Genomic DNA, 57295 nt, shown 5'->3' with positions numbered 1-57295 from the left:
CGTGGGTCTGCAGCAGCTCGATCCGCTCCTGGACGGTCTCCTCGCCGGCCCGGGTCAGCTCCGAGTAGCGCAGCATCTCCGCGATCGGCATGCCCGTCTCGCGCAGGCAGCGCAGCATGTTCAGCCACGCCAGGTCGTCGTCGCTGAAGACGCGGCGGCCGGAGGCGTTGCGGGCGATGTCCGACAGCAGCCCGATCTTCTCGTAGTAGCGCAGGGTGTCGATGCTGAACCCGCTCTTCTCGGCGGTCTCCGCGGGAGAGTAGGAGGTCACCGGGCAAGGATCGCACCTGGAGCGCACTCCAGGTCAACCGGGGCGGCCGGGATGCCGGGGCGCGCCGCCGGGCATGGTCCTTGACCTGGAGCGCGCTCCAGGTCGCAGAGTGGTGCGCGCAACCCGATCACGAAGGACCACACCATGCGCATCGGACTTCAGGTACCCAGCTTCACCTTCCCCGGCGGGCCCGAGCAGATCGCCCCCACCTACGGGCGGATGGCCCGCGATGCCGACCAGGCCGGGCTGCACTCGTTCTGGGTGATGGACCACTTCTTCCAGATCTCGATGGTCGGCCCGGCCGAGGAGCCGATGCTGGAGGGCTACACCGCGCTGGCGTACGCGGCGGCGCTCACCGAGCGGATCACGCTCGGCACCATGGTCACCGGCGTCACCTACCGGCACCCCGGGATCCTGGTGAAGACGGTCACCACGCTGGACGTGCTGTCGGGCGGGCGGGCCTGGCTGGGCATCGGCGCCGCGTGGAACGACGAGGAGTCGCGCGGGCTCGGCACCCCGTTCCCGCCGACCGCCGAGCGGTTCGAGCGGCTGGAGGAGGCCCTCCAGATCGCCCACCAGATGTGGAAGGGGGACGAGAAGCCGTTCCAGGGCGAGCACTTCCAGCTCGAACGGCCGCTGAACTCGCCGCAGTCGATCCGGCGCCCGCACCCGCCGATCCTGATCGGCGGCACCGGGGAGAAGAAGACACTGCGGTTCGTGGCCAAGTACGCCGACGCCTGCAACATCTTCGACGGCGAGGAGCTGCCGCGGAAGCTGCAGGTGCTGCGCGAGCACTGCGAGCGCGAGGGCCGCGACTACGCCGACATCGAGAAGACCTCGCTGACCTTCCTCCAGACCCCCGAGCCGTCGGTGGACCAGGCGGTGGACACCGTCGGCAGGCTCGCCGAGGCGGGCGTCGACCACGTGATCTTCTCCCAGGGCACCGGGCAGGACCTCGTCGGGCTGCTGGGCGAGACGCTGGCGCAGACCGAGAAGATCGTCCCCGCGGGGCGCTGAGCGAGGCGGTGCGCGGAGCGGTGGCCGTGACCACGGCCACCGCTCCGCCGCACCTCAGTCCTCGGGCACGCGGCTCAGTCCTTGGGCATGATGGCGCGCATCCGGTTGATCTCGGCCTGCTGGCCCGCCTCCACGTCCCGGGCCAGCTCCTGCACGGTCACGTCGGTGCCCTTGTCGATCACGTCCTTGGTCATGGTGAGGGCGCCCTGGTGATGGGTGATCATCAGGGTCAGGAAGAGCCGGTCGAACTCGGCGCCGCGGGCCGCCCGTAGCCGTCCCATCTGCTCGGGGGTCGCCATCCCGGGCATCCCCGTGTGCGCGGTCGCCTGCGCCGAGGGCCCGCCGTGGCCGCCGTGCCCGCCGCCCGGGCTCCCGGTCGGCCGGCCGTTCTTGCCCAGCCACGACTGCATGGCGGCCATCTCCGCCCGCTGCCCGCCCCCGATCCGCTCCGCCAGCGACTTGATCTGCGCGGCGGCCGCCTGGCCGGGCGCCAGCCCGGCCATCTCCACGGCCTGCCGGTGGTGCGGGATCATCATCTCCACGAACCGGATCTCCGCCGCGGTCGGCGGCGCGGGCGTGGCCGGGCCGCGCACCGCGGTCTTGTTCGGCTCCCCCGGGCGCCCCGGCACCAGCACGGTGCTCTTGGGCGCCGCCTCCGACTCGTCCCCGCCGCTGCACCCGCCCAGCAGCCCCGCGGCCAGCACCGCGGCCGCCCCCGCCGCCAGCACCGCGCGCACGCTCACGGGCCCGATCCGATCCCGCATCCGACGTCCCACCACCCTCGGCCCTCCCGCCCCTCGGTCACGGCGACCGTATCCGCTGTTCGCGCCACGGTGAACGTCCGGCAGATCTCAAGAAGCTCACAGATGTGTTCAGACCTGTTCATACATATTGAAACCGTTCATACTCCGGATGATCTATGCCGTATCCATGGGGGCAGTAGCGAAGGAGTCGGAGTGGCGCCAGCGCCTGGACGAAGAACGCGAAGAACACTGTTGGGCACGCTGACGGGGATGCTCCTGGCGATCTCGACGGTCATGGTCGCCCCGGCGGCCTCGGCCGAGATCCCGGGCAAGGACGAGATCGCCAAGTCGCCCAACTTCACCCACCTGGCGAACATCCCCAAGCAGGGGCCGCTCGCCGGAGCCGGCAACCTGGGCTCCGACTGGGCGTTCAAGGGGAACTACGCCTTCGGCGGCAACTACGCGGGCTTCACGGTCTACGACATCAGCAAGCCGCAAGAGCCCAAGGTCGTCACCGTCGTGAGCTGCCCCGGGTCGCAGAACGACGTCTCACTCGCCGGGAACCTGCTGTTCCTGTCGACCGACGCCTCGATGAGCGATGACTCCTGCCAGGCCGTGCCGAAGCCGGCCACGGAGAAGTCCGCCTGGGAGGGCATCAAGATCTTCGACATCAGCGACGTGCGCAACCCGCGCTACGTCAAGGCCGTCGAGACCAAGTGCGGCTCGCACACCAACACGCTGGTCCCGGGCAAGAAGGGCACGAGCTACATCTACGTGTCCTCCTACCGCCCGGACGGGACGTTCCCCGACTGCCAGCCGCCGCACGACCTGATCTCCATCATCAAGGTGCCGCACAGCGACCCGGCCGCCGCGGCGGTCATCGCGGAGCCGAACCTGTTCCCGGACGGCGGCAACCCCGGTGACCCGGCCGGCACACCGTGGCCGAACGGCACCTCGGCGACCTCCGGCTGCCACGACCTCACGGCCTACCCGGACGAGGAGATCATGGCCGGGGCCTGCATGGGCGACGGCGTGCTGTTCGACATCTCCGACCCGGAGAAGCCGTACACCATCACCAGCGTGCGGGACGACGAGAACTTCGCGTTCTGGCACTCGGCCACGTTCAACAACAAGGCCAACAAGATCGTCTTCACCGACGAGCTGGGCGGCGGCGGCGCGGCCACCTGCAACACCACCATCGGGTCGGAGAAGGGCGCCAACGCCATCTACGACATCGTCGGCTCGGGCGACAAGCGCAAGCTCCGCTTCCGCAGCTACTACAAGATCCCGCGGCCCAACGCCGACACCGAGAACTGCGTGGCCCACAACGGCTCGCTGATCCCGGTGAAGGGCAAGGACATCATGGTCCAGGCCTGGTACCAGGGCGGCATCTCGGTCTGGGACTTCACCAACTCGCGCAAGCCGAAGGAGATCGGCTGGTTCGAGCGCGGGCCCTGGTCGGACACGCTGCAGACCGGCGGATCGTGGTCGGCGTACTACTACAACGGCTACATCTACTCCAACGACATCCAGAAGGGACTCGACGTCCTCCAGATCAAGGACGCCGCCACCGACAAGGGCGCGCGCGTGAAGCTGCCGCTGCTGAACGCGCAGACCCAGCCGGACTACTTCGACTTCGACTAGACGACGTCGTAGCGAGGAGCCCGGACGGAGGGCCCCGGTGGTCACGCAGCCCGCGTGACCACCGGGGCCCTCCCCCTTTTCGACACCGTTTCCCGGCTCAGGCGGCGGCGGGGGTGAAGACCCACTTCTTGTACGACCAGTAGCGGAACGCCGACCCCAGGCCCAGCCCCACCAGCAGCCCGGCGTTGTAGGACAGCCCGCCCTGAAGCCCGAGCGTGTAGAAGGTGACGCCGGTGCACAGCACCTGGATGGCCATCCCGATGCCGTTCAGCCCGAAGAAGATCACGACCTCCCGGCCGGACCCGTCGCTGTCGCGGTGCCGGAACGTCCAGTGCCGGTTGAGCAGGTAGGAGGTCAGGGTGGACACCACGGTCGGCACGACCACGCTGGTGACCGGGCCGCCGCCCAGCCAGTGCCGCAGCAGGTTGGCCCCGCCGATGGTGATCACGGTGCCGAGCAGCCCGACGCAGCCGAAGGTGAGCAGCTCGCGCACGAACCTGCGGTGCGGGAGGACGGCGGGCGGCAGAGCGGGCGGCGGTGCGGGCGCCGCGGCGGCCGGCTCCGGGAGTGCCGGGCGCGGCGCGGGCGGCTCCGGTTCGACCGGCTCCGTTCCGGCCGGAACCGGCCCCTGCATGGTGCTCACTCGCCCAGACCTTACCTGAAGCGGACATAAGCAGAGTTGGCCCTGGCCGAAAATCAGGGGCGGGGCGGTCAGCGGCCCGCGGTCGAGGTCGCCCCGGCCAGCGGGACGATCAGCGCCACCAGCGCCACCGGCACCGCCAGCGCCCAGCCGAGCCCGACACCCTGCGCCACGAACCCGATCACCGGGGGCCCGCCCAGCAGTCCGAGGTAGCCGACCGCCGTCACCCGCGCGATGCCGTGCGCGGCGGGCACCCCCGGCAGGTTGCCCGCGGCGCTGAAGGTGACCGGCGCCACCGGCGCCACGCCCAGCCCGAACAGCGTGAACCCGAGCACGGCCGCGGCCGGATGCCCGGCCGCCAGCCCCAGCCCGAGCCCCAGCGCGGCGATCAGCGCCCCGGCGCGCAGCACCGGGACGGGCCCGAACCGCGCCACGATCCGGTCGCCCGCCAGCCGGCCGACCGCCATCGCCACCGCGCACCCGGCGTAGCCGAGGCCCGCGACGCCCGCCCCCGTCTCCAGGGTCTCGCGCAGGTAGACCGCGCTCCAGTCGGCCATCGCGCCCTCGCCGACGAACGAGCACAGCCCGATCACGCCGAGCAGCGCCAGCGTCCAGCGTCCGGCCCGTACCGCCGCGGCGACCGTGGCCCCGGACCGCACCCGGGCGTCCGTCCGGGCCCCGCTCCCCGGACCGGGATCGGATTCGGGCCCGGCGCCCGCATCGAGCTCGTCGCCGGGCCCGTCCCCGGACTCCGCCGCCCGCTCCGCCTCCGGATCGGGCATCACGTCCGCCGAACGGTCCAGCAGCCCCCGGCAGAACAGCAGCAGCGCCGCCGCCAGCACCACGCCCGCCAGGCTCAGGTGCACCGCCGCCGGGACGTCCAGATGCGCGGCGGCCGACCCGACGAGGGCGGCACCGAGCGTCCCCACGCTGTACGCGCCGTGCAGCCCCGACATCAGCGGCCGCCCGTAGCGCCGCTCCACCGCCACGCCCTGGGCGTTCATCGCCACGTCCATCAGGCCGAGCGAACCGCCCATCAGCACCAGCGCGCAGGTCAGGGCGCCGAGGTTCCACGCCAGCCCGAGCGGCGCCAGCGACAGCGCCGCGACGGCCCCGGCCCCCAGCGTGGTGGCCCGGCTCCCCCACCGCGCCACCGTCCACCCGGCGAACCGCACCGCCAGGACCACCCCGACGGGCGCGCCCAGCAGCGCCAGCCCCAGCGAGCCCTCGCTCAGCCCCAGGTCGCGCTTGATCTGCGGGATCCGCGCCACCCAGGCCGCGCCGACCAGGCCGTGCAGGAGGAAGGCCACCGTCACGGCGGTCCGCGCGCGGCCGAGCGCGCCGATCGTCTCAGTCACCACCCGCACGACCCTACGTTCCTTACGGGTGGTCGATCACCTTTCGGACAAGGAAGGATCAGGTCGCCAGATCGGACAAGGCGACCTTCGGATCGGCCAGCCGCGCCGCGTCCACCGGCTCCCCGGACCTGATCATGGCCTGGATGTCGCCGGTCACGTCCCACACGTTGACGTTCATCCCGGCCACCACCCGGCCGCCCAGCGTCCAGAACGCCAGGAACTCCCGGCCCGGCACGTCCCCGCGGAACACCACGTCGTCGTACTCCCCGGGCGCCGCCACCCCCGACAGCTCCATGCCCAGCTCGTACTGGTCGGTGAAGAAGTAGGGGATCCGGTCGTAGCCGACCGCCTCCCCCAGCATCGCGCGGGCCGCCGCCGGGCCGCCGTTCAGCGCGTTCGCCCAGTGCTCCACCCGGATCCGCTTGCCCAGCAGCGGGTGGTAGGCGCTCGCCACGTCCCCCGCGGCGAACACGTCCGGGTCGGAGGTCCGCAGCGACTGGTCGACCAGCACCCCGTCGGACACCTCCAGCCCCGCGCTCTCGGCCAGCTCGGTGTTGGGCCGCACCCCCACGCCGACGATCACCACGTCCGCCGGGATCTCCTGGCCGCCGGAGGTGACCACGGCCGACACCTGCCCGGCGCCCCAGAACCCGGCCACCCCCTGGTCCAGCCGCAGATCGACGCCGTGCGCCCGGTGCAGGTCGGCGAACAGCCCGCCCACCTCCGGGCCCACCGCGGCGTGCAGCGGCGTCGGCTCGGGCTCGATCACCGTCACCTCGTTGCCGTACGTGCGCGCCGCCGCGGCCGTCTCCAGCCCGATCCACCCGGCCCCGGCCACCACGACCCGGCGCCCGCCGTGCTCCAGCGCCTCCCGCAGCGCCGTCGAGTCGGCCATCGACCGCAGGTAGTGGATGCCCTGCAGCGTGGAGCCGGGCACGTCCAGCCGCCGCGGGGACGACCCCGTCGCCAGCAGCAGCTTGTCGTAGCGCACCCGCTCCCCGTCGGCCAGCTCCACGCGGTGCGCCCCGCGGTCGAGCCCGGTCGCCCGCACGCCCAGCCGCAGCTCGACGTCGTGCTCGCCGTACCAGTCCGCCGGGTGGACGTGCGCCTTGTCCCGCTCCTGCTTGCCCAGCAGGAACCCCTTGGACAGCGGGGGCCGCTCGTAGGGTCGCTCGTGCTCCTCCCCGATCAGCACCACCCGCCCCCCGAACCCCTCCTCGCGCAGCGTCTCCGCCGCCTTCGCCCCCGCCAGGCTCGCGCCGACGATCACGAACGTCTCCCGGGCCTGTGGCTCCTGGGACATGGCGACCTCCTCAGGTGAGCACCGCTAGGGCCTCGCTCTTTGTTATCCCTACAGCGGCGTCATAACCAAGACAAGGCCCGTCTATTGCCATTCCGAGGCATAAACAAACCCACCCGGCAACCAAGATCGTCCAGCGGGCGCGCCCGCTACGTGCGGTTACGCACGAGATTGTGGCGGTTGATCGCCCAGGCGGCCCGGGGTCAGGGACGCGATCCGGCTACGTGCGGTTACGCAGGAGATTGTGGCGGTTGATCGCCGAGGTGTCCGTCAGCGAGGCGATCTGGTCGACGATCGCGCGGAGGCGGGCGGCGTCGTCGGGCGCCTCGACGTAGGCGGCGCGGAACGCCGGGTCGAGCGTGCCCGGGGCGCCGTCCAGCATCAGCTCGGCCAGCTCCAGGATCAGCTCGCGCTGCCGCGCCCGGATCTCCTCGTGGCTGATCCACACGTAGTGCGCGGTGATCCCCTTCAGCAGCGCGCACTCCAGCCGCTGCGCGCGCGGCACGATCAGGTCGGCCGCGTAGCGGGTGAGCGGCCGGTCGCCGTACGCCTCCCGGGTGGCCTCCTCGGCGGCCAGGCAGAACCGGCCGATCAGGGTGCTGGTGAGGTTCTTCAGCGCGGCCAGCGTGCGCGGGGTGCCGTCGTAGCGGTCCGGCCAGAACGGCTCGGCCAGCAGCGCCGCGAAGCGCTCCTCCAACTCGGGGAGGGTGGCGTCGTCGCAGTACAGCTTGATCGCGGTCTGCGCCACCAGGCGGCGCTCGGCCGGATCGGCCAGCAGCCCGAAGTCGATGTGCCCGGCGACCAGGGCGTCCTCCAGGTCGTGGACGGAGTAGGCGACATCGTCGCTCCAGTCCATGACCTGGGCCTCGAAGCAGGTCTCGCGGGGCGGGGAGTCCTCCCGGGCCCAGAGCGCGGCGTCGAGGTCGTCCTGGTAGACCCCGAATTTGCCGTTGACGGCGTCGGCCTGCGACCACGGGTACTTCATGGACGCGTCGAGGGCCGCCCGGGTGAGGTTGAGGCCGACGCTGCGGCCGTACAGCGGCGGGCCCGGGGCCGCGAACGACTTGGGCTCCAGCCGGGTCAGCACGCGCAGGCTCTGGGCGTTGCCCTCGAATCCGCCGCAGGACTGGGCGACCGCGTCCAGGGCCACCTCGCCGTTGTGCCCGAACGGAGGATGCCCGATGTCGTGGGCCAGGCAGGCGGTCTCGACCAGGTCGGGATCGCAGCCCAGGGACTGCCCCAGCTCCCGCCCCACCTGGGCGCACTCCAGCGAGTGGGTGAGCCGGGTGCGCAGGCTCTGCACGCTGCCGGGCGCGTCCGCGCCGGGCGAGGCGACCTGGGTCTTGGCCGCCAGCCGGCGCAGCGCGGCGCTGTGCAGCACCCGGGCCCGGTCGCGCTCGAAGGCGGTGCGGTCGCGCCTCTTGGGGGGCTCGGGGGCCCAGCGCTCCCTGTCTCGTTCCGAATACTCCCGCGGAAACTGCGTCATCGTTCCACCAGCGTATGCGGGGCGCCCCGGTTTCCGCTGAACCGCGGGCGTCCCCGGCGTGATCAGGGGGTGCCGGTCTGCTGCGGGACGGTCTTGATCGTCTCGCTGGGCGCCTTCACGCTCTTGCCGAACAGCACGTACGACAGGTAGCCGCCGGTCTCGCGGACGATGTAGTTGAACTGGGTCTCGCGGGTCTGCACGCTGGGGCCGCTGCGGGTGGGCGAGGCGAACGCCTTGATCCCGCTGTCCTCGGCCATCTTCTTGGAGCGCAGGCCGTGCCAGGGGTCGGTCACGATGATCCCGGTCTTCCAGCCCAGCCGGTCGTACTCGCGGCCGACCGCCCGCATGCTCTCCAGGGTGTCGTTGCCGACCGGCACCGCGACGACCTTGCTCTCCGGGACGCCGCCGCGCTCCACCAGCCAGCGCCTGCCCGCGCCGGCCTCGGTGAAGTTGTCGTCGGGCTGCTTGCCGCCGACGGTGACGATCGACCCGGCGACGCCCCTGCGGTACAGGTCGAGGGCGTGCTGCAGCCGCCACTGGAGCGTGGGCGAGGGACGGCCGTTGTACTGGGCGGCGCCCAGCACGATGATCGCGTCCGAGCGGGGCGTCTCGTCCTGGCGGGCCTGGTACCAGACCCGCCAGGACACGGTGAGCGGGGTCAGCACCGCCACCGCCACCAGCCCGAGCAGGATGATCAAAGAGATCGTGAACCAGCGTGGGCGGGCGCGCCGGCGGCGTCCGCCGTCCCCGTCCCCGTCACGCTCGTCGTCGAGCCGATCGTCACCGGGAAGGTCGTCCACCGGAGGATCGGCCCGCCTGGGCTCCGGCACATCGAATTCCAACGTCATCGCACTGGACACGTTAGTTAGATGGTTCCCGCGGCGCGTCCGGTTCACAAGTGCGCGACCGGGTTTCGGCCCATTTTCTCCCGGCCGCGCCTCGCCCGGCCGCGCTCATGCCGCCGCGGTCACCCGGTGTGGTCAGCCGATGGCGGCGCGGCCCGCCTCCAGCCGGGCGACGGGGATCCGGAACGGCGAGCAGGAGACGTAGTCCAGCCCGACCTCGTGGCAGAAGTGCACCGAGTCCGGGTCGCCGCCGTGCTCGCCGCAGATGCCCAGCTTGAGGCCGGGACGGGTGGCGCGGCCCTCCTCCGCGGCGATCCGCACCAGCCGCCCGACGCCCTCCCGGTCCAGGGTCTCGAACGGCGACACGCCGAAGATCCCCAGTTCCAGGTAGCGGGAGAAGAACGCGGCCTCCACGTCGTCCCGGGAGAAGCCCCAGGTGGTCTGGGTGAGGTCGTTGGTGCCGAAGGAGAAGAACTCGGCGGCCTCGGCGATCTGCCCGGCGGTCAGCGCCGCCCGGGGCAGCTCGATCATGGTGCCGATCAGCGCCGGGACGTCCACCCCGGTGGAGCGGGCGACCTCGGCCAGCACCTCGCGAGCCTCGTCGCGGGTGGCCTCCAGCTCCTGGACGGCGCCGACGAGCGGGATCATGATCTCGGGCCGCGGGTCGCCGCCGTCCCGCCGCCGCCGCGCCGCCGCGTCGGCGATCGCCCTCACCTGCATCGCGAAAAGGCCGGGAATCACCAAACCGAGCCGCACGCCGCGCAGTCCGAGCATAGGGTTCTGCTCGTGCAGCCGGCGGACGGCCTCCAGCAGCCTCCGGTCCTGCGGATCGGCGCCGTCACCGGCCAGGGCGACTTTGACCGAGAGCTCGGTCAGGTCAGGGAGGAATTCGTGCAGCGGGGGGTCGATCAGCCGGATCGTGACCGGCAGCCCGTCCATGGCCTCGAAGATCCCCTCGAAGTCGCCGCGCTGGAGGGGTTCGAGGGCGTCCAGGGCCGCGGTGCGCTCCTCCTCGCCCTCGGCCAGGATGAGCTTCTCCACCAGCTGCCGGCGGTCGCCGAGGAACATGTGCTCGGTGCGGCACAGCCCGATCCCGCGGGCGCCGAACCGGCGGGCGCGGGCGGAGTCCTCGGGGTTGTCGGCGTTGGCGCGGACCTTCAGGGCGGCCCGGTCGTCGGCGTGCCGCATGACCCGGTGGACGGCCTCGACCAGCTCGTCGCCGTCGCCGGCCCGCAGCCGGCCCTCGAAGTACTGCACGACCGGGGAGTCCTCGACCGGGACCTCGCCGAGGTAGACCGCGCCGCTGGTGCCGTCGATGGAGATCACCTCGCCCTCCTCGACGACCAGGCCGCCGGGGGCGGTGAAGCGGCCGGCCTTGACGTCCACGTCGAGCTCCTCGGCGCCGCAGACGCAGGTCTTGCCCATGCCGCGGGCGACCACGGCGGCGTGCGAGGTCTTGCCGCCGCGGGAGGTGAGGACGCCCTTGGCGGCGACCATGCCGGACAGGTCGTCGGGGTTGGTCTCGCGGCGGACCAGGATGACGTCCTCGCCGTTCTCGGCGGCGCGTACGGCGGCCTCGGAGGAGAAGACGGCCTTGCCGACGGCGGCGCCGGGCGAGGCGTTCATGCCCTTGGTGACGCGGCGGGCGTCGCCGAGCCGGGACTCGTCGAAGCGGGGGAACATCAGCTGGGCCAGCTGGGCGCCGGTGACCCGCCGCACGGCCTCGTCGGCGTCGATCAGCCCCTGGTCCAGCAGCTGGCAGGCGATCCGGAAGGCCGCGGCGGCGGTCCGCTTGCCCACCCGGGTCTGGAGCATCCACAGCTTGCCGCGCTCGATCGTGAACTCGATGTCGCACATGTCGAGGTAGTGGTTCTCGAGCGTCTCCATGATCTCGAGGAACCGGTCGTAGGAGCCCTTGTCGATGCGCTCCAGCTCGGTCAGCGGCACGGTGTTGCGGATGCCGGCGACCACGTCCTCGCCCTGGGCGTTCTGCAGGTAGTCGCCGTAGACGCCCTGCTGGCCGGTGGCGGGGTCGCGGGTGAACGCCACGCCGGTGCCCGAGTCCAGACCCATGTTGCCGAAGACCATCGAGCACACGTTCACGGCGGTGCCGAGGTCGACGGGGATGCGCTCCTGGCGGCGGTAGAGGATGGCGCGGGGGGCGTTCCAGGAGTCGAAGACGGCCTTGACGGCCAGGTCCATCTGCTCGCGCGGGTCGGTGGGGAACGCGCGTCCGGCCTGCTCGGCGACGATGGCCTTGAAGCGGTCGACGAGGGCGCGGAAGTCGCCGGCGTCGAGGTCGGCGTCGTCCTTGGTGCCCTTGGCCTCCTTGGCCTCCTCGATGGCGTCCTCGAACAGGTCGCCGTCGACGTCCAGGACGGTCTTGCCGAACATCTGGATCAGCCGCCGGTAGGAGTCCCAGGCGAACCGCTCATCGCCCGCCTGCTCCGCCAGGCCGTGCACGGACTCGTCGGTGAGGCCCACGTTGAGGACGGTCTCCATCATGCCGGGCATGCTGAACTTGGCCCCGGAGCGCACGCTGACCAGGAGCGGGTCGGCGGGGTCGCCCAGGCGCTTGCCCATCCGCTTCTCCAGCGCCGCCAGATGGCCGTTCACCTCGCCCTCCAGGCCGTCCGGGAGCGTCGCGTGCTCCAGGTAGTGGCGGCACGCCTCGGTGGTGATGGTGAATCCCGGCGGCACCGGCAGGCCCAGATTGGTCATCTCGGCGAGGTTGGCGCCCTTGCCCCCCAGAAGATCTTTGAGGTCCTTGTTGCCCTCGGTGAAGTCGTACACGAACTTCGGCACGGGGTGCTCCTTCATCCGAATCCGCCCGGAACCAAGACATCGGGGACTTTCGGCCGGAAAGCCCCGAGTCTTGATGGCGGGACTGTACCCGCGTATTCGTGCTTCGCTCGGCGCCCGGTGGGCGGCCCGGCGTTGGTGCAGGTCAGGGGACCTGTACTGGTCTATTCCAATAGTCGCATTCGACGTATGACACCTGTTCAGCACCCGTTGTCCATGGCGCACGCATGGCGATCGAGAGGGAATGATGGAACGTGATGGATCAGGGAGGTGAGGCTGTGAGGCCGATGGTCGCCGGTGGCCGGGCGGGGGACCCGTTCGCCCCGATCGCCGATTTCGGGTTCCTGTCGGACTGCGAGACGACCGCGCTGGTCGCCCCCAGTGGCAACATCGAGTGGATGTGCCTGCCGAAGATGGACTCGCCCAGCGTGTTCGGGTCGATCCTGGACCGCGACGCCGGCTACTTCCGGCTCGGCCCCGCGGGCGTGGAGGTCCCCGCGGCGCAGCGCTACATCCCCGGCACCATGGTCATGGAGACCACCTGGTGGGTGCACGGCGGCTGGCTGGTGGTCACCGACGCCCTGCTGATGGGCCCCTGGCACCACGAGACGGAACGTTCCCACACCCACCGCCGCGCCCCCACCGACTACGACGCCGACCACGTCCTGCTGCGCATGGTCCGGTGCGTGAACGGCCAGGCCCAGGTACGGCTCGACTGCATGCCGGTGTTCGACTACGGCCAGACCCCGGCCCGCTGGGAGCACACCGGCGTCGGCTACCACGAGGCCCTCGCCCGCGGCAACGGCGTCAACCTGCGCCTGACCACCGACATGAACGTCGGCTTCGAGGGCTCGCTGGCGACCTCCCGCACGCTGCTCAAGCAGGGCGACGCCCGCTTCGTCGCGCTGTCCTGGAGCGAGCACGAGCCGCCCCACAACTGGGAGGAGGCCCAGGAGCGCCTGGTCTGGACCGTCCACCACTGGCAGCACTGGCTCGACCGCGGCCACTTCCCCGACCACCCCTGGCGCAGCCACCTGCAGCGCAGCGCGCTCACCCTCAAGGGCCTCACCTACGCCCCGACGGGCGCGGTCGCCGCCGCCGCGACCACCTCGCTGCCGGAGAGCCCGGGCGGCGACCGGAACTGGGACTACCGCTACACCTGGATCCGCGACTCCACGATGGCGCTGTGGGCCTTCTACACCCTCGGGTACGACTGGGAGGCCAACGACTTCTTCTACTTCATCACCGACGTGGCCGAGGCCGCCGAGGGCAAGCTCCAGATCATGTACGGCCTGGACGGCCGCGAGGAGCTGCCCGAGTCGACCCTCGACCATCTCAGCGGCTACGACAACGCCCGCCCGGTGCGCATCGGCAACGAGGCGTACATGCAGGCCCAGCACGACGTGTGGGGCGCGATCATCGCCTCCATCTACCTGTTCGTGCGCAAGCGGGACCGGCTCGACGACCGGCTCTGGAAGATCATCATCAAGCAGGTCGAGGACGCGCTGGCCAACTGGCGCACCCCCGACTGCGGGATGTGGGAGGTGCGCGGCGAGCCGCAGCACTTCACCTCCTCCAAGGTGTTCTGCTGGGTGGCCGCCGACCGGGGCGCCCGGCTGGCCCGGATCCGGGGCGACGCCGAGCGGGCCCGGCGCTGGCAGGCCGCCGCCGACGAGATCCACGCCGACGTGCTGGCCAACGCCCTGGACGAGCGCGGGGTGTTCACCGCCCACTACGGCGCCGACACGCTGGACGCCTCGGCCCTGCTGATCCCGCTGCTGGGCTTCCTGCCCGCCGACGACAAGCGGGTCCGGGAGACGGTGCTGGCGATCGCCGACGAGCTGTCGGAGGACGATCTCGTCCTGCGCTACCGGGCCGCGGAGACCGACGACGGGTTCTCCTCCGAGGAGGGCACCTTCACCATCTGCTCGTTCTGGCTGGTGAGCACGCTGGTCATGATCGGCGAGGTGGAGCGGGCGCGGGCGCTGTGCGAGAAGCTGCTGTCCTACGCCAGCCCGCTGCAGCTGTACGCCGAGGAGATCGACCCGCACACCGGCCGCCACCTGGGCAACTTCCCCCAGGCGTTCACCCATCTGGCCCTGATCAACGCGGTCATGCAGGTCATCCGCGCCGAGGCCGACGAGCGCCAGACGCCCCTGGCCTGAGGGCTGATCCGTCCCCCGGCCGCCCGCTCCGGCGGCCGGGGAACCGTCCGGGCGGCCGGGCCGCGTGCGCGAAGCGGGCAAAAGGTTTACCGCACGGCAACAGCTGGCCAAAGTGCGGCGGAACCCATCATTAGTGATCTTCGCCGCTTAGCGTGACGTTCGTGACATTGCCACCGAACGCTGACGAGGCCCGGGGATCCTCGTCGGGCACCCCCGGCGACGGCTCCGCCTCGGGCTGGGCCGCCCCGGACTCCTCTCCCCCAGGCTCCTCCACCGGCACGCCCCCCGCGGGCGTGCCGGACGGCGCGCCCCCGCCCGCGTCCCCGCTCCCGCCGCCGGCCGCCGGGCAGCCCGCGCCGGCCCCGCACGAACCGCGCCGGACCAACCGGTTCGCCATCGTGGCCCTGGTCACCGGCCTGCTCGGGCTGATCCTGTTCGCCGTCGGCTTCGGGATCGCCGCCCTCGTGCAGATCGGCCGCCGCGGGGAACGCGGCAAGGGCCTGGCCATCGGCGGCCTCGTCGCCGCCGGGGCGTACCTGGTGGCGGGCTTCGCCGCCCTCGCCGTGCTGGTGGGCGCGACCGCCGCCGACGAGGCGGACGGCGGCGGCTCCTCCGCGTTCCAGCTCTACCCGAAGCCCGGCCAGTGCTTCGACTTCCACGGCCAGGGGGACACGCCGGAGACCAGGGTGGTGGCGTGCCAGCGGCCGCACGACGCCGAGATGGTCCTGACGTTCACGTTCCCCAAGGGCGACTGGCCGGGCGAGCAGGAGGTGTCCCGGCGCGCGACGGAGGGCTGCGCCCAGCGCGTCCAGGCCCGCTTCAGCACCCACTCGCCGGTCGAGAACGGCGAGGTCAACGCCCTCTACCCGCGGCAGTTCTCCTGGCGGGTGGGCGACCGCCGGGTGCACTGCGCGATCGCCGCCGTCCAGGGCCAGAAGCTCACCGGGCCGCTGGGCTCGCACGTCCGGCAGACCCGCGCGCTGGACGAGCTCAAGCCCGGGGACTGCTTCGACGAGCCCGGGGAGCGGGAGACCACGGTCAAGCTCATCCCGTGCGACCGGCCGCACGACGCCCAGATCACCCACCTGTTCGAGATGCGGGAGACCTCCTACCCGGGGGACGCGGCCGTGGAGAAGATCGCCACCGACGGCTGCGACTCCCGCTGGGAGCGGATGTTCGGCAAGAACCCCTCGCCGGTCCGGCTGGAGCAGTGGTACATGCCGCCGAACAAGGAGTCCTGGGACCTGGGGGACCGCACGATCATGTGCTACGCCACCGACGCCAAGAAGCGCCCCCTCACCCGCTCCGTCGTCCCCCGCTGAGCTTGGCGGATTCCGGGGGTTCTTTTTACGCCCGCCCGCGCGCCTTTCGGGGGCCGGGCGGGCGCGCACCGGACATCATGTCGGGTCGATTCCATCCTCCCTGCCGGCCGGCCGGCACCTCACCGGAGGGGACCCGTGCACGATTCCGAACCGGATTCCGCACTGCGCGCCGGGGCCGCGTACCAGGCCCGCCGTTCGCGACGGCACTTCCTGGCCCTGTCGGGCGCCGCGATGGCGCTGGCCGTGACCACGCGCCGGGCGAGCGCCCACACCAGGGCGGCGCCCGCCCCGCCCCGGTCGGCCGACCCGCTGTTCGGCCTCGGCGTCGCCTCCGGTGACCCGCTGCCGGCCGGGGTCGTCCTGTGGACGCGGCTGGCGCCCCGTCCGCTCGAGCCGAGGGGCGGCCTGGACGACCGGCGCTACCGGGTCGCCTGGGAGGTCGCCGCGGACGAGCGGTTCGCCCGCGTCGTGCGCCGCGGGGAGACCTGGGCGGTGCCGGAGTACGCCCACTCGGTCCACGTGGACGTGCGCGGCCTGGATCCGGGCCGCGAGTACTTCTACCGGTTCCGGTCCGGGCGCGAGATGAGCCCCGCGGGCCGGACCAGGACCGCGCCCGACCCGCGCCGCCGCCTCGACCGCATGACCTTCGCGTTCGCCTCCTGCCAGGCGTGGCCGGACGGCCACTACCCCGGCTACCGGCACATGACCGCCGAGGACCTCGACCTGATCGTCCACCTGGGCGACTACCTCTACGAGTACGGGGTGCCGGCCGACGGCGGCGTCCGGCGGACGGCGGTGCACGACGGCCTGCGGTTCCGGTGCGACACCCTGGACCGCTACCGCCTCCAGTACGGGCTCTACAAGAGCGACCCGGACCTGCGGGCCGCGCACGCCCACGCCCCGTGGCTGGTCACCTGGGACGACCACGAGGTGCAGAACAACTACGCCGGGGCGATCTCCGACGAGAGCGTCTCCAGCGTGGCCGACTTCCTGGTGTGGCGGGCCAACGCGTACCGGGCCTTCTGGGAGCACATGCCGCTGCGCCGCCGCCGCGCCCCGGCGGGCCCGGACATGCGGCTGCACCGCCGGGTCGGCTACGGGGACCTGGTGCAGTTCGACATGCTGGACGGCCGCCAGCACCGCTCCGACCAGGCGTGCGGGGACGGCACCCGGAGCGACTGCGCGACCCGGCTCGACCCGTCCCGCAGCATGCTCGGCCCCGCCCAGGAGAAGTGGCTGATCGACGGGCTGTCCGGCGCGGCGGCGCGGTGGAAGGTGCTGGGCAACCAGGTGGTGATGGCCCAGGACGACTTCGGCTCCGAGCCCGGCACCCGGCTGTTCTCGATGGACTTCTGGGACGGTTACACGGCGTCCCGCGACCGGCTCTTCCGCGGCATCGCCGAGCGCCGGGTGGACAACGTCGTGGTGATCACCGGTGACGCGCACCGCGGCCAGGCCGCCGATCTCAAGCTGGACTTCGAGGATCCGGAGTCGCCGACGGTGGGCTCGGAGTTCCTCGGCACGTCGATCAGCAGCGGCGGGGACGGGGATCCGTCGTCCGGGCTGCCGCCGGGAGACAGCGATCCGGCCAATCCGCACATCATCTACCAGAACGACCAGCGCGGCTACGTGACCTGCACGGTCACGCCGGGCGAGTACCGGGCGGAGTACCGGGTCACGCCGCTGGTGAGCAGCCCCGGCTCGCCGGTGGAGACCGGGGCCCGGTTCGTGATCGAGGACGGCCGTCCCGGACTGAACGTGGCGGCCGCCCGATGAGCGCCCCGCGCCGCCGGAGCGACCGCCGCCGCGACCGCGTGCTCGTGGCCGGGCTCGCCGTCGCCGCGTGCGCGGCGGCCGGGGTCCCGCTGGCCGCCGACGGCTCGCCCGGCCGCGCGCCGGGCGATCCCGAACCCGCCCCCACGCCCACCTGGACGCCCGGCACGCTGGCCTACCCGCCCCCGCCCGACAACCCGAAGCACGCCACCATGCGCCACGTGGACCCCGACGCGCTGCCCGCCGCCGCACGCGGGAAGATCACGCCGATCGCCGACCGGGAGCGGTTCAGGATCGTCCGGTCGGCGGACCCGCGCTGCCGGAACGGCTGGATGACGATCGGGATGCGCAACGCCACCCACCGGGCCGTCTACGGCGGCCTGACCGCGGAGGCCGGGGCGCTGCGGGTGTCGCGCCCGGTGTTCGCCACCTACCTGCCGCCCGCGTACGAGGCCCGGATCCAGTTCCGGATCACCGCGCCGCCGGAGGCCGCGGCGGGCGGGCACCGGCTCGTCCTGCGGGCCGGGAAGGAACGGCTGACCGTCCCGGTCGCGCTGGACGAGCCCGGCCCCGGCGAGGACAACCTGGCGTGCGGCCGCCCCGTGGCGGCGTCCTCGGCGAACACCTCGGGCCGCCCGGACCGCTACCCCGCCGCCAGCGTCACCGACGGCAACCTCAACGCCGAGGAGTTCGGCGTCGGCAACGGCTGGAACGACTCGACCGCGCGCCGGTGGCCCGACACCCTGGAGGTGGACCTGGGCGGGACGCGGCGGGTCGCCAGGGTCGTGGTGCACACCCTGGCGAGCAACCGCTACCCCCCGTCCCGCTACGGCCTGCGGGACTGGGACGTGCAGGCCCGGGCGGACGGCGCGTGGACGACCGTCGCCCGGTCCCGCGCCAACACCGCCGGCCGGGTCGAGCACTCCTTCGCCCCGGTGGAGGCGGACGCCCTGCGGATCGTGTGCCTGGGCTCCAACGACCGCCGGTTCTCCCGGATCATCGAGCTGGAGGCCTTCGGCCCGGCTAGATGACCGCGCCCGAGTCGCCGGGCTTGCGCTCGGCGGGGCGGCGCAGCCGTTTCGGCCGCGGCGCCGGCGCCTTGGCGTGCCGTTCCAGCAGGATCGCCAGCGGCGTCGCGGTGAACACGCTGGAGTAGGTGCCGACCAGGATCCCGATCAGCAGCGCGATCGCGAAGTCGGTCAGCGACTCGCCGCCCAGCACCGCCAGCGCGGCCAGGATGAAGAGCGCGCCCATGCCGGTGTTGACGGTCCTCGGCACGGTCTGGATCGCGCCCAGGTTGGCCACGTCGGCGAAGCGGTCCTTGGGGCGGGCGCCCCACAGCTCCCGGATGCGGTCGAACACCACCACCGAGTCGTTCACCGAGTAGCCGATGATGGTGAGCAGCGCGGCCAGGAAGACCCCGTCGACGGTCTTGCCGAGCCAGGCGAACACGCCGACGACGATGACCACGTCGTGGAACATGGCGAGCACCGCCCCGACCGCGAACGTCCAGCGGAACCGCAGCGCCAGGTAGCCCAGCTGCACCAGCAGCGCGACGCCGAGCGCGATCAGCGCCTTGACGCGCAGTTCCTCGCCCAGGCTGGGCCCGATCAGCTCGTCCCGCTGCTTGGTGACCTGGCCGCCGCCCTTGGCGGCCAGGGCGTCCCGGATCGACTGCACCTCGGCGTTGGTGAGCTTCTCGGTGCGGACGGAGATGTCCTTGCCGCCCGACTCCTGGACGACGGCGCGCGGGAAGCCGGCGTCGGCGACGGCGGAGCGGGCGGTGTCGATGTTCAGCGACTGACTGGTGGAGTACTCGACGATCCGGCCGCCGGTGAACTCCACGCCGAAGTTGATGCCGCGGACGAAGATCCCCGTGATCGCCAGCACGACCGCCAGCCCGGAGATGCTCAGCCAGAGCCGGCGCCGCCGCATCAGGTCGGGCCTGCGCCGCTCCAGCCAGTCGCGGACCCGTCCGGTGGAGCTCAGGCCGGTCAGCCGCGGGCGGCGGGCGACGGCGCGGCGGGACAGCACCGCGTCGGTGAGGACGCGGCTGAGCAGCATCGCCGACACCAGCGAGCCCAGCACGCCGATGGACAGCGTGACGCCGAAGCCCCGCACCGGGCCGGAGGCCAGGAAGAACAGCAGCCCGGCGGCCAGCAGCGTGGTGATGTTGGAGTCGGCGATCGCCGACCACGCCTTGTCGAAGCCGGTGGACAGCGCGCTGCGCACGCCGCGTCTGGGCACGGCCGCGTACTCCTCCCGGGCCCGTTCGAACGCCAGCACGTTGGCGTCGATCGCCATCCCGATCGCGAGCACGAACCCGGCCAGGCCGGGCAGGGTGAGCGTCGCCCCGATCGCGACGAGGGCCGCGTACGAGATCAGCGCGTAGCAGGCCAGCGCCACCGCGGCCAGGGCGCCCACCAGCCGGTAGACGACGATGATGAACAGGCCGGTGAGCAGCACCCCGATGATCGCGGCCTGGGCGCTGGCCTCGATGGCCGCCGCGCCCAGCGTGGGCCCGACCACCCGCTGCTCGATGATGTGGACGGGGACGGGCAGCGAGCCGCCCTGGATGAGGGCGGCCAGGTCCTTGGCCTGGGTGGCGGTGAAGCTCCCGGTGATCTGGGTGGTGCCGCCGGTGATGCCGATGTTGCAGGGCACCTCGGGGGTGACCGCCGGGGAGGAGATCACCGCGCCGTCCAGGACGAAGGCGATCCGGCGCTCGTCGCCGGCGGCGCAGGCGGCCTTGGCGGTGGCCTTCTCCCAGGCCTTCCCGCCGCCGCCGCGGAAGTCGACGGTGACGTACCAGCCGCCGACGTTCTGCTGGTCGAAGCCGGCCGAGGCGGAGCCGATGCCGTCCCCGGTGAGGATCGGCGGGCCGAGCAGGACGGGCCGCCCCTGCTCGTCCTTCAGGACCTGCTGGCCGGGCGCCGGCGGGCCGCCGGGGGCGAGGACGGGGTGGGCGGTGAGCTGCGCGGTCTTGCCGATCACCTCGGTGGCGCGGGTGGGGTCCTGGACGTCGGGCAGCTCGATGATGATGCGCCGCTCGCCGGACCGGGTGATCGAGGACTCGGACACCCCGAGCGCGTCGATGCGGCGCTGGAGCACCTCCTTGGCGCGGTCGGTGGCCTCGGGACCGGCCTTGACCGTCGGGGAGTTCCGGGTCTCCAGGACGATCTGGGTCCCGCCGCGCAGGTCGAGGCCGAGGCGGGCGGGTGTCGTCAGTGCGAAGAAGAGCGAGGTGGCGAGCACGGCCAGGGCCAGCAACGCCCGCACCACGTTGGCGCGAGTCAACGGACAGACCTCCACGAGGATGCCGGCGCCTCGCGGCGCCGGGGAGACGCCGGAACCCGGGCCGCACGCGCGTGACCACGCACGTGATCATCGTTGCCCGCGGGCCGTGCACCGGCCGGACGTCGTCGTCAGATCGTCAGATCCGGGTGGAGGGCGGCGGTGCTCGGCCCCGGGGCGGGCCGTCGGGGGCGGTGGAGGGGTGCCGGAGGGCCGGGCAGGGCCGGGCGGCCGGGACGAGGGGGACGTGGAGCTCGGCGCCGGGCGGGGGCGGTGCGGCGGCCGGCAGCGGGGCGGGCGCCTCGCCGGGCTGCCGCGCCGCGGTGATCGCCGCGGTCGCGCGGTCGGTGCAGGCGGGAGGGAGCGTGCGCTGCCGGGCCCGCTCTCCGGACCGCTCTGCTGAGCAGGCGGCGGAGCAGCCCCGGGACGAGACAGCGGCCGCGCTCCCCTGCGCGGCCCTGGACGCGGCGGCTCGGGACGCCGCACCGGACGGGCCCTTGGACGGACGGGCGCCCGCGGCGGCAGGCGCGGAGAGCGGCGCCCCGGCACTGACTCCCGAGGCGGCCCTGGCGCCGGGCGCACCGGCGCCCGCCGCGGTCCAGGCGGCGGGCGCCGCCACGAAGCCGATCAGGCCCAGCGCGATGATGAGCAACCGGGCGAGCCGCCCGCGCTCGTCGCCGGGGCCCGGGCCGGAGCCGGGGCCAGGTCCGGGTCCGGGTCCGGGGGGCGGGCACGGTGGCGGGCAGGTCCGGTCGCCGAAGGTCGCGCACGCGCTCCCTCCCGTCGGCGGCCGTCGTTTCCGCCACCGTAGCCCATCGGCCCGGCGATCAGGAGCGTACGGGCTCCTTCGCGGGCGGCGTGGCGGGCGCCGCCGTCGGGAAGAGCCGTTCGGGCAGCAGCCGCCCGAGCCGCTCGGACTGCGTGACCGCCAATGGCCCGGCCACCGCCAGCACCAGGACGTATCCGGCGATGAACGGCGCCAGCCTGGAGTCCAGCCCGGCCGCGGCCGCCATGGACGCCAGCACCAGCGCGAACTCGCCGCGCGACAGCACGGTCAGCGCCACGTTGGCCGACGGGACGCGGCCGTACCCGTGGATCCGCCCGGCCAGCAGTCCGGCCGACAGGTTCAGCACGACCGTGAGCAGCACCGCCAGCGTCACCGGGACGGCCACCGAGGCCAGGTCGCCCGGGTCGATCTGCAGCCCGAAGGCGAAGAAGAACAGCGCGGCGAAGGCGTCCCGCAGCGGGTGCACCAGCGTCTGGATCCGCTTCGCGGACTTGGTGGCGCCCAGGATGAGCCCGATCATGAACGCGCCGATGGCGTCGGAGACGCCGAACTCCTCGGCGATCCCGGCGGTCAGCACGGCCAGGCCGACGAAGGTGACCACCAGCAGTTCGTCGTCCTTGATGTCGACGAGCTTGCCGACCCAGCGGGCGCCCCAGCGGGCCACGCTCGCCAGCACGAGCAGCAGCGCGAACGCCTTGCCGAACTCGACCGCGGCCTCGCCGAAGCCGCTGGCGCCGGCCAGGATGGGCTGCAGCAGGGCCAGGTAGAGGGCGAGGAAGACGTCCTCGACCACGATGATTCCGAGGATCAGCCGGCTCTCGGGGTTGCCGAGCCGGCCCATGTCCATGAGGACTTTGGTGACGATGGCCGAGGAGGAGATCCCGATGACCCCGGCCAGCACGAACGCCTCGCGGCCGCCCCAGCCGAGCAGGAACCCGAAGGCCAGGCCGCCGCCGACGTTGAGCAGGAGGTAGAGCCCCCCGGCCGTGAGCAGCCGGCCGCCACCGGAGACCAGGTCGTCGAGGTGGAACTCCAGCCCCAGGTAGAAGAGCAGGAACACCAGGCCGAGGGCGGACAACAGCTTGAGGTCGGCGGGATCTTCGAAGAGGGCGAGGCCGGGGGTGTGCGGCCCGAAGAGGATGCCGGCGAGCATGAACAGGGGGATGGTCGGCAGGCCGATCCGCACGCCGGCACGGGCCAGGAGCCCGGCGACGACGAACGCTCCGCCAAGAGCGATGAGGGCTTCGGCGATGTGAATGAGAGAACCTCCAGCAGGAGCACCGCGCGGCGGGGGGCCGGGGCGCGCGGTCCCGTGGCGGGGACGGCGGGCACGGCGGGCCGCAGGCGGCGACCGGCGGCCGAAAAGGGCCACCGGGACGACAGGACGTCAGGAACCTGCGGAGGCCGGAGGTGCGCGGGCACGCCCCGTCTCGGCGTGCGGATCCGCGGAGGGCGGCGGGTCGGAGGCGCGCGGCGTGAGAGGGCCGCGGGGCGCGTACGGCGCGGCCGACCGGGGCGGGAGCGCCAGGTGGGAGGCCGGGTGGTCGCCGGCCGCGGCGGCCTGGGCGTGGTTGGCCAGGAACGCCGGGTCGCCGCCGGTCTCGTGCGCCGGCGCGTGCGGCGCGGCGTCCGGGACGACCGGACCGGCGAGGGCGGCCGCGGCGCTGGCGCCGTCGGCGCGGAGGGCGGGGGCGCCGGGCTCGTAGATCAGTCCGAACAGGCACAGGACGAACGCCAGCAGCGGCAGAACCGCCCGGCTTCGCACCTGCACACTCCGCCCTCTCATCCGTCCATATCAGAACAATCCACTACGAGACTATCCGACGGATCGGTTATCTCCAAACGCGCGAGGGCCGCCCCGCCCCCGTTCGGGGGAGGGACGGCCCTCGGCGAACCCGTCTCCGGACGCGCTCCAGTGAACCGCGAGAGGCGTCAGCAGCCCAGCAGCTGGGCGGCGAGGAAGGCCTCCACCTGCCCGATCGCGATGCGCTCCTGGCTCATCGTGTCGCGCTCCCGCACGGTCACCGCGTCGTCCTCCAGCGTGTCGAAGTCCACAGTGACGCAGAACGGGGTGCCGACCTCGTCCTGGCGGCGGTAGCGGCGGCCGATCGCGCCCGCGTCGTCGAACTCGACGTTCCAGTTGCGGCGCAGCCGGGCCGCCAGGTCGCGGGCCTTCGGCGACAGGTCGGCGTTGCGCGACAGCGGCAGCACCGCCACCTTGATCGGCGCCAGCCGCCGGTCGAGCCGCATCACCGTGCGCTTCTCCATCTTGCCCTTGGCGTTGGGCGCCTCGTCCTCGGCGTAGGCGTCCATCATGAACGTCAGCGTGGCACGGTCGACGCCCGCCGCCGGCTCGATCACGTAGGGGACGAACCGCTCCCCCGCCTCCTGGTCGAAGAACGACAGGTCGGCGCCCGACGCCTTGGCGTGCGTGGTGAGGTCGTAGTCGGTGCGGTTGGCGACGCCCTCCAGCTCGCCCCACTCGCCGCCCGCGAAGTCGAACCGGTACTCGATGTCGACGGTCCGCTTGGAGTAGTGCGACAGCTTCTCCTGCGGGTGCTCGAACACGCGCAGGTTCTCCTTGCGGATGCCCAGGTCGGTGTACCAGCGCATGCGCTCGTCGATCCAGTACTGGTGCCACTCCTCGTCCGAGCCCGGCCGGACGAAGAACTCCATCTCCATCTGCTCGAACTCGCGGGTGCGGAAGATGAAGTTGCCCGGCGTGATCTCGTTCCGGAACGACTTGCCGACCTGGCCGATGCCGAACGGCACCTTGCGCCGCGCCGACTGCTGCACGTTGAGGTAGTTGATGAAGATGCCCTGCGCGGTCTCCGGCCGCAGGTACGCCAGGCCGGACTCGTCCTCGACCGGGCCCAGGTAGGTCTTGAGCAGGCCGTTGAACATCCGCGGCTCGGTGAAGGAGCCCTTCACCCCGCAGTTGGGGCAGCCGAGGTCGGCCAGGCCGCCCGCCGGGGGCTTGCCGTGCTTCTCCTCGTACGCCTCCTCCAGGTGGTCGGCCCGGAACCGCTTGTGGCAGGACTGGCACTCGGTCAGCGGGTCGACGAACGCCTGGACGTGCCCGCTGGCCTCCCACACCTCGCGCGCCAGGATGACGCACGAGTCGAGGCCGACGACGTCCTCCCGGCCCTGCACCATGGTCTTCCACCACTGGCGTTTGACGTTGTTCTTCAGCTCCACGCCCAAGGGGCCGTAGTCCCAGGAGGCGCGCAGCCCGCCGTAGATCTCGCTCGACGGGTAGACCAGGCCCCGGCGCTTGGCAAGGTTGACGATCGTGTCCAACACGTCGGAACGGCGTGCCATCAGCATTCTCCATCCAACTGGCGGTCGGCGGGATTTATCCGTACTGCGCCCCGCCGCCGGCGAACGGACGGCCGGCGGGCCGCGGTGAGTGTGATCCCCGGGTGTCGTACCGCTGCGGCGGAGCGCGACATCCCCGGCGCCCCGCGAGCGACCCCCAGCTTAGAGCACGTGCGCCACCGGCCGTACGCCACACAAAAGTACGCGAAAGCCCAGGAAGACCGGCGAAACCCGGTTCGGGCCACATGCGTCCGGACGGTCTCAGTAGACCCGTCCGTCCACATGGTTGCTGTCGATGTTGATCGTGACACCGCCGTGGGTCTCCTTGTGGCCGCCCCGGTACTGCTTGATGCGGCGGTGCGGATGCCACATCGCGTCCGGGATGTGGGGATGGCCGTACAGCCGCGGGATCCCGTCCCAGTGCGCGAACCAGAGCGCGCTCGGCCGGGTGAACCCCTTGGACAGGACGAGGTCGCGCACGACCGAGCCCACGCTGCCGTAGACCCCGGGCACGTAGCGGTGGACCTTCATCTGCTTGGTCCAGTGGTGCAGGAACGTCAGGACGGCCTCGCGGCACGAGGCGTCGTCCTGCCGGTAGGCCTCCATGTCGAAGTAGATCGGCTTGCTGTGCGGGATGCCCAGGGCCTTGGCCTCGCGGACGGCGTCCGTGGCGGCCCTCCTGCCCTCCGCCGCGGCGTTCCCGGCCGTGAACCTCGTGCGGTACCTGCCGCAGGGCGCCTGGAGGCCGACGTAGGTGGGGACGAGCCGGTAGCCCATGCTGCGGACCGACTTCACCCATGCGCGGTTCAGCCTGGGCTGGGCGCATCCGCGCGCGGCGCCGCCGATGTAGATGTTGCTGACCTTGAACGCGCCGCGCCAGGCGCGCATGGACGCCAGGGACGGGGCCGTGCAGGTGTCGAAGCCCTTGCCGACCGTCCAGTTCTGCTGCCGGCCGGAGGGCGGGTTCTTCTTCGGCTTCGCCTTGGGTTTCGATTTCGGTTTCGCCTTGGGCTTCGGCTTCGGTTCCGCCTTGGGCTTCGGCTTCGGCGGGGCCGTGCTCCTGGGCTCGTCGTCGCCGCCGAAGGGCCCCAGGTCGAAGAAGGGCAGGCCGGACGGGTGCTTGGGGTGCTTGTGCTTGGGCCGGTAGTCGCGGTCGTAGTGGTACTTGTCGCGGTCGTCGCGGTCGTCCTCGTCCTCGTCCCGGTCGTCGCCGCGCGCCGGACGGGCCGGGGCGATCGTCGCGGACCGGATGACCCGCTGGACCTGCGAGGGGTCCTTCCCGTACATGCCGCTGATCACGACTCCGGCCTCCCGGAGCGGCACCCGCACCCTGTGGTCCACCGAGGGCGCCACCGTGTACCGGGCGAGCGCGGCCGACCTGTCCGGACGGCCCGTCCGGCGGGCGCCGTCCCGGCTCGGCGAGGGCTCGGGGCCGCGCACCCGCGGCGGCGGCCCGAGCGGCTCCACGTGCAGGGCGTCCTCGCCGCCGATCACCCTGGACGGGCAGTCGGGCCGGTCGCCCTGGCGGCCGAGGTAGATCGCGCGCCGGTCGAACCGGACGCAGCGGGTGGGGTCGCGGTCGAGGTCGTGCACCTCCCAGCCCTCGGGGACGGGGATCCGCACGCCCCGGTAGGCCGCCACGCGCACCGCCGCGCGCCCGTGCCGGTGCCGCGCACCGGCCCGGTCACCGGCCCGATCACCGATCCGAGCACCGGTCCGGCCGGGTTCCGCGGTGTCCTCCGCGGCGACCCTCAGCGCGGCGGCCGGGTCGCCCGCGGACCACGCGGCGGGCGCGCCGGCGCCGGAGACGAGGGGTGAGAGCGCGACCACCCCGAGCAGTCCGCCGAGTACGGGCACATGACGCATCACAACTCCCCGCGACCGTGATCATGACGCGGCGTTGATCACCGTCGGCGGGCCACCCGAAACCGCGCGTCAGGGGTTCTTGTACGGCTGTTGACCAGGCGTGTTCCCGGGGGCGGTGCGGGTCGCCAGGATCTCGTAGGCGCCCGGTTCGTCCAGCGCCAGCGCGGCGAGCGGCATGAACTCCAGCCGCACCTCGTAGGCGCCCAGCGCGCGGCGGTAGTGGCCGGCGCCGTCCCACTCGGTGACCAGCGCCCACAGCGAGGGGTCGTCGACGGTGCGGGCCAGCCGTCCCGAACGGTAGCCGGGGCTGGCCGCGAGCCGGTCGAGCACGGCGGTCATCCGCTCGGCGAATCCGCCGGCCTCGGGGTCCGGCACGCGGTACCGGGTAATCGCAATCACGTATCCATCCTGGCACCGGGCGCCCGCACGCCGTCCCCCGGCGTACGTTGGGGCACGTGAACCCACGGAACGCACGAGGCGGATCGGCACCGGACGGATCGAGCGGGCTGCGCACCGCGATCGAGGCCCGGAGCGCGGCGCCGCTGGTGCTGCTGAGCCGGACGCCGCGCTGGGTGCTGCTGGCCGTGGTCTTCGGGCTGCTGGTGATCGGCATGGCGGGTTCGGGCTGGGTCGGCGCCTCCGGGCTGCTGGTGCTGCTGGTGGTGCTGGCCTGGTTCGCCTACCTCAACTGGCCCTCGCTGGACCTTCCGGGACGAATCCTGCGCCTGGCGGCGTTGGTGGTGCTGGCGGTGTTCGCCGTGGGGCACCTGTGGTGACGGAGACCGCGGCGAAACGTCGGTTTTGACAACCGTTTTCATCTTCGTCCACACTTGGGGTGTGTTCATCTCTCGCAGGCCCTTTCGCACCCTCCCGATCGCCGTGCTGGCCGTCGCCGGCCTGACCGGCCTCGCCGCGTGCGGAGGGGGCGGCGGCGCAGGAGCCGGCAGGTCCGGCACGACCGAGATCGTCGCCTCCTTCTACCCGGTCGCCTGGCTGGCCGGGAAGGTCGGAGGGCCGGACGCCGAGGTCCGGACGCTGACCAAGCCGGGCGCCGAGCCGCACGACCTGGAGCTCACCGCCCGGCAGATCGCCGACGTCGGCAAGGCCGACTACGCGATCTACGTCAAGGGCGTGCAGCCCGCGATGGACGACGCCGTGCGCAAGCACGCGAACGACAAGGCGTTGGACGTGGCGAGCGTCGTCAAGACGATCCCGGCGCCGACCGGCGACGACGGACACGGGCACGACCACGGCCACGAGCACGAGGGCGAGGAAGGGCACGGCCAGGAGAAGCAGGCCGACGCCGCCCAGGACCCGCACGTCTGGCTCGACCCCAGCCGGATGGCCACCATCGCCACCGCGTTCGGTGAGCGGCTCGCCGCCGCCGACTCCGCGCACGCCTCCGGTTACAAGTCCCGCGCCGCCGCGCTGGCCGCCGAGCTCAACGCGCTCGACCAGGCGTACAAGGCCGGCCTGACGTCCTGCAAGCAGAAGACGATCGTCACCGCGCACGCCGCGTTCGGCTACCTCGCCGACCGGTACGGCCTCAAGCAGGTCTCCATCGCCGGCGTGGACCCCTCCAGCGAGCCCTCGCCCAAGCGGCTGGCCGAGCTGACGCACGAGGTCAAGGACGCCGGCGCCACCACGGTCTTCACCGAGACGCTGGTCAGCCCCAGGGTCGCCGAGTCGCTGGCCCGTTCGGCCGGGGTGCGGACCGCGGTGCTCGACCCGGTCGAAGGCGTCCGGGAGGGCTCCTCCGAGGACTACCTTTCGATCATGCGCAAGAACCTGGAAACGCTGAAACCCGCACTTGGATGCTCATGAAACCGACTTCCCCGCACCCGTCCGGCCCGCCGTTCGCGATGAGCGGCGGGCATGTCCGCCTCGACGGCCGCGAGGTGCTGCGCGGCGTCGACCTGGTCGTCGAGCCGGGCGACCTGCTGGCCGTGCTCGGTCCCAACGGGGCGGGGAAGTCCACCCTGGTCAAGGCGCTGCTGGGGCTGCGTCCGCTGGCCGCCGGACGAACCGAGATCTTCGGCCGCCCGGCCGCCCGGTTCCGTGACTGGAAGCGGGTCGGGTACGTCCCGCAGCGGCTGCCGATGGGCGGCGGGGTGCCCGCGACGGTGCGGGAGGTCGTGGCGTCGGGCCGGGTGGCGCGGCAGTCGCGCTGGCGGCCGTCCTCGGCCGCCGACCGGGCCGCGGTGGAGCGCGCCCTCGATGCGGTGGGGCTGGCCGGCCGGGCCCGCGACTCGGCGCACCTGCTGTCGGGCGGCCAGCAGCAGCGCGTGCTCATCGCGCGCGCCCTGGCGGGCGAGCCCGAGGTCTTCGTGATGGACGAGCCGACCGCCGGCGTCGACGCGGCCAGCCAGGCCGCCCTGGCCGGCACGCTGCGCGGGCTCGCCGAGGAGGGCCGCACCGTCGTGCTGGTGGCGCACGAGCTCGGCCCGCTGGAGCCGCTGATCACCCGCACCGTCGTGCTGGAGCACGGCCGCGTCGCGGACGAGACCCGCCGCACCGCGCCCGCCCCGTCCCTGGCCGCCACCCGCGAGAGCAGGGAGAGCGCGGCGTGAGGCGAACGGGGGGGCACCGCGTGATGAGAGAGCCGGAGGGGCGCGGCGGCGCCTGGACTGACGAGCGAGGAACGAGCGAGGAGGGAAGGCGCCGCCGTAAGGCGCCCCGGAGGCGAACGGGGGGCACAGCGTGATCTTCGAGATGCTCGAGTACGACTTCATGCGCATCGCGCTGGTCATGGCGGTGCTCATCGGGCTGACCGCGCCCGCGGTCGGGACGTTCATCGTGCAGCGCAGGCTGTCGCTGCTCGGCGACGGGATCGGGCACATCGCGCTGACCGGGATCGGCCTGGGGCTGCTGACCGGGACCTCCCCGGTCATGGGCGCGCTGGTGGTGTCGGTGCTCGGCGCGGTCGCCATCGAGGTGCTGCGCGAACGCAGCCGCAGCGGCGCGGACGTGGCGCTGGCGCTGCTGTTCTACGGCGGGCTGGCGGGCGGGGTGATCCTCACCAACGCCGAGGGCGGAGGCGCGAACCTGCAGTCCTACCTGTTCGGGTCGATCAGCAGCGTGTCGGTCTCGGACCTGTACGTGGTCGCGGCGCTGGCGGTGGCGGTGCTGGCGATCGTGGCCCTCTTCGGGCGCGAGCTGTTCCTGCTGTGCCAGGACGAGGAGGTGGCGCGGGCGTCGGGCCTGCCCACCCGCTTCCTGAGCATCCTGATCGCGGCGACCGCCGCGGTCACCGTGGTGATCGCGATGCGCGCGATCGGGCTGCTGCTGGTCAGCGCCCTGATGATCGTCCCGGTGGCGGCGGCGCAGCAGCTGACGCGGGGCTTCCGCGCCACGATGCTGCTGGCGATGGCCGTCGGTGTACTGTCGGCGGTGTCGGGGCTCGCGGGGTCGTTCCAGTACGATCTCCCACCGGGACCCTCGATCGTGCTGCTGGCCCTGGCGGTGTTCATGGTCGCGGTGATCGGGGGCGCGGTGACGCGACGCAGGCGCACGGTGACGGCCGCGGCCCGGGCAGGTGTGGACGCCGAGGCGGAGGTACTACGGGGATGACGACGACCCGCCGCAACGCGGTACGGCAGGCGCTGGCCGGATGCGAGGGCTTCCGCAGCGCCCAGGACATCTACGCCGACCTGCGGGCGGACGGCTCCAAGATCGGCCTCACCACGGTCTACCGGGCGCTGCAGGCGCTCAGCGACTCCGGCGAGGTCGACGTGCTGCGCACCGACGACGGCGAGGCGGTCTACCGCGCCTGCCGCACCGAGGAGCACCACCACCACCTGGTGTGCCGGGCGTGCGGGCGCACCGTCGAGGTCGGCGGGCCCGCCGTGGAGAAGTGGGCCGACGCGATCGCCGCCGAGCACGGTTTCGTGGACATCACGCACACCGTCGAGGTCTTCGGCACCTGCGCCGACTGCGCCAAGGCCGGCTCCTGACCCCACGCCGGCACGGGAGAGTTCCCGGCCGGCGCTCTTTTCTCTGAATCGCCGCGCGCCGTTCACGGTGGTGAGCTGCGCCACACCCGCGCGACCTGGGACGACGCGAGGACTCGCCGTACATCGCCCGAATCTTTGTGAACTTGCCACAAGTGCGCAATCTCTTCGGACATGACATAAATGTGCGGACGAGCCATCCCCCTCCCACCCCTCGGAAACGCCCCGCCCAGCCAGGGCGGGGCGTTTCTGATGCGTTCCAAGTCCTCGCCCCTCCGGATCGCGCGACGGGCCCATGCGCAAGAATCGGCACATGGCTACGACACGAACCGCGAACGCGCACTGGGAAGGGCCGCTGATGGGCGGCCAGGGCAAGGTCTCGCTCGACTCGTCCAAGGTCGGCTCCTTCGAGGTGACCTGGCCGTCGCGCGCCGAGGAGCCGGACGGCCGCACCAGCCCCGAGGAGCTCATCGCGGCCGCCCACTCCACCTGCTACTCGATGGCCCTCTCGCACGGGCTGGCCGGGGCCGGCACCCCGCCCGAGAAGGTCGACACCAAGGCGGAGGTCACCTTCCAGCCCGGCGAGGGCATCACCGGGATCCACCTGACCGTGCGGGCGAGCGTCCCCGGGCTGTCGGCGGCCGACTTCGAGAAGGCCGCGCAGAACGCCAAGGAGAACTGCCCGGTCAGCAAGGCCCTCACCGGCACCAAGATCACCCTCGACGCCGCGCTCGCTTAATCATCGGATCACCCGATCACCGGCCTGGACGCTGAGGGGCGGGTGTGGTCTGGGGCCTTCCCCAGACCACACACCGTCAGGTGGCCGGGACCTGGTTGGGGATGGCGCCGCCGTAGCGGCGGTCGCGGGACGCGTACAACTCGCAGGCGTGCCACAGGTGGCGCCGGTCGAAGTCGGGCCAGAGCGTGTCGAGGAAGACCATCTCCGCGTACGCCGACTGCCAGATCAGGAAGTTGGAGGTGCGCTGCTCCCCCGACGAGCGCAGGAACAGGTCCACGTCCGGGATGGACGGCTCGTCCAGGTAGCGGGCGAACACCTTCTCGTTGATCTTGTCGGGGTTGAGCTTCCCGTCCCGCACGTCCCGGGCGATGGCGGCCGCCGCGTCGGCGATCTCGGCCCGGCCGCCGTAGTTCACGCAGAACTGCAGGGTCAGCACGTCGTTGTCGCGGGTCATCTCCTCGGCCGTCTCCAGCTCGGAGATCACGCTGCGCCACAGCCGGGGCCGGCGGCCCGCCCAGCGCACCCGGACGCCCATCGCGTGGAGCTGGTCGCGGCGGCGCCGGATCACCTCGCGGTTGAAGCCCATGAGGAAGCGGACCTCGTCGGGCGAGCGCTTCCAGTTCTCGGTGGAGAAGGCGTAGGCCGACAGGTACGGCACGCCGAGCTCGATCGCGCCCATGATCACGTCGAAGAGGGAGTCCTCCCCCATCCTGTGGCCCTCGGTGCGGGGCAGCCCGCGCTCCTTGGCCCAGCGCCCGTTGCCGTCCATGACGATGGCGACGTGCCGGGGCACCAGGTCGGCGGGGATCGCGGGCGGGCGGGCCCCGGTCCTGTGCGGTTCCGGGGGCTGAACGGCCCTTCTCAAACTCGCTCCCTGTCGGTGGTGTCGGGGGTGTCGCGGCCGGGGTCGCCGCCTGTGTCGCTGGTCGTGAAGTCCATGCCGGTTGGACGGGACGGGCCGTCCTCGGGCTCCACATGCCGCAGGGACCGGATGCCGTGCTCCAGATGCCACTGCAGGTAGGCCGCCACGAGGCCGCTGCACTCTACCCGGTGGCGCGGCTCACTCCCGTCGGCGTACTCCCAGTCGCCCCGCAGCAGCGCCAGCATCAGCGCGAACGTCGGCGGCGCCGGAGTGGCCGCGCCGGGCCGGCGGCAGCGCGCGCAGACCGCGCCGCCCGCGGCGATCGCGAACCCGCGCAGCCCGCCGCGGTCGCCGCACCCGCAGCACTCGTCGATGGCCGGCGCCCAGCCCGCCACCGACAGCGACCGCAGCAGGAAGGCGTCCAGCACCAGACGGGGGTCGTGGCCGCGCTCGGCCAGCGTCCGCAGCCCGCCCACCAGCAGCAGGAACTGGCGCAGCGCCGGCTCGCCCTCCTCGGCGGTGAGCTTCTCGGCGGTCTCCAGCATCGCCGTCCCGGCGGTGTAGCGGGGGTAGTCGGTGACCAGCCGCTCCCCGTACGGCCGCAGCGTCTCGGCCTGGGTGATGAGGTCGAGCGAGCGCCGCTCGTACAGCTGCAGGTCGACGTGGGTGAACGGCTCCAGCCGCGCCCCGAACCGCGACTTGGTCTTGCGCACGCCCTTGGCCGCCGCGCGGATCCGCCCGGTGCGCCGGGTGAGGACCGTGACGATGCGGTCGGCCTCGCCCAGTTTCTGGGTGCGCAGGACGATGCCTTCATCGCGGTAGAGGGTCACGGGACCATTGTCCCGCACCCCGCCCGCTGTCCCGAACCTGCCCGCGCGCCGCGAACGGCGGCCCCGGGCCGCACCCGAACGCCAGCCTTCCATCACGTTCCGTGACCGGATTAGGCCGTGAGAGTTGCCCGAAACCTGTGGCTCGAATCACATCGAGCTGGCAGCGTTGTGCCATGAGATGCACCATCGTGCCCCCGCATATGCTGGAACGGGTCGCCGAAGCCGCCGATGATCCGGCGCTCCGCGACTCCGCACGCCGCTCCCTGGCTCTCAGCTCGGCGCAGCGCGAGGCCCGTCTCGCGTTCCCCGCCGGGGCCCCCGATCCCACCGAGGACTTCGTCCCGAACCGGACGATCCACGACGCCAAGAACGAGGAGACGCTCCCCGGAGCCAAGGCCCGCGGCGAGGGCGACCCCGCCACGGGCGACGAGATCGTCGACCAGGCCTACGACTGGCTGGGCGTCACCTTCGACTTCTTCGAGGCCGCCTACCGGCGCAACTCCATCGACGGCGCGGGGCTCGCGCTGGTCTCCACCGTCCACTACGGCCGCGACTACGACAACGCCTTCTGGGACGGCGAGCAGATGGTCTACGGCGACGGCGACGGGACGCTGTTCCGCGCGTTCACCGGTCCGCTCGACGTCACCGGCCACGAGCTGGTGCACGGCGTCACCCAGTACACCGCCAACCTCGAGTACCGAAACCAGCCGGGCGCGCTGAACGAGTCGGTCTCCGACGTGTTCGGCTCCCTCGTCAAGCAGTGGCATCTCGGCCACACCGCCGACCAGGCCGACTGGCTCATCGGGCAGGGCCTGCTCGCCGAGGGCGTCAACGGCGTGGCCCTGCGCTCCATGAAGGAGCCCGGCACCGCCTACGACGACCCGCGGCTGGGCAAGGACCCGCAGCCCGGCCACATGGACGACTACAACCCCACCCGCGGCGACAACGGCGGCGTCCACATCAACTCCGGCATCCCCAACCGCGCCTTCTACCTGGCCTCCGTCGCCATCGGCGGCCACGCGTGGGAGAAGGCGGGGCGGATCTGGTACGACACGCTCACCGGCGGGCAGCTCTCGGCGACCGTCGACTTCGCCGGGTTCGCCGCCGCGACGCTCGACAGCGCCACCCGGCTCTACGGCGCCGAAGCCGCCGAAACCGGTGCGGTACGAGAGGCATGGACGGGGGTAGGCGTCTCCGTATGAAAAACGCCGTGGCAGGAGGCGCTCCGACGAGCGGCCCTGTGCGGGGGGCGCGGCCACGCGCCGTCCCCCCGGCGGTGCGATGAAAGGCGGCGCGACGGGGACGGCCTTGCGGGGCCGTCCCCGTCCGGCGATCCGGACGCCGGTGGAGCGGGCGGCCGGAGCGCGGGCGCGCCGCGGCGACGAGACGAGGAGCCGCGCGGGGGGCGGCGCGGAGGCGAGCGGGAGAGACGGTGAAGGTGACAGTGGTCCGCAGCGGGGGGTTCGCGGGGATCGAGCAGCGCGGGCAGTCCGACAGCGCCACCGATCCCATGCTGACCCGGCTGGTCGACCGGGTGGATCTGGCGTCGGTGCCGCCGCCCGGCCGGAGGCCGGACCAGTTCCTGTACGAGATCGACATCGACGGCGACACGGCCACCGTGGGTGAGGCCCAGCTGAACGGGCCGCTCCGGGAACTGGTCCATCACGTCCTCGGCCAGGGCCGCTGAGAGGCGGGAGACGGGCCAGGGAAGGCGACGGGCCCCGGCCGTGAGATCGTCACGGCCGGGGCCCGGGGCATCGATCACACGCGTGGATCACAACGGCGTGACCGGGTCGATTCCGCCCGCGCCCCCGCGCGGGCACGGGCGGAAACTCTGGGGCTCGCGGCGCCCGCGGCTCGTGGCCATGGCTCGCGCGCCCGGGGCGGGCCCGGCCGCGCACGGCGGCCGGGCGGCCCTGCGAGGTGCTGAGGGCCCTGCAATGGACTGAGGAGAGTGCGGGGCCGAGGGGTCAGGCGCGGGCGCGGGCCACGCGGTTGACCGCCGACAGGATGGCCTTCAGCGAGGCGGTGACGATGTTGCCGTCGATGCCCACGCCCCACACCGAGGTGCCGTCCACGTCGCACTCCACGTACGCGGCCGCGCGGGCGTCGCCGCCGGCGCTCAGCGCGTGCTCGGTGTAGTCGAGCACCCGTACGTGCACGCCGACCGTGGCCAGCGCCGCCTCGAACGCCGACACCGGGCCGTTGCCCACGCCCTCGATCTCACGGATCTCCCCGTCGACCCGGATGTCGCAGCCGAGCACGTCCTTCTCGTCCACCCGCGAGGTCGTGCGGTGCGCCAGCAGCCCCACCCGGGGGCCGTTGGCCAGGAACTCGCCCTGGAAGATCTCCCACATCCGCTCCGGGGTGACCTCGCCGCCCTCGGAGTCGGTGTGCGCCTGCACCACCCGCGAGAACTCGATCTGCAGCCGCCGCGGCAGCTCCAGGGAGTGCTCGGTCTTCATCACGTACGCGACGCCGCCCTTGCCGGACTGGCTGTTGACCCGGATGACCGCCTCGTAGGTGCGGCCGACGTCCTTGGGGTCGATCGGCAGGTACGGGACCTCCCAGCGGAAGCCGTCCACCGGCACCCCGGCCGCCTCGGCGTCCAGCCGGAGGTGGTCGAAGCCCTTGTTGATCGCGTCCTGGTGGGAGCCGGAGAAGGCGGTGTAGACCAGGTCGCCGCCGTAGGGGTGCCGCTCGTGCACCGGCAGCTGGTTGCAGTACTCGACGGTGCGGCGGATCTCGTCGATGTCGGAGAAGTCGATCTGCGGGTCCACGCCCTGGGTGAACAGGTTCAGCCCCAGCGTGACCAGGCACACGTTGCCGGTGCGCTCGCCGTTGCCGAACAGGCAGCCCTCGATCCGGTCGGCCCCGGCCATGTAGCCCAGCTCGGCCGCGGCCACGGCGGTGCCCCGGTCGTTGTGCGGGTGCAGCGAGAGGATCACCGAGTCCCGGTAGGCCAGGTTGCGGTTCATCCACTCGATCTGGTCGGCGTAGACGTTGGGCGTGGCCATCTCCACGGTGGCCGGCAGGTTGACGATGACCTTCCGGTCGGGCGTCGGCCTCCACACGTCGTTGACGGCGTTGCAGACCTCGACCGCGTACTCCAGCTCGGTGCCGGTGAACGACTCCGGCGAGTACTGGAAGAAGATCTCGGTGTCGCCCATGTCCTCGGCCAGCTTGGCGCACAGCTTGGCGCCCTCCACCGCGATCGCGGTGATGCCGTCGCGGTCCTGCCCGAACACCACGCGGCGCTGCAGCGTGCTGGTGGAGTTGTAGAGGTGGACGATCGCCTGCTTGGCGCCGCGCACCGACTCGAAGGTGCGCTCGATCAGCTCCGGCCGCGCCTGGGTCAGCACCTGGATCACCACGTCGTCGGGGATCAGGCCGTCCTCGATGATCTGCCGGACGAAGTCGAAGTCGGTCTGGCTCGCGGCCGGGAACCCGACCTCGATCTCCTTGTAGCCCATCCGCACCAGCAGCTCGAACATCTTCAGCTTGCGGTGCGCGTCCATCGGGTCGATCAGCGCCTGGTTGCCGTCCCGCAGGTCCACCGCGCACCATCGCGGCGCCTCGGTGATCACCGCGTTCGGCCAGGTGCGGTCGGTCAGGGCGATCGGGGCGAACGGGCGGTAGCGCTCGAAGGGCATGCCCGAAGGGTTCTGTTGCGGATACATCGGGAAGGGGTTTCCTCTGCTCGGATCCAGCGGCCGACGTCCACGACGAACTCCCGCAACGGGGGAGCCAGCCGGTTACAGGCCCCCGCTGCGGCCGCTAAGGAGGAGCAGCTCACGCAACACGCCCGCCAAGCTAACAGATGACGGCCGTGTTGCGGAAACCAGGCCCGCCATTTGAGACGGGGCCCACACTTCCTTCACCGCCCGTTCAGACGGCGAGCATGCTCTTCACCCGGTCGTCGTGCAGGTCCTCGGCGGTGCCGGAGTGCCGCACCACCCCGCCCTCGATGATCACGAACCCGTCGGCCAGCCGCAGCGCCAGCTCCAGGTACTGCTCCACCAGCAGCACCGCCAGCCCCTTCTCCCGGTGCAGGCGCTCCACGGCCGCCTCGATCTCGGCCACGATCGAGGGCTGGATGCCCTCGGTCGGCTCGTCCAGGATCAGCATCCGGGGCCGCGTGACCAGCGCCCGCGCGATCGCGAGCTGCTGCTGCTGGCCGCCCGACAGGAACCCGGCCCGCCGCCCCAGCAGCTCCTTGAGCCGGGGGAAGACCTCCAGCGCCTCCTCGATCGCGCCCTTGTCGCGATGCCGGGACGCCTCCAGCGTGACCCGCAGGTTCTCCGCCACGGTGAGCTGCGGGAACGTCTCGTGCCCCTGCGGGACGTACCCCATGCCGCGGCGCACCCGCTCGTAGGTGGGCAGCCTGGTCACGTCCTCGCCGTCGAACTCCACCGTCCCGGCGGACGGCGGCAGCACGCCCATGATCGCGTTCAGCAGGGTGGTCTTGCCGACGCCGTTGCGGCCCATCACGCACATCAGCGTCCCGGCCGCGACCTCGACGTCCACGCCGAACAGCACCCGGGCCCGCCCGTACGCCGCCTCGACCCCCGACACCCGCAGCAGCGGCCCGTCCTTCGCCGTCCGCTCGCTCACGCCGCCTCCTCCCTCGAACGGCCCAGGTAGACCTCCTGGACGCGAGGGTCGGCCTGGACGGCGGCCACGTCGCCCTCCACCAGCACGCGGCCCTCGTGCAGGACGGTGACCTGCGACGCGTACCGGCGCAGGAACTCCATGTCGTGCTCCACCACGACCACCGTGTGGTCCCTGGCGATCTGGGTGAGCAGCTCGCCGGTGCGCTCCCGCTCGTCCTGGCTCATCCCGGCCACCGGTTCGTCGAGCAGCAGCAGCCGGGGCCGCTGCGCGATCAGCATGCCGATCTCCAGCCACTGCCGCTGGCCGTGCGAGAGCACCCCGGCGGGCCGGTCGCCCAGGTCGCCCAGGCCGATGGTGTCGAGCGCCTCGGCGACCGTCCCGGACACCCCGCGCCGCTGCCGCAGCAGGGTCGGGAGCGGGCGGCGGAACCCGGCGGCCAGGTCGAGGTTCTCGACCACGGTCAGCTCCTCGAACACCACCGAGGTCTGGAACGTGCGGCCGATGCCCAGCCGCACGATCCGGTGCTCCTTGCGCCCGGTCAGCTCCGTCCCGGCGAACCGCACCGAGCCCGCGGCCGGACGGGTCAGTCCCGTGATCACGTCGATCAGCGTGGTCTTCCCGGCGCCGTTCGGGCCGATCAGGAACCGCAGCTCACCCTGCCGGACGGTCAGGTCGACGCCGTCGATGGCCCGGAATCCGTCGAACACGACCTCCAGCCCCCGGATCTCCAGCAGCGCCCCGTCGTCACTCATGCCGGGACCTCCTCCTTCACCTTCGGCGCCGCCGCGGCCGGGTCGGGGACGGCGCGGCGCCGGGCCACGGCGTCGCGGACCTGCTCCCACACCCCCACCGCGCCCTTCGGCGCCAGCGTCATGACCAGGATGAACAGCGCGCCCTGCAGGTAGAGCCAGCCGCCCGCCCACTCCTCGCTGAACGAGGTCTTGGCGTAGTTCATGACCACGGCGCCGAGGATCGCCCCGGCCAGCGCGTACCGGCCGCCGACCGCGACCGCCACCACCAGTTCCAGCGACGGGACCACGCCCAGCAGGGACGGCGAGATGATGCCGACCACCGGCACGAACAGCGCGCCGGCCAGCCCGGCCATGCCCGCCGAGATCGCGAACGTGATCGTCTTGACCGTGGCCGGGTTGTAGCCGAGGAACCGGACCCGGTCCTCGCCGTCCCGCACCGCCACCAGCAGCCGCCCGAACCGGCTCTTCACCAGCTGCCGGGCGCCCAGGTAGAGGACGCCCAGCACGATCGCGGTGACGAAGTACATCGTCCGCTGGGTGCTCTCGGCCTCGGCGTCCTGGCCGAAGAACTCGTAGAAGTTGGTCATGCCGTTGGTGCCGCCGGTGAGGCCCTGCTGCCCCACCAGCAGGATCACGAACGCCGCCGCCAGCGCCTGGGTGAGGATCGCGAAGTACGCGCCGCGCACCCGCTGCCGGAACACCAGCGTCCCCAGCACGACCGCGATCGCGACCGGCACGACGATCACCGCCGCCACCGCCACCACCGGGCTGCCGAACGGCTTCCACAGCGCGGGCAGCTCCTCCACGCCGCTCCACACCATGAAGTCGGGGAGGTCGCCGCCGGCGTCCTGCAGCTTGAGGTACATCGCCATCGCGTAGCCGCCGAGGCCGAAGAACACCCCCTGGCCCAGGGTCAGCATGCCGCCCTGGCCCCAGGCGAGGCCGATGCCGAGGGCGGCGATCGCGAAGCACAGGTACTTGGCCAGCTCGTCCAGCCGGAAGGCGGGCAGCGCCAGCGGCGCCACCACCAGCAGCAGCACGGCGACCAGGCCGAACACCGCGTACCCGCGCAGCCGGGACCGCACGGCCGCCCCTCCGGGTGCGCGCCCGCGCACGGCCGCCGCCTCCTTCTCCGGCGCGCTCATGTCAGCGCCCTCGACCGCAGCACGAACATCCCCTGCGGGCGGACCTGCAGGAACGCGATGATCACGGCGAAGACGATGACCTTGGCCAGGCTGGCGTCCGTCCAGAACTCGGCGAAGGAGTTCAGCATGCCCAGCGCCACCGCGGCGATCACCGCGCCGCGCAGCTGGCCGAGCCCGCCGGCGACGACCACCAGGAACGCGTCCACGATGTAGTACGTCCCGAGGGACGGTCCGACCGGGCCGATCAGCGTCAGCGCGACCCCGGCGACCCCGGCCAGGCCCGAGCCGATGAAGAAGGTGAGCTGGTCGACGCGGGGCGTGGCCACGCCGCTGCACGCGGCCAGCTCGCGGTTCTGCATCACCGCCCGCATCCGGCGGCCCTGCCGGGACCGGTCGAGGTACGCCCAGACCCCGATCACGCAGGCGATGGCCAGGGCCATGATGAACAGCCGCGAGTACGGCAGGCTGCCGCCCAGCACCTCCACCCGCCCGGTCAGCCAGCCCGGCGCCACCACCTGGACGTTGGGGGCGCCGAAGATGTCCCGCGCGGCCTGCTGGAGGACGAGGCTGACGCCCCAGGTCAGCAGGAGGGTGTCGAGCGGGCGGCCGTAGAAGTGCCGGATCGCGGTCCGCTCCAGGATCCAGCCGAGCGCCCCGGCGAGCAGGAACGCGACCGGCAGCGCCACCAGCACCGCCTGCTTGCCGGTCCAGTCCTGCAGCATGTACGCGGTGTACGCCCCGGCCATGATGAACTCGCCGTGCGCCATGTTGATGACGCCCATCTGGCCGAAGGTGAAGGTGAGCCCGAGCGCGATCAGCAGCAGCACCGCGCCGATGCTGAGCCCGATCGGCAGTTGGTTGAGCAACGATTGCACTGCGCGTCCCCGGTTCTGGTCGGCGTCAGGACAGGCCGGTGGCCCAGGGGTAGGACTTCAGGTACGGGTCGGGCTTGATCGGCTCCCTGGAGCTCCACACCTCCTTGATCAGGCCGTCGGGCTGGACCACCCCGATCCGGGCGGTCTTGTAGACGTGCTGGGTGGGGCCGTCGATGGTGACCTTGCCCTCCGGCAGCTCCAGGGACAGGCCCGCGGCGGCCTTCTTCACGGCGGCGACGTCGGTCGTCCCGGCCCGCTTGACCGCCTCGGCCCACAGGTGCACCGCGTTGTAGCCGGCCTCCATCGGGTCGGAGGTCACCGCGCCCTGGTGCTTGGCCTGGAACGCCTTGACGAACTTCTCGTTCGCCGCGCCCTTGGTGGTCTGGTAGTAGTTCCAGGCCACCGGCTGGCCGGCGATGTTGTCGACGCCGATGCCCTTGACCTCCTCCTCGGCGATGCTCACCGACATGACCGGCAGCCGGTCCGCGCCGAAACCGGCGCTCTTCAGCTGCTTGAAAAAGGCCACGTTGCTGTCGCCGTTGAGGGTGTTGAAGACCGCGTCCGGCTTGGCCTGGCTGATTTTATTGACCAGGGTGCTGTATTCGGTGTGCCCGAGCGGGGTGTACTCCTCGCCCAGGATCTGCATTCCGTTGGCCGCCGCGTACGCCTTGATGATTTTGTTCGCGGTGCGCGGGAAGACATAGTCGCTGCCCACCAGATAGATCTTCTTCTTGCCCTTTTCCTTGAGATAGTCGAGGCCGGGCACGATCTGCTGGTTGGTGGTGGCGCCGGTGTAGAAGATGTAGGGCGAACTCTCCAGTCCCTCGTACTGGACCGGGTACCACAGCAGCGCCTTGTTGCGCTCGAACACCGGCAGCATCGCCTTGCGGCTGGCCGAGGTCCAGCCGCCGAAGACGGTCGCGACCTTGTCCTTCCTGATGAGCTTCTGGGCCTTCTGGGCGAAGGTCGGCCAGTCGGAGGCGCCGTCCTCCACCACCGGCTCCAGCTTCTTGCCCAGCACGCCGCCCTTGGCGTTGATCTCCTCGATGGCCAGCGTCTCGGAGTTCTTGACCGTCACCTCGCTGATGGCCATGGTGCCGCTGAGCGAGTGCAGGATGCCGACCTTGATGGTGTTCCCGCCGCCTCCGCCGCTTCCCCCATTCGCTTCGTCACCGGATTCTCCACCGCATGCGGTGAGGAACGCGGCCGGCAGCAGGAGCGCCGCGGCCAATGGCCGCAAGAATGGTTTCCGCAACGATCGACTCCTCACAGACCGGCCCAGGGGCCACCGTTTTCTGTGACAAGTCTCCGGAAATAGATTTCTCCCTGGCGACCGTCGTGTTACAAGCGCTTTACGAAAGTCTCACTGGTCTGGCCGGGGCATGGTGCGGTCACGCAGCGGCGACGGAGGCGCGGAAACGCTCAGAGAATGCCCGGGACCAGCACCGAAAGGCAGGTGACGCACCCTTCCAGCGCCTCGAACTCGCTGATGTCGACCACCGTGACCCGCCACCCGTCGGCCGCCAGCAGCTCGGCCGTGCGCGGCGCGGACGCCGCCATCAGCAGATGCTCGGGGCCGAGCCGCACCACGTGCGCCCCCGACGGCTCCGGCACCACCCGCAGGCACGGCAGGACGGAGGTGTCGACATGCTGCGGCAGCCCGATCAGCGACCCGTCCGGCAGCGCCGCCATCACCGACTTCAGGTGCAGCGTCCCGTCCGTCGCCACCGGCACGACCCGGCGCCCGCCCATGAGGTGCGCCAGCTGGCAGACGCCCTCCTCGTTGGTGCGCGCGCCGCGGCCCACGTACACGGTGTCGCCGACCTGCAGCACGTCGCCGCCGTCCAGGGTGCCGGGCTCCTTGATCCGCGAGAGCCGCAGGCCCAGGTCGAGCGCCGCCCGCTCCGCGCCCTCCAGCTCCGCGCGCCGCCCGAGCGCCCCGGAGCGGCACAGCACCGCCGTGTCGCCCGCGACCACCAGGGCGTCCTCCACGAACACCGCGTCCGGGCAGCGGTCGGCCGGGGCCACCGCCCGCACCCGCCAGCCCGCTGCGCGCAGCGCGTCCACGTACGCCCCGTGCTGCCGCGCGGCCAGCCCGGTGTCCACCGGGCGGCGCTCCACATGGGTGACGATGCCGTCCGCGAGCCGCGGCCCGGGCGCCCTCACCAGCGCCGTTCCGGTCTCCAGCCGTCCCGCCCGCCGCCCGCTCCACTCGCCCATCGCAAGGCTCCACTCAGCAAGGGCCGTTCCGCCACGGCCACTCTGGCCCCGCGAGGACGCGGCCCGCAAGTTTCCTCACAAGGTTCAGCGAGCGGCGCCCTCGGTGGTGACGATCACGCCGAGGGCGTGCGCCCGGGACATCCCCAGCAGGTCGGCGACGCGGTGCAGCACGGCCCGCTCGGCGTCGCTGAGGGGCCCGTCGGCCAGCGCGACCCGGGCCGCCTGCGCCAGGAACCACTCCTTGGCCTCCATCGCCAGCTGCGCGCCCGCGCCGGCGACCTCCTGCTCCAGGAACGGCTCGGCCAGCCGCAGATCGGCCTCCACGGCCGCGTCGTCGTACCGGGCCTCGCCGTATCCCTGGACGGCCTCCGCCGCCCGCGCCCGCGCCGCCGGGTGCCCCGCCCCGCCCGCGCGCAGCACCAGCGCGGCGGCGGCCCGCATCCCGGCGGGCAGTGCCGCGGCCATCTGCCCCGCGGTCGGCTGGCGGAGGGCGCCGACGTCGAACCGGGTCCGGCAGGTGCGGCACTCGACGACCTCGCCCACCTGGTTGAGCGGGACCACGGGCAGGAAGAAGAGGGTGAACCAGCGTCTCCCCACCCGCTGCCGGTAGGACCGGTCGCCGCCGCAGCGCGGGCAGTGGAACGTGCCCTCGCCCACCGTGCGGAAGAACACCGACAGGCCGAAGATCAGGAACACCGGGACTCCCCTCCCATAACGGGCTCCCCACCAACCTACCGATCACCCGGCCCCGCCGTGCCCCGCGCCGTCCGCGCGCACCTGCCCCTTACGCTGGGTCCATGACTGGTGACCAGGCCTTTGGCGGGGATCCCGCGCGTTCCCAGGACCCGCCCGAGCCCCGCCCGCCCGAGGCCCGCCCGGACGCCGCGCACCCGTCCGCCCCGGACGCGGCCGGCACCGGCCCGTCCGACACCGGCTCGTCCGACACGGGCACGTCCGACACGGGCACGTCCGACACGGGCACGTCCGGTGCGGAGGGCGTGGGTGCGGGTGACGTGCGGAGCGGGGAGGCGCGGCCGGCGTTCCTGCCGCCCATGGACGGCCACCCGCCGCACCCGTTCCCGGCCTATCCGCCGCCGCCGTACGACCCGGCCTCCCAGGGCGCGGTCTGGAACGTCGCCGTGATCCTCGCGGGCTCGCTGCTGCTGGTCTCGGCGTTCCTGCCCTGGGCGGAGGCGCGCATCGTGGTCGACATCTTCGGCCGCACCCTCACCCGGGAGCTGGGCTCGATCGTGGGCGTCGAGGCCGACACCGTGGTCGCCGCGGTGCCCGTGCTGGCGACGGTCGCGATCGCCATGGCGTTCTGGGGCCTCATCGGACGCGACGTGCGCGTCTCCGCGCTCGGCGCCGTGCCGGGCATGCTGTCGCTGCTGGTCTGCGGGGTGTTCGTGCTGCGCCTGGACGACCTCAAGGACCGGCTGGCGGCGACGGAGCTGTCGGTCGGGTACGAGGTCGCGGCGGTGATCGGCTGGTATCTGGCGGTGGCGATGTCGCTGCTGGTCATCGGGTTCAGCCTGGCCCGTCCCGTCGCCGCGCGGATCGGCGCCGCCCGCCACGAGCGGTCCGGCGCTGAGCAGTACCCCTCCACGCCGCCCCAGGAGGCGGGCGCGGCCTGGCCGCAGCAGTCGGAGTTCGCGCAGCCGGAAGGCCCGCAGTGGTGGCCGACGCAGCCGATGCAGGCGCAGCCCGCGGAGGCCCCGCAGGGCGGCGAGGCGGAGGCGCCGGCCGGGCAGCCGCAGCAGCGGCCCGTCACGGGCGACTCCTCCTGGCAGAAGCCCGACTGACCGGCACCCGGAGCGGAGCGCCGGCGGAGTGGAGGGTGACGGTCAGTCCTGCTCTTGCCGGGGAGTCTGAGGGGTCGCCCCCTCAGAGTGTTACTGACGGCGCGCGTCAGTCGAAACCGAGCCTGCGCAGCTGCTTGGGGTCGCGCTGCCAGTCCTTGGCGACCTTGATCCGCAGGTCGAGGAAGACCTTGGTGCCCAGCAGCGCCTCGATCTGCCGGCGGGCCTGGGTGCCGACCTCGCGCAGCCGGGCGCCCTTGCCGCCGATGACGATGGCCTTCTGGCTCGGCCGCTCGACGAACAGGTGCGCGTACACGTCGATGAGGTCGTCGCGGCCCTCGCGGGGCGCCATCTCGTCCACGACCACGGCGATCGAGTGCGGCAGCTCGTCGCGGACGCCCTCCAGGGCGGCCTCGCGGATCAGCTCGCCGACCAGCACCGCCTCGGGCTCGTCGGTCAGGTCACCCTCGGGGTAGAGCGGCGGCCCCTCGGGCAGCCGCCGGATCAGCAGGTCGCCGACCAGCCCGACCTGGAAGCCGTCCCGCGCCGAGCAGGGCACGATGTCGGCGAACGGGACGCCCGCGGCGTCGCCCGTCGCGGCCACCGCGGTCAGCTGCTCGGCGACCCGCTCCGGCGGGACGAGGTCGGTCTTGGTGACGATCGCGACGACCGGGGTCTTCTTCACGTTCGCCAGCTCCCGCGCGATGAACCGGTCGCCGGGGCCCACGGCCTGGTCGGCGGGCACGCAGAAGCCGATCGCGTCGACCTCGGTGAGGGTGGAGCGCACCAGGCTGTCCAGCCGTTCCCCCAGCAGGGTGCGGGGCTTGTGCAGGCCGGGGGTGTCGACCACCACGAGCTGGGCGTCGGGACGGTGCACGATGCCGCGGATCGCCCTGCGGGTGGTCTGCGGACGGCTGCTGGTGATCGCCACCTTGGAGCCGACCAGGGCGTTCATCAGGGTCGACTTGCCCACGTTGGGCCGCCCGATGAAGCAGGCGAACCCGGATCGGTGGCCCTTGGCCGTGGTCTCTCCCAGCATCGTCACGCTGTCAATTGTCGCCTACCCCGGGCGCCGATCGTCCAGCGGCCGCAGCCCCTCGCGGTGGTCAGGCGGCGGGAGGGGCGTCCAGGCTGCGCAGCGCGTTGTGGGCGAGGCCGGTCCAGTACGCGGTGCCGGCCCGTTCGGCGACCTCGGCGGCGCGGCGGTAGTGGGCGGCGGCCTCGGCCGGGCGGTCCAGGAAGACGGCCAGTTCGCCGAGGGTCTGCCCGACCGGGCCGAGCGTGACGGCGCCGCAGGCGCCGCCGACGAGCCGGTCCTGGTACGGCAGCAGCTCCCGGTACGCCTCGGCGGCCGCCGCGCGCTGCCCCAGCGCGATCGCGCGCCGCCCCCGCAGGCACATGGTCAGGTCGAAGAAGTAGTCGTGGCGGGGCGGAGGGGCGTCCTGGACGACCCTCCGGGCCTCGGCGGCACGGCCCGCGGCGATGAGGGCCAGCGCGTGGATCTCGGCGGTGCCGCCGACGTGCCGCCACCGCTCCCACAGCCACCGGGACTCCTCCACCAGCTCGCCCTCGCGGCCCTGGGCGAACCGCACGCAGAAGACCCCGACGTGGGCTATGCCGCGCTCGATGTTCCAGGTGCCGGACATGGCGCAGGCGTCGGCGATCTCCGCGTAGGTGCGCGCGGCCTCGTCGAACCTGGCGTCGAGGGCGAGGCCGAGAGCGTCCAGCCAGGCGGCGATCATGCCCAGCAGCGGGAGCCCGAACCGCTCGGCCAGCCGGGTCCCGGCGTCCCGGTGCCGCCGGGCGGCGGCCAGGTCCACCGCGGCGATGGCGGCCTGCTGGAGCTGGAGGTGGGCCAGCACCCGGTACAGCCCCAGGCCGTGCTCGGTGGCCAGGTCGAGCAGCTCGGCGGCCAGCGCGCGGCGCTCGGTGAGCCCCTCGGCGGCGCGGTAGGCGTTGATGTACCGGCCGTTGATCGCGACGGCGAGCAGTTCGGGGCGGCCGAGTTCGCGGGCGATCCGCATCGCCTCCGCGGACGCCGCCACGCCGCGCCCGTCCCGCTCGCCCTCCAGCTCGATGGCCAGGCTGGCGAGCAGCCTGGCCCGCAGTTCGGGGTCGGTGACGCCGGCCAGGGCCTCCTCGGTGGCGTCGACGGCGTCCTGCTCGAAGGTGCCGTACTCGCGGGCGGTCCACAGCGTCGGCACGTCGAAGCCGACGATGACGCGGGCGAGCAGGCCGGCGTCGCCGAGGGAGCGGGCCGCGCCCAGCGCCCGGCCGCGGCGCGCGCGGGCCTCGAAGACGTCGCCCGCCAGCGCGCCGGAGCGGATGGCGCGGGCCTCCAGCTCCAGGCGGTCGCGGACGGCGCCGTCGCCGCGGGCGCGCAGCGCGTCGGCGGCGCGGCCCCACAGGTCGGCGGCGGCGCGGTGCGCGAACCGGGCCTCGGCCGCCTCCGCCGCAGCCCGCGCGTACCGGACGGCCTTGCCGGGGTCGGCGGCGCCCGCCTCCAGGTGTTCGAGGTGGTGGTGGGCGATGGCGGCGATCTCGGCGGGGCGGCGGCGTTCCAGCGCGGCGGCGGCGCGGCCGTGCAGGCGGGCGCGGCGGGCCCCCGACAGGCCGGTGTAGAGGGTGTCGCGGACGAGGTCGTGCGCGAACCGGACCCGGCCCGCGCCCGGCTCGGTCACCAGCCCGGCCGCCAGGCCCGCCTCCACGGCGTCGATGACGGCGTCCTCGTCGCCGCCGGACACGTCGGTGAGGACGCCCAGGTCGGCGTCGCGGCCGACGACCGCCGCGCACCGCAGGACCGCCTGCGCGTCCTCGGGAAGCCGCGCGATCCGGCGGCGCAGCACGTCGCCGACGCCGGCGGGGACCAGGCGGGTGGCGGCGTCCACGCCCTCGGCGTCCAGGAGCCGGGCGGTCTCGCGGGTGAAGAACGGGTTGCCGCCGGTGCGCTCGGCGATCACGGCGACCTCGGCGTCGCCGACCTCGGCGGCGCAGGTCGCGCGGACCAGGGCGGCGATGTCGGCGGCGGGAAGGCCGGCCAGTTCCAGGCGCAGCGGCTCGTGCCGGGCGAGGGCGGCCAGGGCGTCCTGCAGCCGTTCGGACGACTCGGTGCGGCGGTAGGTGCCGACCAGCAGCACGGGCCGGCCGCGGAGGCGGCGCGGGAGGGCGGCCAGCAGCGCGAGGGTCTCCTGGTCGGCCCAGTGCAGGTCGTCCAGGACGAGGAGCAGCGGCGCGCGCGAGGCCAGCCCGGCGAGGTAGTCGCCGACGGCGAGGTGGAGCCGGAAGCGGCCGGTGGTGGCGTCCTCGTGGACGTTTCCCCGCGCGTGGTGCGGCGCGGGACCGGTGTGGGAGAGCAGCGGTGCCAGCCGTCCGGCGAGGTCGCCGGGCGGGGGTCCGGCCGCGGCGAGCCCGCGCAGCAGTTCGGCCCAGGGCCAGGCCGCGGGGGCGCTTCCGGTCTCGGCGGCACCGCCCCACCCGCAGGTCCAGCCGTCGCCGGTGAGGAGTCCGGCGAGGCGCTCGGCCAGGGCGGTCTTGCCCATTCCGGCGTCCCCGGCGACGAGGACGAGGCCGCACCGGGTCCCGGCGGCGGCGTCGCGGGCCGCGGCGGTCAGCCGTTCCAGCTCGTCCCGCCGCCCGACGAAGACCGGGCCCGTCTCGCGGACGAGGGCGGGCGCGCGCGACGCGCCGGAGGCGAGCAGGGGCGACGGCTCGGGCATGACGAGAAGGCGGGGCCGAGCCGCCCGGGGACCCGCCGTGAGCTCGGGCGCCTGCGCCAGGATGTCGGACTCCAGGCGGCGCAGTGCCGGGCCGGGGTCCACGCCCAGTTCCTCGGCCAGGGTGGCGCGGGCGCGGCGCAGCGCCGCGAGCGCGTCGCCCTGACGGCCCGTCCGGTAGAGGGCGAGCGCGAGCAGCCGCCACGCCTCCTCGCGCAGCGGGTTCCCGGCGGCGTGCGCCTCCAGGTCGGGCACGGCCTCGGCCGCCGCGTCCAGCCGCAGCATCGCCTCGGCGCGGCGCTCGGTGGCCAGGCGGCGGCGCTCGTCCAGGCGGGCCGCCTCCGCGACGGCCCAGGGCAGGTCGGCGAACTCGGCGTACGCCGGGCCCCGCCACTCCCCCAGCGCGCCCTCCGCGCACCGCCGGGCCCCGGCGGGATCGTCGCCGTCCAGCCGCTCGGCCGCCTCGTCGACCAGCGCGTCGAACCGCCAGGCGTCCACGGCGCCGTCCGGCAGCCGCAGCGCGTACCCGGGCGGCGCCGTGACCAGCACCCGGGCCGGGGTCCGCGGCGGCCGTCCCGGCTCCAGCGCCCGGCGCAGATGGGAGACGAACGACTGCAGGCCCGCCGGGGCCCGGGAGGGGGCCTCGCCGGGCCACAGATCGGCGACCAGGCCGTCGGCGGGGACCATCCGGCCGCGCGCCACCACCAGCCGGGCCAGCACCGAGCGCTGGCGGGGCCCGCCGAGATCGGCCGGGGCCCCGTCCACCCACGCCTCGAAACTGCCGAGCACACGCACGTTCGCCATTTCCCGGCCAGCCTAAACCGGGGTTCCGGCGCTCTCTTTCCGACTCCCGCGGCGGCTGACGGCGCCGCGCTCCGCCGCAGGTCAGGCGGGTCCGGGCTCGGCTCGCGGGTCAGACGCGGCCGAGCTCGCGCTCGCCCGGCTCCGCGGACGCGCCGCCCTCGGCCTCGCGGGAGGCCGCGTACGCGGGGCCGTCCGCGCCGTGCGGATCGAACGAAGGAAGCAGCCGGTCGAGGGGGCCCGGCAGCCACCAGTTCGCCCGTCCCAGCAGCGCCATCGTCGCCGGCACGAGCACCAGCCGCACCACGGTCGCGTCCAGCGCGACCGCCACCGCCAGCCCGACGCCCATCTGCTTGATCACCAGCCCGGGATCCATCGCGAATCCGAGGAACACCGCCACCATGATCAGCGCCGCGCTGGTGATCACCCGCCCGGTGACGGCCAGCCCGGTCGACACCGAGCCGCGCGCGTCCCCCGTCCGCAGCCACTCCTCCCGCACCCGCGACAGCAGGAACACCTCGTAGTCCATCGACACCCCGAACAGCACCGCGAACATCAGCAGCACGATGAAGCTGGACACCGGCACGCTGTGCGGCAGGCCGAGCAGCTCCGCGCCCCACCCCCACTGGAACACCGCGGTCAGCACGCCGTAGGCCGCGCCGATCGACAGCAGGTTCATCGCGGCGGCCTTCAACGGCGCCAGCAGCGACCTGAAGACGATCATCAGCATGAGGAACGAGGTGGCGACCACGGCCCCGATCACCGGCCACAGCCGCTCGTCCAGGATCCGGCTGAGATCGACGTACGCGGCGGTCAGCCCGGTGATCTCGGCCCCCGGCGGCAGCACCTCCGCGCGCAGCCGGTCGACGAGCTCGGTGGCGCGCTCGTCCTGCGGGCCGTACTCCGGCGTGACCACCAGCACCGCGGCGCCGCGGTCCGGCGACACCTGCGGCGGCGCCACCGACACGACCCCGCCGGCCGCGGCGAGCCGCGCCCGCAGCCCCTCGGCGTCGGGCGACACGCGCAGGTCCACCGCGACCAGCAGCGGCCCGTTGGCGCCCGCCCCGTACGACTCCTCCACCAGGTCGTAGGCCTGCCGCACGGTGTTGGACGCCGGCTCGCTGCTGGCGTCGCTCGGCCAGGTCCGCATGCCCAGCGCCGGGGCGGCCAGCGTCAGCATCAGCACGAGCGCGGCCAGCAGCCACGGCCACGGGCGGCGCCCGACATGCTCGGCCCAGCGCCGCACCCGCGGCGACTCCGCCCCGATCGTGGCGCCCTCGGCCCGGTCGCGGCGGCGCAGCACCCGCCGTCCCGCCAGGCCCAGCACGGCCGGCAGCAGCGTCACCGCACTCGCCACGGTCGCCGCCACCACGATCCCGGTGGCGAAGCCCATGGTCATGAACACCGGGACGCGCGACAGCACCAGCCCGCACAGCGCCAGCAGCACGGTGAACCCGGCGAAGAGCACCGACAGCCCGGCGGTGGCGTTGGCGCGGCCGGCCGCCTCGGCGACCTCCAGCCCCTCGGCCAGCCCCTCGCGATGCCGGGTGAGGATGAACAGGGCGTAGTCGATCCCGACGCCGAGGCCGGTCATCATCGCCAGCGTCGGCGCCGTCGTCGCCACGTTCGCGAACGCGGCCAGGACGAAGATCCCCGAGACGCCGGCGCCCAGCCCCGCCAGCGCCACCGCGAGGGGCAGCCCGGCCGCGACCACCGACCCGAACGCCAGCAGCAGGATCACCAGGGCCGCCACGACGCCGACCGCCTCGGCGACACCGCCGGGCGCCGTCACGTTCTCCGGCACCTGCCCGCCGAACTCCACCTGCTCCCCCGCCGCCGTCAGGCCGCGGGTGGCCTCCCGCAGACGGTCGAGGGTCTCGCCGGGCGCCAGGTCGGTGACCGGCACGTCGTACCGGACCGTGATCAGCGCGGTCGCCCCGTCCCGGCTCGGCCGCACCGGGTCGACGGCGCTGACGTGCGGCAGCGCGCCCAGCCGCTGCCGCGCCGCCGCCAGCCCCGCCTGGTCCAGCGCGCCCCCGTCCCGGGCGTGGACGACCACCCGCGCGTCCGCGCCCGACAGCGCCGGGAACCGCTCCTTCAGGAGATCGGCGGCGCGCTGCGAGCCCGTCCCGGCCAGGGTGTAGTCGTCGTGCAGCGAACCCCCGGCGACGCCCGCGGCGCCCCCGATCGCGGCCACCACCAGCACCCAGACCGCGATGAACCGCCAGGGCCGCCGCGCCGCGGCCCTTCCCAGGCGGTAAAGCAAACGAGACATCTCGTCCCCCATGGCAGTGCTCCGTTGACGCACCGAGCCTCGCCCGCACCGCTTGGCGGCCGCTTGCCGCCCGCTTGCGACGCCGCCCGCGGCCCGCCGCCGCGCAGGTCACCCTCTAGGCTTTGACCGTGAGCGACATGAACCCCGAGGACGCCAAGATCATCACCCTGGCCCGGTCCGCCCGCGCCCGCGCGGGCGCCGCCGAGGGGGCCGCGGTACGCGACGAGAACGGCCGCACCTACTCGGCGACGACCGTCGAACTGCCGTCCCTGAAGCTGACCGCCCTCCAGGTGGCGGTGGCGATGGCCGTCTCCAGCGGCGCCGAGGACCTGGAGGCCGCCGCGGTGGTCACCGCCGCCGACACCGCCCGCCCCGGCGACGTCTCCGCCGTGCGCGACCTGGGCGCCAAGGCCGCCATCCTGGTGGCCGCCCCGGACGGCTCCCTCCGCACCACGCTCACCTGATGCCCCCGGCTCATGACGCCCCGGCTCATGACGCCCCGGCTCAGCGTCCGGGGCGGGCGTGTTCGTCCTGGAGCCTGTGGACGGCGCGCGCCGCGATCCTCTGCATCGACGGACCGGCGACGGCCTCACCCGCCGCCGCGACCACGAGCAGGTCGTCCCGGGAACGCGCCCAGAACATCGCGAGATCGATGCCCCCGCGACCACGACCGGCATAGGTGACGGCGACGGCGTCGCGCACCCCGGCGGGACGCCGCGCGCGGGCCCGGTCGAGGACCGCCTCGCGCGGCCCGACAAGCATCCGGATCCTCGGACACCCGGCCACCGCCGCCCGGACCCGTGTGATGTACCGTCCGGCCGCGCCGGGCGGGAGCCTCACCAGGTGCTCGGCCATCGTCGCGGGCGGCTGCGACCGGTAGAACACCGCCAGTCCCCGGGGCGCGCCGCGGGTATCGTCCGGGCGCCGCACGTCGGCGAGCGCCAGCATCCGCGCGCACGCGGGGTCGTGCGGCCGCAGCCCGGTGAACACGTCCTGCCGCTCCGCGGGCAGGAACCCCTCCCCCTGAACGTCGGCAGGCGCCAGCAGCGAGGCCCCAGCCAGACGTCCGGACGGCTCACCCGTCGGCCTGCCGGGCGGTGCCAGCGGCTCGGCCGGCGTCAACCCCCCGCCGCACCCCGCGACCGCCACCAGGGCGACCCCGGCGACACACACCGGCCCGTGAACGAAGCGCGACATGGGTGCCCCCGAACGTACTCAACACCCACCATCATTCCCGGAAAGTAACGAACCAACCCCGGAGAGCAAGCGCCGCCTCCGCCGGCCACCGAGCGTCCCAGCCGGCCGCGCCCCGGTCAGCCGGCGGCCTGGTGGGCCTCGGCCTCCTGCTCGGACGGCTCGGGAAGCCGGTGCACCAGGACCGTGCCGATCCGGTTGCGGCGGCCCGCGATGCTCTCGGCCTTCAGCGACAGCCCGGCCACCGTCGCTGTGGAACCCTCGATCGGGACACGGCCGAGGGCGTGCGCCAGCAGCCCGCCCACCGTCTCGACCTCCTCCACCTCGATCCCCACCTCGAACAGCTCGGCGAGGTCCTCCACCGGCAGCCGGGCGGTGACCCGGGCGGTGGACTCGTCCAGCCACTCCACCCGCGGGGTCTCCACGTCGTACTCGTCGGCGATCTCGCCCACGATCTCCTCGAGGATGTCCTCGATGGTGACCAGCCCGGCGGTGCCGCCGTACTCGTCGATCACCACGGCCAGGTGGATCTGCCGGGCCTGCATCTCCCGCAGCAGCTCGTCGATCGGCTTGCTGTCGGGAACGTAGGTCGCCGGGCGCATCACCGACTCGACGGTCTCCACCGACTCGCCCTCGCGGTGCTCGTGGCCGCGCCGCACCACGTCCTTGAGGTAGGCGATGCCGACCACGTCGTCCTCGTTCTCGCCCACCACCGGGATCCGGGAGAACCCGCTGCGCAGCGCCAGCGTCAGGGCCTGCCGCAGCGTCTTGCCGCGCTCGATGAACACGATGTCGGTGCGCGGCACCATGACCTCGCGGACCAGGGTGTCGCCCAGCTCGAACACCGAGTGGATCATCTCCCGCTCGTCCGGCTCGATCAGGCTGCGCTGCTCGGCCAGGTCGACCAGGTCGCGCAGCTCGGCCTCGGACGCGAACGGCCCCTCGCGGAACCCCTTGCCCGGGGTGAGCGCGTTGCCGAGCAGGATCAGCAGCCGCGGCAGCGGGCCGAACACCCGGGTCACCGGATGGATCACCGCCGCGCCGGCCAGCGCGATCCGGTCGGCGTGCTGCAGGCCCAGGGTCCGCGGGCCCACCCCGACCACCACATAGCTCACCACGATCATGATCGCGGCGGCGGTGACGTAGGCCCGCCACGTCTCGTCCAGCCACGAGATGCACAGATCGGCCACGATCACCGTGGCGACCAGCTCGCAGCTGATCCGCAGCAGCAGCACCATGTTGAGGTAGCGGGCCGGGTCGGCCACGACCGCGGCCAGCCGGGCCGCGCCGCGCCGCTCCTCGCGCACCAGCTCCTCGACGCGCACCCGCGACACCCGCGCCAGCGCCGCCTCGGTGCCCGCCAGCAGCCCGGCCGTGCACACCAGCGCCACGGCCAGCGCCAGCAGCCACCCCTGAGCGGAACTCATGCCTGCCCCGCCTCCCCGCCGGACGGGAGGGGCCGGGGGGACCGGACGCGGCGACGGGAGGGGATCATCGCCGGCCGCGTTTCTCCTGCCAGGCGTTCAGCAGGTCGGCCTGCAGGCCGAACATCTCCTTGTGCTCCTCGGGCTCGGCGTGGTCATAGCCCAGCAGGTGCAGGATGCCGTGCGTGCACAGCAGCTCCAGCTCCTCGCCCCGCCCGTGGCCGGCCTGACCGGCCTGCCGATCGGCGACCGCGGGGCACAGCACCACGTCGCCCAGCAGCCCCGGATCGGTCTCGCCGTCCTCGTCGGCGCCGCCGGACATGTGGCCGGGCCGCAGCTCGTCCATCGGGAAGGCCAGCACGTCGGTCGGGCCGGGCTCGCCCATCCACTTCTCGTGCAGCTCGCTCATCGCGGTCTCGTCGACCAGCAGCACCGACAGCTCGGCCAGCGGGTGCACGCGCATCCCGTCCAGGACGTGCCGGGCCAGCGCGGACAGGGCGTTCTCGTCGACCTCGACGCCCGACTCGTTCAGCACCTCGATGCTCACCGGCCGCGCCCCCGCCCCGGACCCGGCTCCCCGGCCATCTAGCGGCCCCGCTTGCGGGACGACGGGCCGCGCGCGCCCTGCTTGATCGCGGGGACGCTGGACTCCCTGGACGCGTCGTAGCGGCTGTAGGCGTCGACGATGTTGGTGACCAGCTTGTGCCGGACGACGTCGTGGCTGTTCAGCCGGCAGAAGTGGATGTCCTCCACGCCCTCGAGGATGTCCTGCACCACCCGCAGCCCGCTCTGCTGCCCGCCCGGCAGGTCGACCTGGGTGACGTCGCCGGTCACCACGACCTTGGAGCCGAAGCCCAGCCGGGTCAGGAACATCTTCATCTGCTCCGGCGAGGTGTTCTGCGCCTCGTCCAGGATGATGAAGGAGTCGTTCAGCGTCCTGCCGCGCATGTACGCCAGCGGGGCCACCTCGATGGTGCCGGCCGCCATCAGGCGCGGGATCGAGTCGGGGTCGACCATGTCGTGCAGCGCGTCGTACAGCGGCCGCAGGTAGGGGTCGATCTTCTCGTAGAGCGTGCCGGGCAGGAACCCCAGCCGCTCCCCCGCCTCGACCGCCGGCCGGGTCAGGATGATCCGGTTGACCTGCTTGTCCTGCAGCGCCTTGACCGCCTTGGCCATGGCCAGGTAGGTCTTGCCGGTGCCGGCGGGGCCGATGCCGAACACGATCGTGTGCTTGTCGATCGCGTCGACGTACCGCTTCTGGTTGAGCGTCTTGGGCCGGATGGTGCGGCCCCGGCTGGACAGCACGTCCAGGGTCAGCACCTCGGCCGGGCGCTCCTCGGTCTGGTTCCGCAACATCGCCAGGCTGCGCTCCACGGCGTCGGGGGTCAGCTGCGTCCCGCTCCTGAGCAGGTCGATCAGCTCGGAGAAGAGGCTGGACACCAGCTCGGACTCGGACTCGGGGCCGGTCACGGTGATCTCGTTGCCCCGGACATGGATGTCGCTGTGGAAAGCGCGCTCGATGACGTGGAGCAACTCATCCCGGGAGCCCAGCAGGCTCACCATCGAATGGTCGTCCGGCACCACGATCTTGATCTGGGACCGCGCGCCGGCGTCGGCGCGTCCCGCGTGAGTTGATTCGACCATCAGCCGGGCCTTACGGCCTCTCCGACCTGCCTTCTCTCGTCCGGATGTCTCCTGCCTGTGTCCCTTCCAATGGTACTGGCCGCCCGCGACGGAGCGCCGCTGTATTTCCGCTCGCCCGCCCCCGTACGCCACCCGCGAAACGGCGGGGCGGAGATCGGGCGCGGGACGGCGCGGTGGAGCGTTCCGGGCGCCGGTCGGCGCGGCCCGCCCCGGCGGGCGGTCAGCCGGGCGGCCAGTTCAGGCCACGGCCGCCCAGGACGTGCGCGTGCACGTGGAAGACGGTCTGCCCGGCCTGGGGACCGGTGTTGAAGACGATGCGGTAGCCGCCCTCCGCCACGCCCTCGTCCTCGGCGACCTGGCGGGCCTCCCCCAGCAGCTCGGCCAGCAGCTCGGGGTCGGCGGCGGCCAGCTCGCCCACGGTCGGGTGGTGCTCACGCGGGATGACCAGCACGTGCGTGGGCGCCTGCGGGTTGATGTCGCGGAACGCGACCGTCCCCGCCGACTCGCGCACGATCTTGGCGGGCACGTCCCCCGAAACGATCTTGCAGAACAGGCAGTCCGTCATCGCTCTCCTCCCGCCGGCCATGGTGCCGGAGATCCTATCGAGACCGGCCGTCCCATGGCCCGCGGAGCCCCGCTGAGAATCGGCTCGCACTGATCAACCTCTGGGCGGTTTCAGACCCATTCGGTCCGGCCGCTGGATTATGGTTGTCAGCCCAGGCGTACCTCCGGCCCGTCAGTAGCGTGCCTCGCCTTCCGACCGGTCGGTTCGCCGCTCCACGCCGCAGTCGGGGCGATCGTCCGACAACGCGGCCGGGGTCGGTTGAAGGCGGCGGACAGGTGACTGAGGCGAGAGCAGTACAGCATGCCCTTTCGTACGGTGGCGTATAGGTGACCGAGGCAAGACAGACGATGCCCTTTCGTAAACCCGACGACGAGGGTGGGCGTCCCACTGACGTGACCGAGACCCTCGTGGCCAGGGGCACGGCCGGGGCGGTGGCCGTGGCCTGGGACGCGGACCAGGCCGTGACCGCGCTCTACAGTGCCAACTACCGATCGCTGGTACGCCTCGCCGCCATGCTGGTGCGCGACGCCGGGACGGCCGAGGAGGTCGTCCAGGACGCGTTCGTGGCCATGCACGGCGGATGGCGGCGCCTCCGCGATCCCGACAAGGCCCTGTCCTACCTGCGGCAGTCGGTGGTCAACCGGTCGCGGTCGGTGCTGCGGCACCGCGCCGTCGTCGAGAAGTACGCCCCCAAGGGCCTGCCGGACGCGCCGAGCGCGGAGGCGGGCGCCATCGGGGAGCTCGAGCGCTCCGCGGTGATCCAGGCGCTGCACAGGCTGCCCACCCGGCAGCGCGAGGCGCTGGTGCTGCGATACTACGCCGATCTGTCCGAAGCGGAGATCGCCCAGACGATGGGCATCTCCCGAGGTGCCGTCAAGAGCCATACGGCACGCGGCATGGCCGCGCTACGCAACATCCTGGAGCAGTTCACATGACCACCGACCCCCACGACGAGCACGGCGAGATCCTCCGCCGCGCCCTGCACGCGGAGGCGGCGGGGGTCATACCCTCGGCCGACGGCCTGGAGAAGATCCGGAGCCGTATCGACGATCGCGCGCAGCACAGGTTCGGCTGGGACTGGTTCACGGCGATCTGGGCCCGCCCCGTGCTGGCCGTGGCCGTCGCCGTCCTCATCGCCGGCATCGGCGTCACCGCTCCGCAGACGATCGACCTCATCCAGTCGGCGGGCAGCAACGGCACCTCCGAGAAGGGGCGGCACAACAGCTCCGACGGCGATCCCACCGGTCCGCAGGGCGTCCCGC

At 73.0% G+C, this 57295-nt stretch carries 51 protein-coding genes (2 of these 51 cut by a window edge); 18 read left to right on the top strand and 33 right to left on the bottom strand.

What is annotated here, in order from left to right; all coding sequences use genetic code 11:
• Positions 1 to 271: the 5' portion of a MerR family transcriptional regulator gene (locus tag ACZ466_RS35120; protein WP_378285817.1), read on the bottom strand. Its footprint begins 167 nt before the window's first position; 271 of the gene's 438 nt are visible here — the first part of the coding sequence; it begins with the start codon at positions 269 to 271; its stop codon lies off the left edge, out of view.
• A 144-nt stretch (positions 272 to 415) separates the two neighbouring features.
• Here ACZ466_RS35120 and ACZ466_RS35115 point away from each other — a divergent pair, with 144 nt between their 5' ends.
• Positions 416 to 1288 carry an LLM class F420-dependent oxidoreductase gene (locus tag ACZ466_RS35115; protein WP_378285816.1) on the top strand — a complete coding sequence of 291 codons (873 nt, stop codon included), beginning with the start codon at positions 416 to 418 and terminating at the stop codon, positions 1286 to 1288.
• Positions 1289 to 1362: 74 nt separating this feature from the next.
• Here the strand turns inward: ACZ466_RS35115 and ACZ466_RS35110 are convergent, their stop codons facing one another.
• Entirely contained in the window at positions 1363 to 2031 is a 669-nt protein-coding gene (locus tag ACZ466_RS35110) for a DUF305 domain-containing protein (protein WP_378285815.1), read from the bottom strand.
• A gap of 270 nt (positions 2032 to 2301) precedes the next feature.
• Here ACZ466_RS35110 and ACZ466_RS35105 point away from each other — a divergent pair, with 270 nt between their 5' ends.
• On the top strand, positions 2302 to 3675 hold the full coding sequence (locus ACZ466_RS35105; protein ID WP_378285854.1) for an LVIVD repeat-containing protein: 1374 nt from the start codon (positions 2302 to 2304) through the stop codon (positions 3673 to 3675).
• A gap of 97 nt (positions 3676 to 3772) precedes the next feature.
• Here ACZ466_RS35105 and ACZ466_RS35100 read toward each other — a convergent pair whose 3' ends face one another.
• From ACZ466_RS35100 to ppdK, 6 genes are all read right to left on the bottom strand, one after another.
• Positions 3773 to 4309 carry a GtrA family protein gene (locus ACZ466_RS35100; RefSeq protein ID WP_378285853.1) on the bottom strand — a complete coding sequence of 179 codons (537 nt, stop codon included), beginning with the start codon at positions 4307 to 4309 and terminating at the stop codon, positions 3773 to 3775.
• 77 nt (positions 4310 to 4386) lie between these two features.
• A complete protein-coding gene (locus ACZ466_RS35095) occupies positions 4387 to 5676 on the bottom strand; it encodes an MFS transporter (RefSeq protein WP_378285814.1) in 1290 nt (429 codons plus the stop codon).
• Positions 5677 to 5731: 55 nt separating this feature from the next.
• The gene (locus ACZ466_RS35090; RefSeq protein ID WP_378285813.1) at positions 5732 to 6976 is read right to left on the bottom strand and encodes an NAD(P)/FAD-dependent oxidoreductase; all 1245 of its coding nucleotides are present in this window, start codon (positions 6974 to 6976) and stop codon (positions 5732 to 5734) included.
• A gap of 217 nt (positions 6977 to 7193) precedes the next feature.
• Positions 7194 to 8459 (bottom strand): deoxyguanosinetriphosphate triphosphohydrolase, encoded by a 1266-nt coding sequence (locus tag ACZ466_RS35085; RefSeq protein ID WP_378285812.1) that lies wholly within the window; start codon positions 8457 to 8459, stop codon positions 7194 to 7196.
• Positions 8460 to 8521: 62 nt separating this feature from the next.
• Complete coding sequence (locus tag ACZ466_RS35080; protein WP_378285811.1) at positions 8522 to 9307, bottom strand: YdcF family protein; 786 nt, start codon at positions 9305 to 9307, stop codon at positions 8522 to 8524.
• 132 nt (positions 9308 to 9439) lie between these two features.
• Complete coding sequence (ppdK, locus tag ACZ466_RS35075) at positions 9440 to 12109, bottom strand: pyruvate, phosphate dikinase (protein ID WP_378285810.1); 2670 nt, start codon at positions 12107 to 12109, stop codon at positions 9440 to 9442.
• A 284-nt stretch (positions 12110 to 12393) separates the two neighbouring features.
• Between ppdK and ACZ466_RS35070 the strand changes: the two genes are divergently transcribed.
• From ACZ466_RS35070 to ACZ466_RS35055, 4 genes are all read left to right on the top strand, one after another.
• The gene (locus ACZ466_RS35070; RefSeq protein WP_378285852.1) at positions 12394 to 14271 is read left to right on the top strand and encodes a glycoside hydrolase family 15 protein; all 1878 of its coding nucleotides are present in this window, start codon (positions 12394 to 12396) and stop codon (positions 14269 to 14271) included.
• Positions 14272 to 14432: 161 nt separating this feature from the next.
• A complete protein-coding gene (locus ACZ466_RS35065) occupies positions 14433 to 15593 on the top strand; it encodes a DUF4190 domain-containing protein (RefSeq protein ID WP_378285809.1) in 1161 nt (386 codons plus the stop codon).
• 135 nt (positions 15594 to 15728) lie between these two features.
• Entirely contained in the window at positions 15729 to 17369 is a 1641-nt protein-coding gene (locus ACZ466_RS35060) for an alkaline phosphatase D family protein (RefSeq protein WP_378285808.1), read from the top strand.
• Entirely contained in the window at positions 17366 to 18397 is a 1032-nt protein-coding gene (locus ACZ466_RS35055) for a discoidin domain-containing protein (RefSeq protein ID WP_378285807.1), read from the top strand. Before ACZ466_RS35060 ends, ACZ466_RS35055 begins: the two co-directional genes overlap by 4 nt.
• Here the strand turns inward: ACZ466_RS35055 and secD are convergent.
• The 7 genes from secD to ACZ466_RS35020 form a co-directional block, all read right to left on the bottom strand.
• Complete coding sequence (gene secD / locus ACZ466_RS35050) at positions 18390 to 20663, bottom strand: protein translocase subunit SecD (RefSeq protein ID WP_378285806.1); 2274 nt, start codon at positions 20661 to 20663, stop codon at positions 18390 to 18392. The two genes, ACZ466_RS35055 and secD, sit on opposite strands and share 8 nt — an antisense overlap.
• 136 nt (positions 20664 to 20799) lie before the next feature.
• Complete coding sequence (locus ACZ466_RS35045; RefSeq protein WP_464041801.1) at positions 20800 to 21312, bottom strand: hypothetical protein; 513 nt, start codon at positions 21310 to 21312, stop codon at positions 20800 to 20802.
• A gap of 175 nt (positions 21313 to 21487) precedes the next feature.
• Positions 21488 to 22633 carry a cation:proton antiporter gene (locus ACZ466_RS35040; RefSeq protein ID WP_378285804.1) on the bottom strand — a complete coding sequence of 382 codons (1146 nt, stop codon included), beginning with the start codon at positions 22631 to 22633 and terminating at the stop codon, positions 21488 to 21490.
• A gap of 201 nt (positions 22634 to 22834) precedes the next feature.
• Positions 22835 to 23212 carry a hypothetical protein gene (locus ACZ466_RS35035; RefSeq protein WP_378285803.1) on the bottom strand — a complete coding sequence of 126 codons (378 nt, stop codon included), beginning with the start codon at positions 23210 to 23212 and terminating at the stop codon, positions 22835 to 22837.
• Between the two features lie 167 nt (positions 23213 to 23379).
• Positions 23380 to 24768: a glycine--tRNA ligase gene (locus ACZ466_RS35030; RefSeq protein WP_378285802.1), complete on the bottom strand. Its 1389-nt coding sequence runs from the start codon at positions 24766 to 24768 to the stop codon at positions 23380 to 23382.
• 258 nt (positions 24769 to 25026) lie between these two features.
• Complete coding sequence (locus ACZ466_RS35025) at positions 25027 to 26631, bottom strand: DUF1906 domain-containing protein (RefSeq protein ID WP_378285801.1); 1605 nt, start codon at positions 26629 to 26631, stop codon at positions 25027 to 25029.
• A gap of 69 nt (positions 26632 to 26700) precedes the next feature.
• Positions 26701 to 27030 carry an antibiotic biosynthesis monooxygenase family protein gene (locus ACZ466_RS35020; RefSeq protein WP_378285800.1) on the bottom strand — a complete coding sequence of 110 codons (330 nt, stop codon included), beginning with the start codon at positions 27028 to 27030 and terminating at the stop codon, positions 26701 to 26703.
• Between the two features lie 56 nt (positions 27031 to 27086).
• Here ACZ466_RS35020 and ACZ466_RS35015 point away from each other — a divergent pair, with 56 nt between their 5' ends.
• The 6 genes from ACZ466_RS35015 (at position 27087) to ACZ466_RS34990 (ending at position 31320) form a co-directional block, all read left to right on the top strand.
• The gene (locus ACZ466_RS35015) at positions 27087 to 27407 is read left to right on the top strand and encodes a DUF6703 family protein (protein ID WP_378285799.1); all 321 of its coding nucleotides are present in this window, start codon (positions 27087 to 27089) and stop codon (positions 27405 to 27407) included.
• Positions 27408 to 27468: 61 nt separating this feature from the next.
• On the top strand, positions 27469 to 28455 hold the full coding sequence (locus ACZ466_RS35010) for a metal ABC transporter substrate-binding protein (RefSeq protein WP_378285798.1): 987 nt from the start codon (positions 27469 to 27471) through the stop codon (positions 28453 to 28455).
• On the top strand, positions 28452 to 29201 hold the full coding sequence (locus ACZ466_RS35005) for a metal ABC transporter ATP-binding protein (protein WP_378285797.1): 750 nt from the start codon (positions 28452 to 28454) through the stop codon (positions 29199 to 29201). Before ACZ466_RS35010 ends, ACZ466_RS35005 begins: the two co-directional genes overlap by 4 nt.
• A gap of 133 nt (positions 29202 to 29334) precedes the next feature.
• The gene (locus ACZ466_RS35000; protein ID WP_378285851.1) at positions 29335 to 30201 is read left to right on the top strand and encodes a metal ABC transporter permease; all 867 of its coding nucleotides are present in this window, start codon (positions 29335 to 29337) and stop codon (positions 30199 to 30201) included.
• On the top strand, positions 30198 to 30584 hold the full coding sequence (locus ACZ466_RS34995; RefSeq protein ID WP_378285796.1) for a Fur family transcriptional regulator: 387 nt from the start codon (positions 30198 to 30200) through the stop codon (positions 30582 to 30584). The genes ACZ466_RS35000 and ACZ466_RS34995 overlap by 4 nt, the downstream gene beginning before the upstream one ends.
• Positions 30585 to 30894: 310 nt before the next feature.
• The gene (locus ACZ466_RS34990) at positions 30895 to 31320 is read left to right on the top strand and encodes an OsmC family protein (RefSeq protein ID WP_378285795.1); all 426 of its coding nucleotides are present in this window, start codon (positions 30895 to 30897) and stop codon (positions 31318 to 31320) included.
• Positions 31321 to 31396: 76 nt separating this feature from the next.
• Here ACZ466_RS34990 and ACZ466_RS34985 read toward each other — a convergent pair whose 3' ends face one another.
• Both ACZ466_RS34985 and recO read right to left on the bottom strand, forming a co-directional pair.
• Positions 31397 to 32185 carry an isoprenyl transferase gene (locus ACZ466_RS34985; RefSeq protein WP_378285794.1) on the bottom strand — a complete coding sequence of 263 codons (789 nt, stop codon included), beginning with the start codon at positions 32183 to 32185 and terminating at the stop codon, positions 31397 to 31399.
• Positions 32182 to 33012, bottom strand: a complete 831-nt coding sequence (gene recO, locus ACZ466_RS34980) for a DNA repair protein RecO (RefSeq protein WP_378285792.1) — start codon at positions 33010 to 33012, stop codon at positions 32182 to 32184. The genes ACZ466_RS34985 and recO overlap by 4 nt, the downstream gene beginning before the upstream one ends.
• Positions 33013 to 33185: 173 nt before the next feature.
• Between recO and ACZ466_RS34975 the strand changes: the two genes are divergently transcribed.
• Complete coding sequence (locus ACZ466_RS34975) at positions 33186 to 34214, top strand: M4 family metallopeptidase (protein WP_378285790.1); 1029 nt, start codon at positions 33186 to 33188, stop codon at positions 34212 to 34214.
• A 230-nt stretch (positions 34215 to 34444) separates the two neighbouring features.
• On the top strand, positions 34445 to 34699 hold the full coding sequence (locus tag ACZ466_RS34970) for a protealysin inhibitor emfourin (protein WP_378285789.1): 255 nt from the start codon (positions 34445 to 34447) through the stop codon (positions 34697 to 34699).
• 283 nt (positions 34700 to 34982) lie between these two features.
• Here the strand turns inward: ACZ466_RS34970 and leuA are convergent, their stop codons facing one another.
• The 8 genes from leuA to ACZ466_RS34930 form a co-directional block, all read right to left on the bottom strand.
• A complete protein-coding gene (leuA, locus tag ACZ466_RS34965; RefSeq protein WP_378285788.1) occupies positions 34983 to 36692 on the bottom strand; it encodes a 2-isopropylmalate synthase in 1710 nt (569 codons plus the stop codon).
• A 208-nt stretch (positions 36693 to 36900) separates the two neighbouring features.
• Positions 36901 to 37626, bottom strand: a complete 726-nt coding sequence (gene urtE / locus ACZ466_RS34960; RefSeq protein WP_378285787.1) for an urea ABC transporter ATP-binding subunit UrtE — start codon at positions 37624 to 37626, stop codon at positions 36901 to 36903.
• On the bottom strand, positions 37623 to 38378 hold the full coding sequence (urtD, locus tag ACZ466_RS34955; RefSeq protein ID WP_378285786.1) for an urea ABC transporter ATP-binding protein UrtD: 756 nt from the start codon (positions 38376 to 38378) through the stop codon (positions 37623 to 37625). Before urtD ends, urtE begins: the two co-directional genes overlap by 4 nt.
• Positions 38375 to 39523, bottom strand: coding sequence for an urea ABC transporter permease subunit UrtC (gene urtC / locus ACZ466_RS34950; RefSeq protein ID WP_378285785.1), 1149 nt, complete (start codon positions 39521 to 39523; stop codon positions 38375 to 38377). The genes urtD and urtC overlap by 4 nt, the downstream gene beginning before the upstream one ends.
• Positions 39520 to 40398, bottom strand: coding sequence for an urea ABC transporter permease subunit UrtB (urtB, locus tag ACZ466_RS34945; RefSeq protein ID WP_378285784.1), 879 nt, complete (start codon positions 40396 to 40398; stop codon positions 39520 to 39522). The genes urtC and urtB overlap by 4 nt, the downstream gene beginning before the upstream one ends.
• 25 nt (positions 40399 to 40423) lie before the next feature.
• Positions 40424 to 41629, bottom strand: a complete 1206-nt coding sequence (gene urtA / locus ACZ466_RS34940) for an urea ABC transporter substrate-binding protein (protein WP_464041799.1) — start codon at positions 41627 to 41629, stop codon at positions 40424 to 40426.
• A 191-nt stretch (positions 41630 to 41820) separates the two neighbouring features.
• Positions 41821 to 42618 carry a dimethylargininase gene (gene ddaH, locus ACZ466_RS34935; protein WP_378285782.1) on the bottom strand — a complete coding sequence of 266 codons (798 nt, stop codon included), beginning with the start codon at positions 42616 to 42618 and terminating at the stop codon, positions 41821 to 41823.
• Between the two features lie 84 nt (positions 42619 to 42702).
• Positions 42703 to 43314 (bottom strand): tellurite resistance TerB family protein, encoded by a 612-nt coding sequence (locus ACZ466_RS34930; RefSeq protein ID WP_378285781.1) that lies wholly within the window; start codon positions 43312 to 43314, stop codon positions 42703 to 42705.
• 101 nt (positions 43315 to 43415) lie between these two features.
• On the opposite strand from ACZ466_RS34930, the gene ACZ466_RS34925 reads away from it, so the two are divergent.
• Positions 43416 to 44420: a hypothetical protein gene (locus tag ACZ466_RS34925; RefSeq protein ID WP_378285780.1), complete on the top strand. Its 1005-nt coding sequence runs from the start codon at positions 43416 to 43418 to the stop codon at positions 44418 to 44420.
• A gap of 106 nt (positions 44421 to 44526) precedes the next feature.
• Here the strand turns inward: ACZ466_RS34925 and era are convergent, their stop codons facing one another.
• From era to ACZ466_RS34910, 3 genes are all read right to left on the bottom strand, one after another.
• Positions 44527 to 45456 carry a GTPase Era gene (era, locus tag ACZ466_RS34920; RefSeq protein WP_378285850.1) on the bottom strand — a complete coding sequence of 310 codons (930 nt, stop codon included), beginning with the start codon at positions 45454 to 45456 and terminating at the stop codon, positions 44527 to 44529.
• 67 nt (positions 45457 to 45523) lie between these two features.
• Positions 45524 to 48934 carry a BTAD domain-containing putative transcriptional regulator gene (locus ACZ466_RS34915; RefSeq protein ID WP_464041798.1) on the bottom strand — a complete coding sequence of 1137 codons (3411 nt, stop codon included), beginning with the start codon at positions 48932 to 48934 and terminating at the stop codon, positions 45524 to 45526.
• A 109-nt stretch (positions 48935 to 49043) separates the two neighbouring features.
• A complete protein-coding gene (locus tag ACZ466_RS34910) occupies positions 49044 to 51206 on the bottom strand; it encodes an MMPL family transporter (RefSeq protein ID WP_378288894.1) in 2163 nt (720 codons plus the stop codon).
• A 137-nt stretch (positions 51207 to 51343) separates the two neighbouring features.
• Between ACZ466_RS34910 and ACZ466_RS34905 the strand changes: the two genes are divergently transcribed.
• Positions 51344 to 51670, top strand: coding sequence for a cytidine deaminase (locus tag ACZ466_RS34905; protein ID WP_378288966.1), 327 nt, complete (start codon positions 51344 to 51346; stop codon positions 51668 to 51670).
• A gap of 40 nt (positions 51671 to 51710) precedes the next feature.
• On the opposite strand, the gene ACZ466_RS34900 is transcribed toward ACZ466_RS34905, so the two are convergent.
• The 5 genes from ACZ466_RS34900 to ACZ466_RS34880 form a co-directional block, all read right to left on the bottom strand.
• Positions 51711 to 52403 carry a hypothetical protein gene (locus ACZ466_RS34900; protein ID WP_378288896.1) on the bottom strand — a complete coding sequence of 231 codons (693 nt, stop codon included), beginning with the start codon at positions 52401 to 52403 and terminating at the stop codon, positions 51711 to 51713.
• 116 nt (positions 52404 to 52519) lie between these two features.
• Positions 52520 to 53827: a hemolysin family protein gene (locus tag ACZ466_RS34895; RefSeq protein ID WP_378288898.1), complete on the bottom strand. Its 1308-nt coding sequence runs from the start codon at positions 53825 to 53827 to the stop codon at positions 52520 to 52522.
• A 64-nt stretch (positions 53828 to 53891) separates the two neighbouring features.
• Entirely contained in the window at positions 53892 to 54371 is a 480-nt protein-coding gene (gene ybeY / locus ACZ466_RS34890; RefSeq protein ID WP_378288900.1) for an rRNA maturation RNase YbeY, read from the bottom strand.
• A 38-nt stretch (positions 54372 to 54409) separates the two neighbouring features.
• Complete coding sequence (locus ACZ466_RS34885; protein WP_378288902.1) at positions 54410 to 55468, bottom strand: PhoH family protein; 1059 nt, start codon at positions 55466 to 55468, stop codon at positions 54410 to 54412.
• Positions 55469 to 55688: 220 nt separating this feature from the next.
• Positions 55689 to 56033 carry a histidine triad nucleotide-binding protein gene (locus ACZ466_RS34880; protein ID WP_378288904.1) on the bottom strand — a complete coding sequence of 115 codons (345 nt, stop codon included), beginning with the start codon at positions 56031 to 56033 and terminating at the stop codon, positions 55689 to 55691.
• 347 nt (positions 56034 to 56380) lie between these two features.
• Between ACZ466_RS34880 and ACZ466_RS34875 the strand changes: the two genes are divergently transcribed.
• Both ACZ466_RS34875 and ACZ466_RS34870 read left to right on the top strand, forming a co-directional pair.
• The gene (locus tag ACZ466_RS34875; protein WP_378288968.1) at positions 56381 to 56968 is read left to right on the top strand and encodes a SigE family RNA polymerase sigma factor; all 588 of its coding nucleotides are present in this window, start codon (positions 56381 to 56383) and stop codon (positions 56966 to 56968) included.
• Positions 56965 to 57295, top strand: the 5' portion of a protein-coding gene (locus tag ACZ466_RS34870) for a hypothetical protein (protein WP_378288906.1). It continues 335 nt past the right edge of the window; 331 of the gene's 666 nt are visible here — the first part of the coding sequence; its start codon is at positions 56965 to 56967; the stop codon falls past the right edge of the window. The genes ACZ466_RS34875 and ACZ466_RS34870 overlap by 4 nt, the downstream gene beginning before the upstream one ends.

The organism is Actinomadura rugatobispora, from assembly GCF_055379765.1.
The sequence above is the reverse complement of the archived record's forward strand: the minus strand, read 5'-3'. Positions and strand labels throughout refer to the sequence as shown.

Excerpts from the sequence above, each read along its gene's own strand:
- urtD (WP_378285786.1), bottom strand. The coding sequence starts at position 38,378 with ATGAGTGACGACGGGGCGCTGCTGGAGATCCGGGGGCTGGAGGTCGTG.
- ACZ466_RS35005 (WP_378285797.1), top strand. The coding sequence starts at position 28,452 with ATGAAACCGACTTCCCCGCACCCGTCCGGCCCGCCGTTCGCGATGAGC.
- ACZ466_RS35055 (WP_378285807.1), top strand. The coding sequence starts at position 17,366 with ATGAGCGCCCCGCGCCGCCGGAGCGACCGCCGCCGCGACCGCGTGCTC.
- ACZ466_RS35070 (WP_378285852.1), top strand. The coding sequence starts at position 12,394 with ATGGTCGCCGGTGGCCGGGCGGGGGACCCGTTCGCCCCGATCGCCGAT.
- ACZ466_RS35030 (WP_378285802.1), bottom strand. The coding sequence starts at position 24,768 with ATGGCACGCCGTTCCGACGTGTTGGACACGATCGTCAACCTTGCCAAG.
- ddaH (WP_378285782.1), bottom strand. The coding sequence starts at position 42,618 with ATGGGCGAGTGGAGCGGGCGGCGGGCGGGACGGCTGGAGACCGGAACG.
- ACZ466_RS35090 (WP_378285813.1), bottom strand. The coding sequence starts at position 6,976 with ATGTCCCAGGAGCCACAGGCCCGGGAGACGTTCGTGATCGTCGGCGCG.
- ACZ466_RS34995 (WP_378285796.1), top strand. The coding sequence starts at position 30,198 with ATGACGACGACCCGCCGCAACGCGGTACGGCAGGCGCTGGCCGGATGC.
- urtC (WP_378285785.1), bottom strand. The coding sequence starts at position 39,523 with ATGAGCGCGCCGGAGAAGGAGGCGGCGGCCGTGCGCGGGCGCGCACCC.
- ACZ466_RS34990 (WP_378285795.1), top strand. The coding sequence starts at position 30,895 with ATGGCTACGACACGAACCGCGAACGCGCACTGGGAAGGGCCGCTGATG.
- ACZ466_RS35100 (WP_378285853.1), bottom strand. The coding sequence starts at position 4,309 with ATGCAGGGGCCGGTTCCGGCCGGAACGGAGCCGGTCGAACCGGAGCCG.
- ACZ466_RS35085 (WP_378285812.1), bottom strand. The coding sequence starts at position 8,459 with ATGACGCAGTTTCCGCGGGAGTATTCGGAACGAGACAGGGAGCGCTGG.
- ACZ466_RS35025 (WP_378285801.1), bottom strand. The coding sequence starts at position 26,631 with ATGCGTCATGTGCCCGTACTCGGCGGACTGCTCGGGGTGGTCGCGCTC.
- ACZ466_RS35080 (WP_378285811.1), bottom strand. The coding sequence starts at position 9,307 with ATGACGTTGGAATTCGATGTGCCGGAGCCCAGGCGGGCCGATCCTCCG.
- ACZ466_RS35105 (WP_378285854.1), top strand. The coding sequence starts at position 2,302 with ATGCTCCTGGCGATCTCGACGGTCATGGTCGCCCCGGCGGCCTCGGCC.
- ACZ466_RS34925 (WP_378285780.1), top strand. The coding sequence starts at position 43,416 with ATGACTGGTGACCAGGCCTTTGGCGGGGATCCCGCGCGTTCCCAGGAC.
- ACZ466_RS34895 (WP_378288898.1), bottom strand. The coding sequence starts at position 53,827 with ATGAGTTCCGCTCAGGGGTGGCTGCTGGCGCTGGCCGTGGCGCTGGTG.
- ACZ466_RS35115 (WP_378285816.1), top strand. The coding sequence starts at position 416 with ATGCGCATCGGACTTCAGGTACCCAGCTTCACCTTCCCCGGCGGGCCC.
- ACZ466_RS34900 (WP_378288896.1), bottom strand. The coding sequence starts at position 52,403 with ATGTCGCGCTTCGTTCACGGGCCGGTGTGTGTCGCCGGGGTCGCCCTG.
- ACZ466_RS34885 (WP_378288902.1), bottom strand. The coding sequence starts at position 55,468 with ATGGTCGAATCAACTCACGCGGGACGCGCCGACGCCGGCGCGCGGTCC.
- leuA (WP_378285788.1), bottom strand. The coding sequence starts at position 36,692 with ATGTATCCGCAACAGAACCCTTCGGGCATGCCCTTCGAGCGCTACCGC.
- ACZ466_RS34905 (WP_378288966.1), top strand. The coding sequence starts at position 51,344 with ATGAACCCCGAGGACGCCAAGATCATCACCCTGGCCCGGTCCGCCCGC.
- ACZ466_RS34975 (WP_378285790.1), top strand. The coding sequence starts at position 33,186 with ATGAGATGCACCATCGTGCCCCCGCATATGCTGGAACGGGTCGCCGAA.
- ACZ466_RS34880 (WP_378288904.1), bottom strand. The coding sequence starts at position 56,033 with ATGACGGACTGCCTGTTCTGCAAGATCGTTTCGGGGGACGTGCCCGCC.
- ACZ466_RS34915 (WP_464041798.1), bottom strand. The coding sequence starts at position 48,934 with ATGGCGAACGTGCGTGTGCTCGGCAGTTTCGAGGCGTGGGTGGACGGG.
- era (WP_378285850.1), bottom strand. The coding sequence starts at position 45,456 with ATGCTGGGAGAGACCACGGCCAAGGGCCACCGATCCGGGTTCGCCTGC.
- ACZ466_RS34910 (WP_378288894.1), bottom strand. The coding sequence starts at position 51,206 with ATGTCTCGTTTGCTTTACCGCCTGGGAAGGGCCGCGGCGCGGCGGCCC.
- ACZ466_RS34875 (WP_378288968.1), top strand. The coding sequence starts at position 56,381 with ATGCCCTTTCGTAAACCCGACGACGAGGGTGGGCGTCCCACTGACGTG.